Annotated in this window: 39 protein-coding genes and 3 pseudogenes (1 of these 42 running past the window's edge); 29 read left to right on the plus strand and 13 right to left on the minus strand. The window is 42.5% G+C overall.

All coding sequences use genetic code 11. From position 1 onward, the window contains the following. Positions 1-50 carry the 5' end (the start) of an AI-2E family transporter gene (locus F458_RS0111895; protein ID WP_018983655.1) on the minus strand. It extends 1,084 nt beyond the left edge of the window, so the window shows 50 of its 1,134 coding nt (coding positions 1-50); its start codon is at positions 48-50; the stop codon falls past the left edge of the window. A 763-nt stretch (positions 51-813) separates the two neighbouring features. On the opposite strand from F458_RS0111895, the gene F458_RS0111900 reads away from it, so the two are divergent. After that, positions 814-1,302 carry a GIY-YIG nuclease family protein gene (locus F458_RS0111900; RefSeq protein WP_018983656.1) on the plus strand — a complete coding sequence of 163 codons (489 nt, stop codon included), beginning with the start codon at positions 814-816 and terminating at the stop codon, positions 1,300-1,302. Here the strand turns inward: F458_RS0111900 and F458_RS0111905 are convergent. From F458_RS0111905 to F458_RS20685, 4 genes and pseudogenes are all read right to left on the minus strand, one after another. Then, entirely contained in the window at positions 1,299-2,057 is a 759-nt protein-coding gene (locus tag F458_RS0111905) for an NYN domain-containing protein (RefSeq protein WP_232362657.1), read from the minus strand. The two genes, F458_RS0111900 and F458_RS0111905, sit on opposite strands and share 4 nt — an antisense overlap. Positions 2,058-2,071: 14 nt before the next feature. Beyond that, positions 2,072-2,831: pseudogene (locus F458_RS21035) on the minus strand (restriction endonuclease). A gap of 383 nt (positions 2,832-3,214) precedes the next feature. Further along, positions 3,215-4,345, minus strand: a complete 1,131-nt coding sequence (gene zapE / locus F458_RS0111915) for a cell division protein ZapE (protein ID WP_018983658.1) — start codon at positions 4,343-4,345, stop codon at positions 3,215-3,217. Between the two features lie 904 nt (positions 4,346-5,249). Further along, positions 5,250-5,423, minus strand: a complete 174-nt coding sequence (locus F458_RS20685) for a hypothetical protein (RefSeq protein ID WP_018983659.1) — start codon at positions 5,421-5,423, stop codon at positions 5,250-5,252. A 439-nt stretch (positions 5,424-5,862) separates the two neighbouring features. Between F458_RS20685 and F458_RS0111930 the strand changes: the two genes are divergently transcribed. Beyond that, complete coding sequence (locus tag F458_RS0111930; protein WP_026294652.1) at positions 5,863-7,716, plus strand: glycoside hydrolase family 2 protein; 1,854 nt, start codon at positions 5,863-5,865, stop codon at positions 7,714-7,716. A gap of 470 nt (positions 7,717-8,186) precedes the next feature. Further along, complete coding sequence (locus F458_RS0111935; protein WP_156824232.1) at positions 8,187-8,450, plus strand: hypothetical protein; 264 nt, start codon at positions 8,187-8,189, stop codon at positions 8,448-8,450. An 824-nt stretch (positions 8,451-9,274) separates the two neighbouring features. Here the strand turns inward: F458_RS0111935 and F458_RS21045 are convergent. Continuing rightward, complete coding sequence (locus F458_RS21045; RefSeq protein ID WP_232362659.1) at positions 9,275-9,556, minus strand: carboxymuconolactone decarboxylase family protein; 282 nt, start codon at positions 9,554-9,556, stop codon at positions 9,275-9,277. Positions 9,557-9,626: 70 nt separating this feature from the next. After that, a complete protein-coding gene (locus F458_RS21050) occupies positions 9,627-9,812 on the minus strand; it encodes a hypothetical protein (RefSeq protein WP_232362660.1) in 186 nt (61 codons plus the stop codon). A 306-nt stretch (positions 9,813-10,118) separates the two neighbouring features. On the opposite strand from F458_RS21050, the gene F458_RS0111955 reads away from it, so the two are divergent. The 9 genes from F458_RS0111955 (at position 10,119) to F458_RS0112000 (ending at position 19,187) form a co-directional block, all read left to right on the plus strand. Beyond that, positions 10,119-10,940: a hypothetical protein gene (locus F458_RS0111955; protein WP_018983665.1), complete on the plus strand. Its 822-nt coding sequence runs from the start codon at positions 10,119-10,121 to the stop codon at positions 10,938-10,940. Between the two features lie 148 nt (positions 10,941-11,088). Beyond that, complete coding sequence (locus F458_RS21205) at positions 11,089-11,307, plus strand: hypothetical protein (protein ID WP_156824233.1); 219 nt, start codon at positions 11,089-11,091, stop codon at positions 11,305-11,307. Beyond that, positions 11,244-12,254 (plus strand): hemagglutinin repeat-containing protein, encoded by a 1,011-nt coding sequence (locus F458_RS0111965; protein WP_408640336.1) that lies wholly within the window; start codon positions 11,244-11,246, stop codon positions 12,252-12,254. Before F458_RS21205 ends, F458_RS0111965 begins: the two co-directional genes overlap by 64 nt. Before the next feature lie 69 nt (positions 12,255-12,323). Further along, positions 12,324-12,530 (plus strand): bacteriocin-like peptide, encoded by a 207-nt coding sequence (locus tag F458_RS19505; RefSeq protein WP_156824234.1) that lies wholly within the window; start codon positions 12,324-12,326, stop codon positions 12,528-12,530. 10 nt (positions 12,531-12,540) lie between these two features. After that, entirely contained in the window at positions 12,541-12,756 is a 216-nt protein-coding gene (locus F458_RS0111975; RefSeq protein ID WP_018983669.1) for a hypothetical protein, read from the plus strand. A gap of 37 nt (positions 12,757-12,793) precedes the next feature. Continuing rightward, positions 12,794-13,168, plus strand: a complete 375-nt coding sequence (locus tag F458_RS0111980) for a hypothetical protein (RefSeq protein ID WP_018983670.1) — start codon at positions 12,794-12,796, stop codon at positions 13,166-13,168. Positions 13,169-13,808: 640 nt separating this feature from the next. Further along, positions 13,809-14,884 (plus strand): IS3 family transposase gene (locus tag F458_RS0111990; protein ID WP_156824235.1). Its coding sequence is split into 2 segments (ribosomal slippage): positions 13,809-14,058 and positions 14,058-14,884, totalling 1,077 coding nucleotides; the frame shifts between segments, so codons are not numbered across the junction. Between the two features lie 188 nt (positions 14,885-15,072). Beyond that, positions 15,073-17,979, plus strand: a complete 2,907-nt coding sequence (locus tag F458_RS0111995; protein WP_018983673.1) for a hypothetical protein — start codon at positions 15,073-15,075, stop codon at positions 17,977-17,979. Positions 17,980-17,987: 8 nt separating this feature from the next. Then, positions 17,988-19,187, plus strand: coding sequence for a hypothetical protein (locus tag F458_RS0112000; protein ID WP_018983674.1), 1,200 nt, complete (start codon positions 17,988-17,990; stop codon positions 19,185-19,187). A gap of 512 nt (positions 19,188-19,699) precedes the next feature. On the opposite strand, the gene F458_RS19510 is transcribed toward F458_RS0112000, so the two are convergent. The 3 genes from F458_RS19510 to F458_RS0112015 are packed head-to-tail and all read right to left on the minus strand — an operon-like array spanning position 19,700 to position 22,782. Then, the gene (locus F458_RS19510; RefSeq protein ID WP_018983675.1) at positions 19,700-20,833 is read right to left on the minus strand and encodes a patatin-like phospholipase family protein; all 1,134 of its coding nucleotides are present in this window, start codon (positions 20,831-20,833) and stop codon (positions 19,700-19,702) included. Next, entirely contained in the window at positions 20,814-21,986 is a 1,173-nt protein-coding gene (locus tag F458_RS0112010; protein WP_040610394.1) for a ComEC/Rec2 family competence protein, read from the minus strand. Before F458_RS0112010 ends, F458_RS19510 begins: the two co-directional genes overlap by 20 nt. A 1-nt stretch (position 21,987) precedes the next feature. Continuing rightward, positions 21,988-22,782, minus strand: a complete 795-nt coding sequence (locus F458_RS0112015; protein WP_018983677.1) for a hypothetical protein — start codon at positions 22,780-22,782, stop codon at positions 21,988-21,990. Positions 22,783-23,083: 301 nt separating this feature from the next. Here F458_RS0112015 and F458_RS0112020 point away from each other — a divergent pair, with 301 nt between their 5' ends. The 3 genes from F458_RS0112020 (at position 23,084) to F458_RS0112035 (ending at position 27,441) form a co-directional block, all read left to right on the plus strand. Next, positions 23,084-24,052: a hypothetical protein gene (locus tag F458_RS0112020; protein WP_156824236.1), complete on the plus strand. Its 969-nt coding sequence runs from the start codon at positions 23,084-23,086 to the stop codon at positions 24,050-24,052. A 475-nt stretch (positions 24,053-24,527) separates the two neighbouring features. Continuing rightward, positions 24,528-25,475: an HNH endonuclease gene (locus tag F458_RS0112025; RefSeq protein ID WP_169334839.1), complete on the plus strand. Its 948-nt coding sequence runs from the start codon at positions 24,528-24,530 to the stop codon at positions 25,473-25,475. Positions 25,476-26,154: 679 nt separating this feature from the next. Beyond that, positions 26,155-27,441, plus strand: a complete 1,287-nt coding sequence (locus F458_RS0112035; protein WP_018983680.1) for a tyrosine-type recombinase/integrase — start codon at positions 26,155-26,157, stop codon at positions 27,439-27,441. Positions 27,442-27,677: 236 nt separating this feature from the next. Here the strand turns inward: F458_RS0112035 and F458_RS0112040 are convergent, their stop codons facing one another. The 3 genes from F458_RS0112040 to F458_RS0112055 form a co-directional block, all read right to left on the minus strand. Then, positions 27,678-28,616 carry an SIR2 family protein gene (locus F458_RS0112040; protein ID WP_018983681.1) on the minus strand — a complete coding sequence of 313 codons (939 nt, stop codon included), beginning with the start codon at positions 28,614-28,616 and terminating at the stop codon, positions 27,678-27,680. 461 nt (positions 28,617-29,077) lie between these two features. After that, complete coding sequence (locus F458_RS0112050; protein WP_018983683.1) at positions 29,078-29,536, minus strand: hypothetical protein; 459 nt, start codon at positions 29,534-29,536, stop codon at positions 29,078-29,080. Between the two features lies 1 nt (position 29,537). Next, the gene (locus F458_RS0112055) at positions 29,538-30,548 is read right to left on the minus strand and encodes a toll/interleukin-1 receptor domain-containing protein (RefSeq protein WP_018983684.1); all 1,011 of its coding nucleotides are present in this window, start codon (positions 30,546-30,548) and stop codon (positions 29,538-29,540) included. 639 nt (positions 30,549-31,187) lie between these two features. Here F458_RS0112055 and F458_RS0112065 point away from each other — a divergent pair. The 14 genes and pseudogenes from F458_RS0112065 to F458_RS20485 form a co-directional block, all read left to right on the plus strand. Continuing rightward, a protein-coding gene (locus F458_RS0112065) for an IS3 family transposase (protein WP_156824237.1) occupies positions 31,188-32,341 on the plus strand; the annotation gives its coding sequence in 2 pieces (ribosomal slippage) (positions 31,188-31,437 and positions 31,437-32,341; 1,155 coding nt in all). Positions 32,342-32,653: 312 nt separating this feature from the next. Then, positions 32,654-33,319, plus strand: coding sequence for a TIR domain-containing protein (locus tag F458_RS0112070; protein ID WP_018983687.1), 666 nt, complete (start codon positions 32,654-32,656; stop codon positions 33,317-33,319). 2 nt (positions 33,320-33,321) lie between these two features. Beyond that, on the plus strand, positions 33,322-33,765 hold the full coding sequence (locus F458_RS0112075; RefSeq protein ID WP_018983688.1) for a hypothetical protein: 444 nt from the start codon (positions 33,322-33,324) through the stop codon (positions 33,763-33,765). A gap of 612 nt (positions 33,766-34,377) precedes the next feature. Further along, positions 34,378-34,749, plus strand: a complete 372-nt coding sequence (locus F458_RS0112085; RefSeq protein ID WP_018983690.1) for a hypothetical protein — start codon at positions 34,378-34,380, stop codon at positions 34,747-34,749. Positions 34,750-34,796: 47 nt separating this feature from the next. Beyond that, complete coding sequence (locus F458_RS0112090; protein WP_018983691.1) at positions 34,797-36,092, plus strand: TolC family protein; 1,296 nt, start codon at positions 34,797-34,799, stop codon at positions 36,090-36,092. Continuing rightward, positions 36,085-37,266: an efflux RND transporter periplasmic adaptor subunit gene (locus tag F458_RS19515; protein ID WP_018983692.1), complete on the plus strand. Its 1,182-nt coding sequence runs from the start codon at positions 36,085-36,087 to the stop codon at positions 37,264-37,266. Before F458_RS0112090 ends, F458_RS19515 begins: the two co-directional genes overlap by 8 nt. A 14-nt stretch (positions 37,267-37,280) precedes the next feature. Next, on the plus strand, positions 37,281-40,391 hold the full coding sequence (locus tag F458_RS0112100) for an efflux RND transporter permease subunit (protein ID WP_018983693.1): 3,111 nt from the start codon (positions 37,281-37,283) through the stop codon (positions 40,389-40,391). A 45-nt stretch (positions 40,392-40,436) separates the two neighbouring features. Then, entirely contained in the window at positions 40,437-41,306 is an 870-nt protein-coding gene (locus tag F458_RS0112105; protein WP_018983694.1) for a cation diffusion facilitator family transporter, read from the plus strand. A gap of 114 nt (positions 41,307-41,420) precedes the next feature. Further along, positions 41,421-41,585 (plus strand): annotated as a pseudogene (locus F458_RS21210) (efflux RND transporter permease subunit); the annotation flags it as partial. Positions 41,586-41,691: 106 nt separating this feature from the next. After that, complete coding sequence (locus F458_RS0112110) at positions 41,692-42,324, plus strand: cation diffusion facilitator family transporter (protein WP_018983695.1); 633 nt, start codon at positions 41,692-41,694, stop codon at positions 42,322-42,324. Between the two features lie 226 nt (positions 42,325-42,550). After that, positions 42,551-43,204, plus strand: a pseudogene (locus tag F458_RS0112115) (cation diffusion facilitator family transporter); the annotation flags it as partial. 283 nt (positions 43,205-43,487) lie between these two features. Further along, positions 43,488-44,650, plus strand: a protein-coding gene (locus tag F458_RS0112125; RefSeq protein WP_156824239.1) for an IS3 family transposase whose coding sequence is annotated in 2 segments (ribosomal slippage) — positions 43,488-43,743 and positions 43,743-44,650 — 1,164 coding nt in all. Because the reading frame shifts where the segments join, the coding sequence is not laid out codon by codon here. Between the two features lie 86 nt (positions 44,651-44,736). Then, positions 44,737-45,927 (plus strand): DUF3644 domain-containing protein, encoded by a 1,191-nt coding sequence (locus F458_RS0112130; protein WP_026294657.1) that lies wholly within the window; start codon positions 44,737-44,739, stop codon positions 45,925-45,927. A gap of 89 nt (positions 45,928-46,016) precedes the next feature. Then, the coding region (locus F458_RS20485; RefSeq protein WP_156824240.1) for a helix-turn-helix domain-containing protein at positions 46,017-46,189 on the plus strand (173 nt) is incomplete at its 3' end.

Genomic DNA, 46,189 nt, shown 5'->3' on the forward strand with positions numbered 1-46,189 from the left:
AACAGCTTGGTTTGAGGTACTTCTCTTGGATCAGGTTTTGAATCTGTCATTGGCTGGCCATCTTTCCCGGAAACTGTTTCGTGTATACTTCAGTCCTGCGGGAAGTACGCATTTCTGACTTGAGTTTAGAGTGCGTGTAAACATCAGTTATACGCGCAAGTATAACCCAGGTTCATTGCCGCGGTAAGATGTTTTTTACATTGCTGCGGTGGGGATTATTCTTCAAAATAGGGTTTGTGATAGCTTCGTTATTCTCGTGTAACCATGGTATGTCAGGGTCTTCAATTGAGTTGATAAAAAGCAATCATCCAGCCGTAAATTTTCTTGCTAGCCAACATTGTAGCACTAATTCAGAGCACGCTTTAACCATTCAAAGATGAACATCAATTAGAGTGTAACCTGGTTAAATCGTTATCTAATGTTGTGATTTTGTGAGAAATAAATCCGTGATTTTTTTAATAACTGACCGGAAAGCTGATGGAAGATATATAAAAAGGCTTTGGTAATTTTAACTGGTTAAATAGTCATTTATAAAGCTGTAACTAAGTTGTTTGCATCATAGGTAATCAACATGTCAACTTAATTGATGGTCTTTGTGTAGCGCTAATAATAGAGAAAACGTATGCGTTAAATCAAATTTAATAAAAAGTAGCGGTAATAATTTCAAGCTTATTTTCGATGAGTGTAAACTCAGTTTTTTATTTTTCCAGCAATGGATAGAAATGCATATATAGTTTTTATAGCCATTGATTTTTCAAGTCTTTCGGGAGAGGTTTGGCGTGATAATTTTTCAGCTCTAAATCAAGGAAAAACATGGGTCGTATAAAAAAACACCTGCTCGGATTCGAATTCCTCAAGGTTGGGACTTTTTCATTTGCGGATACCCCTTGTCAGTTAAAGACTTGGGTCTCTGAGATCGTGCTCAATTTAACAGATGTCAGATATGAAAAAATTGGTGAAACCCTTTATTTCATCACGAGGGGTGAAGACATCGTCTATATAGGGGAGTTTACTTATACCCTGAAAAACCGATGGCTTAGCAAAGGTTATGTTGTGCACCACATATACGACAAGCTTGCGGAAGCTCTTCGTGAAGGCACCGAGCTGGCAATGTGGGTTGCCGTTTCCCCTTACGTCGATATACCTCAAATGGGAGAACTTAATATTAGCAAAAGCCTGGAGCAAAAAATGATTAAACACTTCAAACCAGGCTGGAATAAGAGAAATCGGTATTCGGCTGATAACGAAAACTGGGTAACCAAGCACTGCCTACGTCTGGAAAAGCTGCTGGCCATGAGTTAAATGGAAATCATTTTGGGACGGTAGCGTACGATGCTTGTTGTTCCTTTACCTCGTTGTCTAGACATCTCAAACACACTGGATAAGCTAGCTAAAACATCGGTAACCTTTTTGCCACCGTATGTGCGGGGGTCAAAATCCGGCTTGGCCCGTTTCAGAAAGCTACCTGCAGGCCCGGCGTTTACCCAGCCATCTTCATTCTGATAAAGCTCCCAGGCTTTTAGGAAGGCGGGGATAAGCGCTTCAGCACCATTGGCAGAACTAATCGAATTAGGGCTAGTCACCGTTTTTTCTGTTTTACTACTTTGGGCAGAATCAAGGTTTTCGGTAAAAACAAAATCATCACAGGCATTTCTGAAGGATACTGGCGTTTTTTTCTCACCAACACCGAATACGAACTTTTCAGACTCTCTTAGCCTGGATGCTAGTTTAGTAAAGTCGCTGTCGCTGCTGACTAACGCAAAGGCATCAATACGGTCGGAATACAGTAAATCCATGGCATCAATTATCATCGACGCATCGGTAGCATTTTTTCCAGTGGTATAGGCAAACTGTTGGATGGGCTGAATCGCTAGCTCGTTTAGTGGTTTCTTCCAGTTCTTAAGTGTATCAGCTGACCAGTCACCATAGGCGCGTTTAATAAGTACATGACCATGAGCGGAAATCTCATCCAGAATTACTGAAAGCCTCGCTAGCTGAGCATTATCAGCATCTATAAGTACAGCCACCTTTTTATGAACATCTAAGTTTTTCATCATTTCTCCGTTAAAATCTATTGGGTGTGACGGCACTTTGGAAAGCTGGAACAACCTAAGAAGGAATTCCCTGCATTGATGCCACGCTTCGCTTGCCGTTCGACAAGCTCACTACCACACCTTGGGCACGTGGTCTGCTTTGTCGCTTCTACTTTCGGTTCTGTTTGCACATCATGGATAAGAGAAAGTAGTTCGGTTCCGTCAACGAGAGTTATTCGTTTGTCAGATGCGAAGTCGATTGCTTGCTGGGTGTACCGGCCTGAAGTAATAATAATGACCTTATCTGCATTACTTGCCGTGAGCACACCGAACATCTCACGTACCACGCTCACGCCTACTTTTTGCGCTTTCCACTGTTTACATTGCACAAGCGCCGACTCATCGCTTTTTCTCAACTCCAGGTCGATGCCACCGTCTGCACCGGACCCGCCTTCTGCCACTTGATAACCTTGTCTGCGATACGCTTCCGCGACTAACTCTTCAAAATTGCGCCAGTGCAGTTGTCGAATGCTCTCAATGTTCGTTTGGGCATCTAGTTGCCTGCCCTTGCGTCGTGAATTGAAAAACGACGCAAGGCGCGATGAGTACTATGAAAAGTGCGAAAAGCGGTGCAGGAACAGCAAAAGCCTTAAACACCACATCAATAATCTGGTTTTCGGTTTCGATAGAGGGTAGTAAGTGGCCCATCACAATATAGGTGACTGCTGCCGTTACAACAGAAACCCACCACGGCGCTTGCAATAGAAGGTCGGCAAAAGAAGTGTTTTTCCTTGGCATAATCAAACATCCTTGTTGAATAACCAAAGCATAGTAACCCAGCCGATATCGTCGTTGGGTATTGATTCCAGTCGTGTAGTATTGCCTAGTTTGAAGTGTTAATACCTGATAGAAAGGAGAGGTAAACATGGATGTGTTTATCGGTATGAAGTCACATATATCGAAGTAACACGGGACAGTCACTCATTCTTTAAAAGAGGCCTTCAGGTGTTAAAAGTGCAGGCCGATGAACGGGTGTGGTTCACCTTACCCATGCCGCGGTAGGGTCCACGGCTTTATAGCAATCATTTTGTCATTGTTCATAAACCACGACTTACAAGGTTCTGGTCAAGGTAGAGCAAAGCGAGTGAACAGCGAACCAATAACCAGATGCGCGGGTTTAACTACGTAGTTGCCCGTATGCTTTGATAATACGCTAACGCCATTTCGACCAGGCGGCTTTTTTTGCGGCGAAACTCAAATAACAACGCACCTTGTTGATAAAGTGAATCAAGTGCTACATCCGCGTGAAGATACATGACGACACCACGATCGTAGCATTCATCAACCAGACTGATAAAGCGGCGGACGGCGTCATCATTCACGCCCAAAGAAACCTGCCGTTCACCCGTTGCCCCGCCATCCTCGCTCACATCTTCCGTTCCTCTTGCTTTTATATGTTCGTAAGGTTCGCTACTTAATTGTGGAATATTGGAAAGCATCAGGGTTGGGAAGCGTTCTGCCAGCTCAATGTAATCGACGGTTGAGCGTGCTCCCTCGCATAACTCATGAAAATCAAACCACACTACCGATCGAGAACGTTTAACAACAGGAATTTCTCGCCGGTAAACAGAAATAGGTTCTTTGCTTACTGAGGTACTTTGCGTTTGTTGTTTAAATAACTGCTCGACTGGCGCAGGGTTGGCAACAAAATAAATTGGATTGTGAAACTGATGTCGATAACGATGATCACTACTTCCGTCCAAATGAATACCCTGCATATTTTTTTGCAACAGTACTATAGCAGGTTCAAAGCGTACCCTTTGTAACTGCTTTTGAAACAGGTCATTTATCGCGATGTTCGACGTTGCCACCATTACCACACCTTCCTCGAATAGTGCTTCCAGAAAGCCGCGCAATAGCATAGCATCACCAATATCGGATACAAAAAATTCATCAAAACACAATACCCGGCACTCGCCAGCCAACTGTTTTGCAATGTTTTTAAGCGGGTCTGCCTGGCCGGACGACAAATTCAGTTCTTTATGCAGGCGCGCCATAAAACGGTGGAAGTGAAGACGAAGCGCCACGCCCTCCGGTAAGGAAGAATAAAAAAGATCCATCAAAAACGTTTTACCGCGACCGACACTACCCCACATGTAAACACCCAACTTATGGGACGACCGACGGTTATCAGTCTCGCTCAATCGGTGGTAAAGGTGATCTAACGCTGCCAGGGCATCTTGCTGATTGTGGTCAAGGGTAATCTCATTTTTTTGTATTTTCTCTTGGTAGCGTTCGAGAGGTGATGGCATTTAACTGACAGATTGGTTGAAAGTGCCGCCCATGTTACTCCGCGAGTAGGTTTGAAAGAAACCATAAAGTGAATTGCGACTGATTTCTCAGGGATCACGTTAAGTATATTCATTTTCGTTTATGGCGTAAAAAAGCCTGAAACCGTTTCGATTAAACAGGAGAAAGGTGCTGACAAAATAATCGGCAAGGCCACCCCTCAATGCTAAATAAGGTAGAGAAAGTGACTGTCCTATAGAGGTTCCTCAGCCTGAAATAGCAACCTGTCTTCCTATCGGTGCCGACGATGTTCATGACAGCTGCCCATTTGCTTATCGTTGCTCCAAAATAATGTTCTGCGTACACAGCGAGACACACAGTGGTAGTAAGGGGTATTGATAGATTTAAAAGGTACTTACAGGGTCTGGGCATGAAGTTAGACAAAGTGTAGTTGGATTTTTCAATTGAGCAGGAGTTAGCTCAGAATCTAACTGTACATCAGCAGAGGAAGAAACTATGCTACTTGTCCTGAGGCCAATTAACGGGCGAACGGCGCACATAAAATGTGAATGTTGGGTTCAGCGCCTAACTTGGGCAAGTGTGGTGAACGGAAAGCCAAGTCGCGCTGTACACATGCAAACACTGTAACCTAAAAAAAGCTTCAAGTAGTTGTGAATGTCAGTAGTTAAAAGTTCATCGAAAAGGAGCCAGGCGGGCACACCCAAAATACACGTTGCGAGCACAGCTGAAAAAATGCTGACGGTTAACGTAGTGCCACAGGTTTGGCACGTAATTGTATCTTGTACTAATAGCTTCTTTTTCGCGGGCAGCCCGATATTATTTTTGCAACAAGGACAATGACTCTCATTTATACGCATTGTTAGGCTCCAAATATGAGCGCACGACCAAAGCCGTGCGCTATTTCAGCTAGGGAATCACTGACTTGGCGCCGTCGTACAAGGCTCCGCCAGCCATAGCTTGTGAAACAAACCGTACAGTTCTATACGAACGATAAGCCCATACTGCTCCCACACCTACCCAGTAAAGCGCGACTATTCCGCCACTAATATCATTCATTTCCTCAACAGCTAGTTCTCTCATTTCATATCCCTATTCATTAAAACTCCATGGGCCGCTAACTATATATTTATTAGCGAAATAAAATTTACTGAAGCTTAGGTATAATGTAACTGAACTATTGTTCAATATTTTGATTTTGGTTAATTCTGGTGCTAAATCGTACGACAACTATAGCTGTCGTTTGGAACTCCAGTCTTTCACCAGGAAGTTGTCTACTTCGTAAACCAAGCTTTTTTGCATTGAGAAGGTGAAACACGGCCTGTATAAGAACCCCGTTTTCTGGAATTGTAAAAATCTCCATAAAATTCCAAACAGTGATGCTGATTATCAAACCAGGGAAGGTTCACAGTAATTAGCCTTCAACGCACGAGAAGAACTCAGTCGAAAAGAACATCTTTAGTTGACGGTACACAAAAAATTAACATAGTATTGTAATATAATATCATGTTTAGGTTTGTTTATGAAAATGCTACGAATAGTCCTACATTGCTTATTCTTTACCTCTCTTTGTTTCTTTTCTATCGTGGCTTCGGCTACCAGTACATTGAACAGTGTTTACAGTCGAGATACCACCAGCTTAAACGGGGAGTGGCAATATATCGTCGATCCCTACAAAACCGGATTTTATGACTACCGTTTCAAGGAGATGTCGGAGGATAATCCGGCCGCTTACTGGAACATCAATACCTCGACCGACAAATCAAAGCTTATAGAGCACGGCTATAGTGATAGCAATACGCTGCAGGTTCCCGGTGACTGGAATTCTCAGGAAGAAAAGTTTTTATATTATGAAGGCACGGTGTGGTATAAAAAATCTTTCGACTACGAAAAAAAGCATCAGGATAACCTGCTATTTGTTTACTTCGCAGCGGTAAACTATGAGGCCGATGTTTACCTGAACGGTGAGAAACTTGGCAACCACGTGGGTGGCTTTACCCCATTTCAGTTTGCTATCCCGTCATCTCTGTTGCGTTCTAAAGACAACCATCTAGTAGTAAAAGTTGATAATGAACGAGCTAAAGATGCTGTACCGACAGTTAATACAGACTGGTGGAATTACGGCGGCATTACCCGTGATGTAATGCTGGTCGAAACGCCTTCTACCTATATTCAGAGTTACGAATTAAAACTTGAGCCTACTGACGAAACTGGCGCTCAACGTCGTAACGCGACTATTAGCGGGCAGGTCAGCCTGGGTAATGCCAAAAAACAAGAGCAGGTTACTATCCGAATTCCTGAGTTGAATTTAACTAAAAAAGTAAATTATCAAGGCGAAAATACGGCGTTTGAATTTTCCGTCCCTCACTTAACATTATGGTCAGATACGAACCCAAAACGCTACGAAGTGGCAATCGAAACCCAATATGAAACTATTAAAGATAAAATTGGCTTTCGCACCATTGAGGTGGTGGGAAATAAGATTTTGCTTAATGGCGAACCTATTTTCTTACGTGGTATCTGCCTGCATGAAGAAATTGCACCAGAGATCCGCCGGGCGAATTCCCCGGAAGACGCAGAGTTTCTGCTAGGGGCCGCCGAAGAGTTAAACGTCAACTTTGTGCGTTTGGCACACTATCCTCACAATGAACATATCGTGCGAAAAGCTGACGAAATGGGTTTGTTGGTGTGGTCCGAAATTCCGGTTTACTGGACGATCGATTTTAGCAGTGAAGCCGTGTTAAATAATGCAAAAAATCAGTTACGTGAGATGATATCGCGTGACCAAAATAGAGCCAGCGTTATTGTATGGTCAGTAGGAAACGAAACACCCGTTTCAGACACACGCACGACCTTCATGAAAGCACTGATTGATGAGGCTAGGGCACTGGACGACAGTCGTTTAATTTCCGCAGCTCTGGAAGTGCATTACAACGAAGGTATGAATACTATAAATGATCCTCTTGGCGAGTTTACCGATGTAGTCTCAGTTAACGAATATCTGGGATGGTATGTTGGGCTACCCGAAGATACCCGTACCGCAAAATGGGAATCAGTGTACGATAAACCATTGTTGATCAGCGAAACCGGTGCTGGCGCCAAGCAAGGCTTTCATGCTGATAAGCAAACTCGTTGGAGTGAGGAATTCCAGGCAGCCTACTACCGAGGTCAGATCGCTATGATGGAAGAGATGCCCGAAGGCTTCAGTGGTATCACGCCCTGGGTGCTTTTTGACTTTCGTTCACCGAAAAGGAACCACCCAGGCATACAGGAGGGCTGGAATAGAAAAGGACTGATTAGTAACGAAGGTGAGAAAAAGCAGGCATTTCAGATTCTAAAAAATTATTACGATCGCATCGAGAAGGCTTCTGAATAAATTAGAATAAAAATCGAAGGTTTATCCATACAATAAAGGCAGCTTAAGGTAAATATTTCCTTAGCTGCCTTTATTGTAAATTACATTCAAAATGTATCGGTTTTGTATTTTCACGCCTAATATATTAGTGGGAGAGGTCAAATAAGAATCACATTGTTTGCGGACGCTTACCGACAAATTCTCGTAGTCTGCAATAGTCACGGTTTCATGCAAATACCGGGCGGGCACGTAACTTCCCCGTCCTGAAAATTATTTGATCTCATATCCGCTTGTTAATGCGCGGTTTTCTCATCACCTAACCAAGAGTGGTGTATTTATCTGAATATGTAACTGCGCCTATTTTTTTCTGTTACTGAGGACAGGTGAAATATATCTTCAAGGCATATTAATATAACCCTGATGGCTTCAGTCAAAATGTGTCATCAGCGATCTAAGTTTCATTGTCTTTTAAATTATTAATGGATATTTATATGTTTAGGGAAAAAAGCGAACAGTGTGGTTTAACTAACAATAGAAATAACAGCATTTCATTCAAAGTTTTGGATGATGATGGCGTTGCAGCAGTTAGCGGTGGCATTAGTCAATCAACTCAAATTGCCTCACAAATGGCATTCGTTGGTAGCGGAATTGGACTTTACGCTGCGGGGATCGCGCTTGCCCCATTTGGTGCGGCGCTATTTGTAGGTACTAGTCTCGCCCTCACAGGCTCATACTTGTATCACAACTGGCCATAATTATTCATAAGCGCTCATGCTAGTTACCCGTTTCTCACGAAGCGGGTACATGAAAAGGAACCAACAGTGATTTTTAAGGAAGATGTTCAGTGCGTTGATTTTTCGAATCGGGATATAAAGCGCGCTTTTGTATCTGGGCTGATGATTGGCGTGTCTGGAGTTTTTATTCTGCTAGGTATAAAAGAGATGATAGTTTTGATACTTAGCTAATAACATGTGTCATGTTTACGTAAACTGCTAATTTTTGTCAACAGCAGCGTATATGCAAAACATCAATTAGGCGGTGGATTTTGGATGAGAAAGTGTCTTTTAGTGCCAAGCGGTGTAAATGATTTGGTGGAGTGGATAGCAAGAAACCGTGTAGGATTACGCTGAGTATTAATTTACATTTTTCTTGCGCTGCACCATTAGCTTTTTAAAGCTGAGGTGGCTTTAAATTCCGTTTCGATTCCGGAAGTCAATACACGTCGTTCAGCATGCTTATAACCTGAAAAGGCTCGAAGCAGGTTGCATAAACTCCAGACACAAAAAAACCGACCTACGTAGGCTTATTTGTCTCTTTCCTGTAGACTTGAAAAGAGTGGTACCAGTGGGCGGACTTTAGGTTGGTCGCCACGCGATGGGCCGACACTCGGACGCCACGCCCGAAGGCAACGGATTTTGAAACGAAAGTGTATATTTTAATTTTCGAAAATCAATAGCTTGTAAGTTAAAAAGAACACTTTTCAAATACTTTGCAAGCAGAAATGATTTCCTTTTCGTTAAAATCTTTCTATCCGGTTAGGGGGCCTTGGATAGTTTCCACACTAATTCTTCGGTTTTTCTCAAGTGTAAGGCTTCATGGCATCAACAACCTCTGTGTGAGTTAACGCGTTAGTAAAATCAGAGGTGAGTTTGAATACTAACCCTGTAAAGACTTCTAATGCTTGACGCTTGGTGTAGCCAGCACTTAAAGATTCATTTAATTTGTCGTCACCCATATGCCCTCGGTTGTCTAGAAGAGCTTTAGTAAAATCATGAAGTGCTTGAAGCTTAGTATCAGGTAATGCAGTGCCATTTCGCAATGCATCAATCGCTTCATCAGGTATTTTTGATGACTTCATCATCTACGTATGGCCTGGAACACAATAGCGACAATTACTTTCAAAGTTTGATGTCATAAAAACCACTTGCTGCTCAATTGGACTCAGCGTTGTGTCTCTCATGAATGCTGTAAATGTGTCGTTGTAACGCTTTATAGTTTACCGGTGCTTCAGGCAAAATTTTTTGCAGATTGGGGGTCATTCCAAAACCGGCTAAAGATTGCTTCATCAAAGGTTTTGATTCTTTCGGGGCCGTATCAGGCTCGAAATATGTAAACATAAATATTCTCTCTACTTTTTCACGTCAGTCTTAAAACGTTCTGCGTTTTCACGCTCTTGAGCTTCCACATCGCCTTTACCAAAGAAAGCCCAGAATTGCTTTGGAATTTCAAGAGCACGCTGTGTGGAGGGCCTCTCGTCAATTCTATCGAACCATGCTTGCAAGTCAGGCCTTACCAATTGTTACACTTTCCGGTTTCCAGTTGCATTTATTCATCTTGTGCTCAAATAAAGCTTATTATATTGTGCACTCGTTTTTAGAAGCATCAAATAGATAACGGTATTAGCAATATAAAAAGGATTTATTATGTTTGTTACTCGTACAGCCCTTTGCGTCCTCGCCCTAGCTACTCCTTCAGTTTTTGCCGAAACTAAGCCAATTAACCATGAAGTCAGCATTGGTTTCTCTGATGTCAGAGATGCAGACGATAATTTTATTGGTGCCAGCTATCGTCATTATTTTGATACGGTTAAAATCGGCGAGCAGGCTTATGCAATAAGTCCATACCTTCAGCGCAGCAACAACGTATCGGTAGACTATTTCGGCATTGATAATATCGACCAGTTTAATGTTACTGGGGAATGGTTTTCACAAGACGATTTAGTGGTAAGAGGCCGTTACGGAAGAACGACTGATGACTATAGAAATTACGATTCTACAGTACAGCGATTTGGAGTTGATGTCTCAAAGTTTGTTTCTGAAAATTGGGAAGTGGGAGCAGGCGTAGACTATTTCGATCTCGATTCAAGTTTCAAATCGTTTGATGGTGGAAGCGATGTGCAACGTTTTGGTGACTCTGAATTCAGCGCAAGTGTATTCGCTCGCTTTACAAGTTTCGGTTTCAACCCTTCTAGCTTTAAACCTGGATGGGATATTAAGCTTAAAGGCACTCACTTTGATGATGAGCTTACGTTAGAAATAGATGCTGATTACTATTTCAAAGCTAATTGGAGTGTGGGCGTTATGGCAATACATGAGAACAATGACCGTTTTGGGTCTGAAAACGTCATAGAGCTGGGTACTAACTATTGGTTTAATGCGCATTCATCAATTCGTTTTGGGGCTGGTGTTAATACCGATGAAGGCACACTGGGCTCATTAACGCTATTAGGTACATTTAGATTTTAAGCCTCACGAATTATTTTTCCTTCCTAAAGCCTCGCTAATGCGGGGCCTTTTATTGCCATCCGTCCTCCAGAACGTTGTAGTGGCATAGTGAATTTGGCCACCTAATTAGAGCTGCTATGATAGCAGCATAACAATGTTAGGTGACAAAATGGCTAAGAAGAAAGGCCCGAATTTCAGTTCAGAATTCAGACTCGAAACAGCACTATTGGTGGTCGATCAAGGTTATTCACAAAAAGAAGCGGCCGATGCGATGGGTATCGGGTACTCCACAACCTTCTTGTTGACGCAGGCAGGGATATTAATATTCTCACCGGCCAAAGTGAAAATTCCAACAGCAGTTCGCACTCAGAATCAAAAACCGGTTTAGCCGTAAGTGCAGACAGTAATACCGCCAGTGTATTTGTGGGCGACGACATCCAGGGTGGTACGCTTTCAGCGAACGCGTCCACCGCAGTAAGCAGTAACATCAGTGCAGGGAATACTGTTCAGTTCGACGCAGGTAATGATATTACCGTGGAAGGCAGCAATATTGTTGCGGGCATGGATATTTCCTTGGACGCCGTTAATGATGTCAGCATCGTTAGCGCGAAAGAAACGGCGTCACACCAATTAGAACAGGAAGATACCCGCGACGGATTAACCGTTAACGCCAATTACAATATCGGGAATACCGCAGAGGCGGTGGGCAATATTGGCGAAGGTGACAATGCTGTCAGTCAGGCAAGCTCGGTCATGCAGGCCGCCGATGCGTTAAACAATGCGGGCCCCAGTGGCAGCGCCCACCTGGGTCGCACAACGACCACCACCACAGAGTCAGGGCAGCAACAAAGTGCCTTGGCCAGCAATATTGTGGCGGGGCGCAACATAAGTGTTGATGCAGGCGGCGATGCCCTGTTTGAAGGCGCGAATGTCGATGCAGCAAACGATATCAGCGTGAATGCTGACGACATCAGTATTGTTGCAGCGCAAAATACCCAAACCAGTGATGAGAGCAGTGATTATCTTCAGGTAGGGGCAAACTTAAACGCCAGCAACGGTAATGCCAGTCTTACGGTGGGCTTCAGCCAGTCAGACAGCACGCAATCATCAACCAGCAGCAGTACCGAGGCCAGCCAGTTCAGCGCTGGCAATAACATGCAGCTGAATGCCGACAATGACCTGACCGTGGAAGGGGCTGATATTTCGGCTGACAACGACATGACCCTTCTTGCCGGTAACGATGTATGGACTTCCCAGACTTTGCTAGACACTTTTAACAGTTACAATTCAACTTCAAACAAGCTATTCATCAGTTCAGTATCAAATCTCACATGATTTAAATAGTCTGTATTGGTCCTTTTTCCAAAGGGACCAATACAGACTATTTAAATGGAGATTATTATCTTGAATCAGTTAACTTTAGAAGAGCTTAATAGCGTAAGTGGCGCCGGTTTGGACGAAAGCGTTTGCGTAGCCAGTTTTGGTGCATTGGGTGCGCTGGGCGGGTTCATCGGTGGTGGTATTGCTTCAGCCGGCATAGGTATGGGAGCTGGCGCAATTTGGGGCTTCGGGTTTGGAACGCAGATTGGCACAGCAGTGTGCATACCTTAAGGATAGCGAAATGAAAGAATTAGAACTTAACGAGATATCTCAAATTTCTGGTGGTGACTGCATGTCTATCTGGGCTGTTGGTGGCGGTATTGCTGGTGGAGTTATTGGTGGTGTCGCAGGCTTTGTGGGCGGCTTTGGCTTCGGCGCTGGTGCTGGCATCACGGGTGGTAGCGCTTTAGGCTCGGCAATTGGCACCATTGGTGGGGCCTATTTTTGTTATCCATAATTAAGAGAGGCATCAGCCTCTCTTTCTGGTAGATAAAATGACTGTACTATTTTTATTAAATTACACCACGACATTGTTTCTTGTATTTATATTCGCGGGGGCGATTGCACCTGAGAACCAATCTACGCGCTTTATTTTTTATACAACTGTTGTTTTAATGGTAACGCTGGTTTGCTGGATATGGGGCAGACACTCAATCATCAAGCGCGGAAATTATATCTATATCCAAACATTTCCTACTTTCACTAAAATTCGCGCAGAAGAGACTGAGAACCTTACCATTATCGAAAAGCATGTATTGGTTAATAAAAAAGATGGAAGTCAGAAGAAATATTATTTTATGTTTGGCCCGTCTGGCGGTATTCATGACTCTGTAACACCATTGATCATTAATCGGATTAAAAGGCTATAATCAACGCTTCCAAACTATCGCGATGAGCATCAAAACCGCCAAGCCTCCCATGCACACCTTTAAAATGGTAAAGGCTTCGGGGCGGTGAAGCGGAAACGTGTCACGTTCATTCCGCTCCCGTAAGTATAATAATAGGACAGTCACTTTTCGCATTTGACTGGACCGACACTCGGACGCCACGCCAGGGTGTGGCGACTTTCGTACAAGCAGCCACAAAAAAACCGACTTACGTCGGCTTATTGTTATCTCTTTTCTTTAGACTTGAAAAGAGTGGTACCAGTGGGCGGACTTGAACCGCCACGCCCGAAGACAACGGATTTTGAAATCTTTGTGTTTATTTTATTTTTTAATTATCAATGAGTTAAAATTTATAAAGCAAGCTTTGCATTTTCTTTGCAAAATGAATTGGCTTTTTATGTCCGACGTGAAGCTTGAGCTGTGATCTGAATCGAAATTAATTTCATGCATTAAAAAACCACATGAACGGTTGGTGCCTTAAAATATAAATTGTTTTTATTTCAGACGCTTAAATCTTTTTCTCCAAAAAAGAACTACGCAGCAGATGGTGACCTCTCCCCCAAGAATAACACCATGACATCGATGAGATTTCCAATAAACTGGAGACAACGGAGATCTCAAAATGAAGAAACGCTACAGCGAAGAACAAATCATCAAGGCCATCAAACAGCATGAGGCTGGTGCGAAGGTGGATGACATCTGCCACGAGATGGGTATCTCATCAGGCACATTTTATAATTGGCGCAGTAAATATGCGGGTCTAGAAGTCAACGAAGCCAAGCGCCTAAAAGAGCTTGAGTCTGAGAACAATAAGCTGAAGAAGATGCTGGCTGACAAGCTCTTAGAAGTGGAAGCGATGAAGGATGTGCTTTCAAAAAAGTGGTAACACCAGCAGCAAGAAAGCCTATCGCCCGTCACCTTATTGATGCGTTTAAGCTCAGTGAACGGGTTGCCTGCAAGCTTGCTGGTGTCAGCCGAACCGCATTCAGATATTTCCACAAGACAAAGCCAGATAGCGCAGTACGCTCGCGTCTGAAGGAATTGGCGTCACAATATCCAAGATATGGATATCTGATGTTACATAGCCTGCTTAAGGGAGAGGGACTTGTCGTTAACCGCAAGCATACGTACCGCCTTTATACTGAAGAGGCGTTACAAGTACGGACAAAGAAGCGCAAGAAGTTGACTCGACCAAGGCAGCCGCTTGAGGTGCCTACAGCGCCAGATCAGCGATGGTCTATGGACTTCGTATCAGATCAGCTTAGTAATGGCAGACGCTTCAGAGTGCTGAACGTGGTGGATGATTACTCCCGCGAGATGGTCGGACAGCTTGTGTCTGTCTCTATCAGCGGGCGTCAGGTTGCACGCTTCCTCAGTCAGCTCATTGAGCAACGAGGAAATCCAGCGAAGGTAATTTGCGACAACGGAACAGAATTCACCAGTAAAGCGATGTTCTTCTGGAGTAAAGAGACAGGTGTTGAACTAGGTTTTATCCAGCCTGGCAAGCCGACACAGAATGCGTTTGTGGAAAGCCTCAACGGCAAGTTCAGAAACGAATGCCTGAATCAGCATTGGTTTAGAACAATGGATGAGGCGCGCTACGAAATAGACCTATGGCGTGAACACTACAATCATGTGCGCCCACATAGCTCACTGAATTACCTGCCGCCTGTTGAGTATGCAAAACGGGCAGCATAATATGAAAAACCTCATCGAGAGATTGGTTCTAATCTCGGGGAAAGGTCAATGGGGCAACCGACCTTGCAAATTTTTAGTAAGAATTTTTTATGGCATGTGTGAAAAAATATACTAAAGTAATTCTATAGTCGGTATCAACCTTTGATGTAAAGAGGGAATTTTAATAATTTTAGACAAGGAATTTCGATATGAAGCCTGTCCCACTTGATTCAAGTCTTTTACTACATCCCCCCACCAGTCCAGAATGCGCCCCATCGATGTTGCAAATGCAACGTGATAGAGATGTGGAATTGCCCTGGCTAGATGTGCTTGATGAATCTCATCAAAAATTAGTCAGAGTCTTATCTCCAAATGAAGTTGAGAAAGATTATTTCAGTCAACAATTTGAGAAGAATAACTTTAAAGAATATTTCGAACGGTCTTGGGTAGATGCAAAAGGGTTTGATGCTGTTTTATACACTGATGGTGAAAAAGCTGTTCCTGTAGCCGTAGAGCTTGCTCAGTCTTTAAGTAGTGATCACAAGAAGGAGTTTAGTGATGATTTTATGATGGCTCAATTAAGTGGTCACTATTATGACCAAATGGAGTCAGGACATGATGCAAAAGTAAAGAGTTTTGACAGTAAGATTTGCGTTAAAGATTTGAGAAGTGGCCGGGTCTATTTACTTCTCAACATGGTTCTTGAGCCCATCGAGTATGAGAACACCGATGATAGTCAAAATAATGCCTATCACGAAGTTTGGAATAAGGTTTATACACTTGTTCAAGTAATGCAGCCGAATGAGTCTGATGCAGAGAATCCTTATGACCTTGATAATTTTAAGGCCCAGTTACCCAGAATGGAAGTCGTGGGAGCCCTACCACATCATATAGTGCAGGAGCATGATAGATTAGAGGCGATTAAAGTTTTTGCTAAAGAAGTAGGAAAGCACACAGGAGCAATTTTTACAGAACAAAAGGTATCGCAGTGGTGGAATGATGATGCTCTTTTCCAAAAAGATAAGATGCGTTATGCAGAGCTGAAAAGCTTGGCTGAAAATTGTAAAACACTTGAACAAGATTTAGCGCAACGTGCAAGTGAACATGGAATGTTTTTATGTATTGAAGATAAGACTATTCGACTGCCATTGAACGCAAAAATTGATGGTGTGCCTATTGAAACACTTAATAAAAAAATGGGAGGTAAGTTATGGGAAAAACAAGCGGAGAACTGGGTCCAAACACTTAAAGCAGGTGAACTTTACCAAGTATCAGAAGGAGAAGCGCGCTGGACGGTGACAATAACAAGAATGCGCACTGTAATAAAAAGAGGTCGCAGTGGTCGAGCCTCTGTGCGCAGAAGGAGATATATCGAGTATCAACCCCGCTCTAAAACTTTATTGGTTTATAGGCCAGTAAGGTTAGGCAATAATCCTATAGAAGATAAAATACACACCTTGAGAATGTTAGGGAAAAAAGTATTTGTAACGGATGCAACAGAAAACGGATATATCACGGATAGCGGAGAATCATTATCTGAAGTGATGCAAGCTTGTGAGGTAAATGATGAATTTAGGAAAAATGCTGTTGTTGTTTTTAGGGACTATGAAGAGCTAGTCACTAGTAAACCGTTAATGTTATCTGCGCGTTTTTATTATAATCCTTTACCTGCGATGTTTGTTACTGACTTCCCACAACTGGCGATAAGAGAAGAGCTTTCATACACTTTGCAATGGAATGGTTGTGAACTGGGACAGCTATTGGAGAGTATTCCGCTTTCGCCAGGTGAGGAGCGCACTGTTAGTGTCTCTACCAAAGCAACTACTGAAAAAAATCGCGCTGTTAACACCGTGTCTTCTCTAATGACCACCAGTGAAGAATCATCTGATTTTACTTCTGAATTTCATAATGAAGTAAGTAAAGAGTACTCAAAAGTGAAAACCAAAACTATGTCAGCTTCAGCGGGTGGTTCGTTTGGTGGTTTTTCAGCTAAAGCAAGCGGTGGGAGCAAAACAACTACTTCTCTAAAAAACTTCTCAAAGACAATGCAAAAAGTGGCCAGGAAGGCGGCACGTAAAGTAAGTTCAAATACTCAGCTAGAAACCAGTGTTGAAACAAAGGAAAGCTCGTATCGAGAAGACAGTAAAAGTGCTTCTTATAAAGTTAAAAACGTCAATGTTGGTGCAACTTTAAATATTATGCTTTACCAAATTAACAATCGTTATTCAGGTGGGTTGTATCTAGATGACTTGAAACTAGTTGTTACGCGTGGGAGGGAGCTGATTTTAGGTACAGGGATTTTTGAGGAGAAAGTATTTGATTTAAATAAGTTAGGAGATGTAATTCAAGAGTTTAGTCCCAGTCAGCTGCCTGTAAAGCTAGGTGAAAAATTCAATCAAAATGATTACTGGAAAGTGTTGTTAACGAGGTTGGTTGATGTACTGAGTCTCGAATATGAACACTTAGATAAATCAAATAAAGAAACTGCCGAATCTGCACTGATACTTGATAAGTATACTTTTTCACAACAACCAAGTAGTAATCAAGGTCAGTCATTTATGGACTGGCTAAACAAAAAGAACGAACAAACCGACTCTGTAGAAGAATTGTATTACGCTGTAGAAGAAGTATTGGAAACGGCGAAGATTAGTATGGTTCCGCTAGTGAGTGACTCGCTGATTGTTGCTAGCAATGGAGTTTATGCAGATTCATTACTAGGGATTGGTAAGGCTACAGAGCAGTATTCTGAAGATATGCGGGCAGCTGAGTTGCTAAAAGCTAAAGCGGAAGCTGCCAGCGTAGTAATCAAAAATAACTACAAGCTTTCGATGGCGAAAAACGTACAGCTAAATGGAAATGGTAGTTTTAAGGTTGAAAATGTTGATGGGAATATAATCACTATATCTGTTAATGAAGACATCCAAGATGTCGAATTAATGCGCGTGAAGCTTGGGGGGGTTGAATTAAATTCCACCATTAAACGTGAGGGTAAATCGAATAGGTATAAAGTGAAAGTCGAGCAAAATGATAACCTAGAATTATCTATTTTAGCTGATTATTCAAGTGCTCTTTATCTAGTGGATAATAATGGGAAGATCATCTCTACTGAAAACTAGGAAGAATTATGACTTATCGTATTCAGAATCTTCCCCTTGAGTGGGAGGGAGATTTTCCGAACTGCAAGTCAACTTCGGATATTTTAGATTTTCCCTCTACCGGTCAGCGATTTATAAGTCTCGTGCCAGTGGAAGATATACAAGAATCAACAAGTGATTTTAAGGGTGAAGTATGGTTGCCAATGGATTTAATAGAAAAATTAAAAGATGTCAACGCTATTGATGAGATCATTGAAGAATATATAACCAGCTGGCAAAGCTGGCATTTGGAATACGCGTCATTTTTACATGAATTACAAGAAGAAAAAGAAAAAGTAATGATGCACTCAGAAAGTGCAAGAAATAAATTGATGCGTATTCAGAGCCAGCTCCTTAAATTCAAAGAGGATACATTGAATATAATAGCCAAGGCAGGAGAGAAATCTAACTCAGCTAAGGCTGACTTTATTGCAGAATTAAATGCATTTAAAACAAAGATATTAGAAGCGGAAATTGCTCGATTCCAGTTAAATATTCTTCCGCCGAAATTAAATGTGAGATTTAAGCGTTTTGGTGTAATTGTCACAAAAAGCGTTAAAGATCATAGAGGTAAACTGCTTCATTTTAAAAATGCTATTGACTTAAGTTGGACGACGCTAAGAGCGAAAAGTAATGAGTTAATGAAAGCCTTATATAAGCACCGAGATGAAGTGAGTAAATTTACAAAAGCGATGAGGAGTGGAGGTAAAATATTCCTGTCAAAAGCATTTAGTGCAGCTCAGGCGATCGATATTGGAATTGATTTACGGGCGTATTACAAGGCCAAGACTGAAGAAGAGAGAGCATCAGCCTTAGATAAGTTACTGCTTTCTTCTGCGGCGCTAGTGCCAGGGCTAGTTGTGGCGGGAGTAACTGCTTCTGTTGGTGTTACCACAGCGTCCGTCGTGGTTGCGGGAGCGGCGGTTACTATAGCGGTTGGAGTCGTATATCTAGTCGCTGAAGATTATTTATTGACTGAGATAAGAGAAACCTCGGTAGGAGAAAATTTTGACTCTGTAGTTCAGAATGCTGCAAAAGGTGCTCGGAAAGCAATTAACGTGCTTCGAGATACAGATTATCAGCAGCTTTTTAAAAATACTCTCAAATCAATAGAGCTAGAAGGGAAAGATATTAAAAATATTCTTGATAATTATCAAGCCGATTTAATTAATATGGTAGGTCCAGCTTGAAGGATATTAAAGAATGCCAATCCAATATAAAGAACACTCTTAGTGACAATTACTCCCGCTGATACTGCACTCAAGCAAAGTATAAGTGATGTGTTAATAACGTTCTGATTTATTTAAGAAGCTAAAAATAATTTTCGCTGTTCGTTCTATAAAATTCATCGCTACACAAAGTTCCATTGTAAACCTCTCCTTATTAGTTTCACTTATAATTGGATAGAGACAAAGGCGTTGAAGCCAATGCGCCATAGTACTCCCATAAGTCCGCTCATTGAGACTTCTTCAATTCTGTATTGGTAGCATGAATGACAGCAGCACCTGCTCTGCGCCAGTCTAGCTTGCGGCGATAGAATGTCGAACGTCCAATACCAACTACCAGGTTAGATCACGCTTATATGTTGTCATTCTCATCCACTTTTTCTGTATATATTAATCTTTATTTTGATAAGGTTGTTTAAGGTATTGATGACCATTAATTAACGATAGATAAAGATGGTTGATTAGCCTATAATTTTTCAAATTTCTATTAATTCATTACACCAACATTTAAGTGCTACATCACACAGAGCACTGCCCCAATCTTGAAGTTCGGTGATAGTTTCATTGTTTAAGGCTTTTAATCTAGTCGGAACTTTGGCTAAGCTTTTCGTTGATACGCTATCTGTTAGAATTGGAGTTATATTTCTTCCGAACTGCTTCTTAGCAGATTCTGTATAGTCATTAATTTTATTTCCTATTCCGAAGTAAGTCCCTTTAAACTTCCCTTCAAAAATGTCCTCGATTAGCTTTCGTTTTCTCAGCGCACGTTGCTGATTTATCATAACTTCGGTCATTCTCGCGGTTTGACTTATCCAATTTGTCTTTGCATTTTCAGATACCTCGAAAGGAGCGCCTGCATCACAACAAATTACATAGTCATATTCTGGTTTCTTACTAGTTTTAGTAATCGCTTCTAACCCTAGGTTGTCATAAAGGCCTCCATCGGTAAGTACCATTTTCGATAACATTGATTTGTTATCATTGTGTGTACTGTATTTTGTTTTTATCCAATTACTAGGATTTAGTTGCAAATTCACGGGTGATAAAACAGGCGGGAATGCGCTACTAATGCCAACGGCCTTGCTCAGAGGAATGTCATCTTTTTCATTGTAGCCTAACCTCCAGTCTGAGATGTATTTTTGACTTAGACGGACACTGGCACCGGTTTGAAAATTTGTACCATAAAAAATGAAAAGTGGCGCACTCTCAAAAGAATTTATACCTTTTAATGTGAAACCTTCGTATAGCTTCTTATCATATGCCCTAGCTACTTTGTCACCGATTGACTCCCTGAATGAAATCAACCCACCTAATACCGACCTCATGTCGATAGATGTCATACAAAAACGCTGTAAAGGGTCTTCTATTTTTTCATGAAAATTAAGTGCGACACCGTGTTCATTAAAATTGAGGTATCCCCAATTTTTTGCCAGCAATGCAGATGTTATGCTGCCACCGGAGACGCTCGTTATCGTACTTACGCGCGAAAGCAAACCCATAGCGTTTAATTGTTTCAATGCACCTAGAGTAAATACTGTCGCTCGATATCCGCCTCCTGACAATGCGAGAGCTATCTTTAAGTCATTCTTGTCAGATACAGGTTTTGGCATCGCTATCTCCGGTTGGATTGTATTCATCTAGACAATATGTGGTTTCGCACTGTGGGCCCAATCGCGAGAGGGTTCCGTCAAAAAATAAATTTCCACTCGTTGATACCTTTAAGGCTTTAATTCCATCGGTTGTCAGTACTATATCTCCTGATACAAAACCAGCATTTAGCGTTTCTTTACCTGTTGGCATCGTATTGCAAGACTCTGATCCTAGGTCTGTTTGATATAACGCTTTGAATCTATTGATTCTAGGACATTGAGATAGAGACGAGCCAGAAAGGGATGTTACTTTAGGGACATCTTCAATCAGAGGTGAAAGAACATCTCTTCTTGGATGTCTGTATTTACAGTTTGGATTTCCAACACTTACGATACCCACTTCAGGTTTTACAAGCGACACATACCTAAGTGGGGTACTGCTTTCGCTGCCATGGTGTGCAATGTGCATTGCGTCCAGCCCGTTTTCAGCAGTAATTAATTTTTCGTTAAGTAGCGTTTTCGCAACAAATGTTTGAACATCGACTTGAGTTGTCTCGTGCCCACTGCAGCGTTCGGTACCTCCTCCAAGGTCACCGTCTATCAGATATTGAAAATTTTTATAGTTAATAAATAAAACGATTGAACGGTCATTTTCATCATTTACGTCGACCTGTGTCCCATCAAGTAGACGTCCATTCGCAGCGATAACATGCATTGTAGCGCCGTCGCCAAGAGATACTACAAGGCCAACAGGTATGGTTCTAACTTTGCCTGCCAATGTTTTTGATGCGGGTTCATACCAATTTCTGTTGATTAGACTGGAGTCTAACTCTGGTCCATCAGGCTCGAAATTCGCGACTCGAACATTGATATTGGCATCAATCATATCTTTGTAACCATAATAATGGTCTTTATGTCTATGACTAAGGATGGCGTAATCAATTTGCTTTTTTCCGGACAAGGCCGAGTGTAAATAGAGGACAAGAGCGATGTCACCGAACTTTACACCGAAATCGTAGAGGACTGATGTACCATCGGGACCGATTATGAGAGTAGAACCTCCCTGTCCGGTATTTATGTAGTGTATTTGCAAAGGTTCCATTGCAAAGGTGGGAGTTAGGCTTAATATTGTAAGTGATAAAAATAACCTACACACCATAAGTTTTGAGATCACTCTAGCGTTCCTCTTCAATATCAGGCTTCCTTTGTTCAACAGAACTGGGCTTTTTGTAAGAGGAATTCAGATTCAATTTTGCAGCAACTTCATCGACAGTCTTTTCAAGTGCTCCATAAACAACTTTTACAGCTAGCCCTACTAGAAAAGCTATCGTGTAGTCATCTATAAGGGATTCATCTTTTAGTTTTATTGTGAAGAGGTAGGGAATTATTCCGCCTAATACGGTGCCGAGTAGTACTCTTGACTTCCAGCCCCCGTAATAATTGTAGTTAAACACTCGGTCTGCAGATAAATCAGAAAATTTCTTAATTAAGAAGACACAACTACCTAGGCCCCCCCAAAAAAAAGGAGCTAAAGGAGAAAGGAAGTATACCTGGATTAGCTGAAGCCAGTCTCGCTCCGTATCAGTAGCTATTGGTTCATTGGCCAACTGAATTTCTAATATAAGGTTCGATAAAGCCAAAACGAGAAATAAAGCGCAAGCCCACCGGATTGGTGTGGCATAGCGCATAGTCCTATATTTATAAGAATCAATCAGGGTACTTCCCGTAACCGGCTTTGTGAGTTGACATAAAAGTGTATACGCCTGAATCACGCTCTCCGGTGATGGAGAGGAAGAAATTTTAACTACAACATCCTCGTTATCTTCATTTTCATCTTCTTTCGCGGATTCAACGAAGTTATCAAGAGGTGAAGATATCTCTGCAGGCAAAACGATTGCCGATTCAGCAGCATATTTGAGCAGTGCTCGAACTTCTTGCGTGGGAATTAGGTAGGTACTTTCTTTAAACATATATGCCTTCTCCATGATTTAAAAGGCGTATACTACGAGACGACAAAGCGGTGCGTTTTCCTTAGCCTGTAGACTAACTTTTGTACAAAAAAAAGTAAATGTAAAGTAAATATCGAAAATATTCTATCTCAGGTAATAACACTCAGGTACATGAATTGATTTGTAAACCTGAGTCGAAATATTGCCACGGTTAACTCATCTGTTGCATATGAAAAGAAAAAATACAATATGCGCTAAACGCTAGACTATTCAATGCGATACAAGTAATCTAGACGAAAATAATTATTCATTAGTATATGTTTTGTACACTTTTCTCTCTCAATTACCATTACCAACCATTGAATATTCAAGAGATAACAATCCTAATAATGGAAGCGATGCTGAGACAATGGCAGCTTCTAAAATAGTTCAAGCGACAAGAGGAGAAATTAGATGGGCATCAAGGGAAGAGGATAGCAAGAAAAAGGATCTTTATCTTTCTAGTCAGCATCCTTGGTATCCCACAGATAGACTGGAAATAAGTATTCAGGTCAAATCCGGACCTTCAAATGGAAGACTTATAGAAAATGGATTTAGATTAAAAAAGCAAGCGTACAAAGATTTAATAATTAAAAAAGATCCAACATGTCTATTATGGGTTGACTACGATACTGGTAGAACGTATTGGACTTATGTTCATCCTAGCAGCGATCTAGACTCCCATAATGAATTTAGCAATATTCACCTTGTTAGCCCTGCGACTATATATGACTTGGCAAGGTGTGCTGCAAGACACAAAGGTGAGCATAAAAGGGATGGTAGAGGAGTAAACATCAGCTCAAAAGATATAGATAAGAACTTATTAATAATAAGAGCAAAAGAAGCTATTCAGCGGTTTAAATATGAAGGTCAGCTATTTTGTCCTGTCTTGGGATGTATTGAATTTACAAGGACTAGTTGGCGACACATGTTCAGAGCTTCTAGAAAAAAGGCGAATAGAGAAAGTAGCTTAAGAGTGATCCCTCATTTGGCCGCGTTGCTGTCTCAAATTCCATCTACACATTTCATATCTGAGTACGAATTTGAAGAAAATAGAGATATGATAACTCGTTCCTTAAACCATATTATCAAATACACTAAGGCCTCTCAAAATAATAGACAAATTTCTGTAGTAATCAAAGTACAGGAGGATGTAAGGTATCCAGTTAATTGGCGAGAGCGAACTTTATTATCTCAGCTCGTAGAAAGAAAGCTTACTCTTATTAGTTGTTATACTAAAACGGAACAGTAGATTGGAACCTGGGACGATCGCTACTTGCAATCTCTGCCACTCCTCTAACTTTCGTTAAGAGCACTGGCATTCCTCTTCAAAGAAGAGGTGCGGCACAGTATGCCGTCCCATTGGTTGTTATACTATCAGACATATAATCTATTCAAAAGACATTTTTTGACCAAATCGTAACTGTTTCGATATCGAAAAAGAACTTGGATTTTACCTTACCGGCCTTGACCACAGCACGTCATACAAATTAAAAAACTAATAATAAAGTTAATAAACGCTGCCATCAGTTAGAGGCTAGCATCATATTTTAAAATGACTGGCCATTTTGAATATGAAAGCAAGGTTTTCATGGTAACCTTGAGCTAGTGTGATTGTCGGCCTATTTTATTGCTTAGATAGCTGGTCCCATAACGCATTTAGATTTTTGCTTTAAGGCGATTTCCACACTTTATGATCAATGTTAACAAGGTTATTGAGAGTAAATATGGACTTTATTACCAAATTTAGCGAAGAACTTGAAAATCCAGATACTCGGTACTTCATTTTTGATACAAAGGGAAGCGGTATTAAGCATGATGACGCGGACTTTATAAAATATTCATGGCGAACGAATATGTACGGACAGGTGCGACCTGGTGATATTTTCATCTATCGTCGACCTGGCAAAGCCTCAGAAACTAAGCAGTTTTACTTTTTTGGAGCGGGTCGAATTGATGCTATATCGCCTGCCAATGGCTCTGATGTCGACGATGAGACGCGCGTAAACGGTTCCATCACTAAGCCGTTTCCGTTCGAAACATTTCTGCATCAAGCCGATCTTGACCATTTCAACTGGCATTTTAAATCCCGGAAACATGGCTCTTGGGAGCATTTTTTTAACCAATACGGGATGAACCGTATTGATAAGCGTGACTTTGTTCAACTGATAACGCTTTCTCAGAAACATCTAGATTATGATTATGATGTTGAAATGGCGACATCGACCTCACAAGCTATGCAGCGTGGTAACTATCATGCTGATGATGAAGTAAGTTTCGCCAAACGTCGCACTAAACAAAGCGTGTTCTCTAATAATGTGAAAAATCTCTACGGTAATCAATGCGCACTTTGTAAGTTGAAAACGAAGGCGCTGCTGACAGGCTCACACATTGTTCCATGGTCTGCCAGAAAAGATATCAGACTGGATCCCGCGAACGGGATATCACTATGCGTCATGCATGATAAGTTGTTTGATGCTGGATACATAACCCTAAGTTCGAAATTAACTGTTATCGTTTCTGAGTCTGTCAAAGAAGATCCCGTATTAGCTAAAATTGCTGGTGAAATTGAGGGTAAAACTCTAAACAAGCCCAAAAACTTTGCTCCAAAAGCGGAATATTTACATTATCATCGTGCCGTAGTTTTCGAGAAATTTTTGAATAAGACGATGTGACAATAAATGAAAAATTAACTTAGTACAGCGTGCATCATGCATGAATACTTATTTTCGTTTTCAGTGATCGCTACGTATAATAGGAAGATTTTTAAAATACAAGGCATGTTGATTAGAGTTGTATAGCGGAACTACGCTCTACTAAGCCGAGTGTCGAATGTATATTCGATATGTGATCTTGAGCTTGCTGAAGTTGCTCTATGGCTGTTTCCAAAGATACTACTACATCTAAAATGGAGACCTTAAAACAATCTTTTTCTGGGTCTGTTAGGCCCATAAGATTAGATAGTATAACTTCGGTCCTATCAATAAAAATATTTGCTTTTAACCTGTCATCCATAGTTTTTAAATTTTTTCAACTCTTTGTATTCAGAGTATAGCCGTTATTCAGGCAAGAGTATGCTGACCCTCTGGCTAGTTTTTCATAATTAGCAAGAATAGTATTTTAGTCGTTCCATGCGACGGCTGATAATTTTCGCAACAAGTTAATTAAATACTGTGAAATTTTTATGCTCTTAAAGAGAGCACTACTATAATTGCGCATATTGCTAAAGTGGTAGGCCATGTTAATGCATATTAACGTGACATATTATTTTCTCCAAAGAAACAGATAGATATTTGTAGTTAGCCGTTTATACTCGTCGTAAGCGCAGTATTTATTCTTTGCAAACGGACAGCTATGGCAACTCAACTTGCTCGACATAACGTTGATGACTCCCTCTATGTATTTCTCCAAGACAACAGCAAAAAGTGGTATGCACGCTTTCAGCTATTTGGGACTTGGTATTGCAAATCAACGAAACAGGTAGATAAAGATGAAGCTATCGCGGCAGCGCGCTTGCTGCGTATGGAATGGAAGATAAAGGCGGAGACAGGTACTCTAACAAAGAGTAAGCGGTTTCGTGATGTCGCGAACCTCGCCATTACCAATATGGAACATGCGTTGTTGCACGGTGGTGGAAAAGTTAGCTACAAGGACTACATCGGCGCGCTGAAGCGCTATCACATCCCATTCTTTGACAGAACCTATGTCACATCGATAGACCAGCAAAAGATAAAAGAATTTGAAATCTGGCGGATCAAAAAAGCCGGTCGGCTACTTAACAAGTCAACGCTGCTTAATCACAATGCCGCATTGCAGATGGTCTTCAAGGAAGCCGTTGAAAAGCAATGGATGTTAGCAGTTCAGGTGCCGGTGCTCAGTGCCACAGGAGAGCGGGGCGCCAGAAGAGCGGCTTTCACACGTGAGGAATACGAGCAGGTATTAGAAACTATAGAGTCGATGCGAGATAACAGTCGAAAAGATAAGACTCGTCAGATCCGTGAACTGTTGCTGGATTACTCGGAAGTTGTGGTTAATACCGGTATTCGCCCTGGTACCGAGATGGAAGAACTGACCTGGGGTGACATTGAGATGGCACGAAAGGACCACCAAGTCATCTTCAAAATCAAAATCCGCAAGGGCAAGACAACGAGGTATACCGGTACAAGAACAGTCGTATGTAAAGATGATATAGTATATCCGCTCATGGAGCTTCGAGATCGATTTCCTAATCGAAAGCCCAATGACAAACTGTTCCGGCTTGCCGATGGGAGTACAACACGAGAATTGGGACGCACGTTTAGCGCTGCACTTGATGAATGTGAATTAAAAAGTAGTACTGATGGTCAGAGGTCGCTATATTCATTACGACATACCTATATCACCTGGCAATTGCTCAGCCGTCAACTTCGAATTGATGTTCTGGCAAGACAATGCGGAACGAGTACCGCAATGATTGAGCAACACTATAGTCACATTGTTCCAAGCATGTTTGAAGAAGAGCTATCTGGCGTTGTATTCGACAAACAGACCGCTCAAAAGAAAAGTAAACGAGCATTAGCTCGTGAGCAGAAAACTAAAGATGTGTTAGCCAAACGCTTTTCAGAATGGGAGGCGGAATATAATAGGCGAGGCTGTATTTAGATTGGTAGTAAGGTAAACTGAAGTTGACTGATAGTCATTTTGACTCATGTACTAAAAAGTCGAGGCCTAACCTGACAGGCAACATTACTCGGTATAAAGGCCATCACTACCGCGAAAAAAGTAGTCTGCAAAAGACAAAGAGCGGACGGGTTTTTTGTCAGTTATTGCAATCCCTAGGCCCAATGAGACGACTTTAAACTTGATTGTATTCAGAGTTTAAAAAACGCTTTAAGAAATTAACCATTAGACACTCTTTTATGCAAAGTGGTAATGTGCTCCTTCAAAACATCAATGTCGACTTCTGATAAAAAGCTGCTTAAGAGCACAATTGGTTTCCTACTATCAAGCGGTCCCACTCTTTCCTCTATGGACATATTTGGGATTGTATAAATTGCCGGTGATTCGCTACCATCCAAAATCAGCAGGCTTTTTCGCGGCTCATAGGCGAAGTCCAGGATCAGTTTCGATAAGGCAACATCGGAGAATCCAAATCCTGAAACAACCAGTACATCTATCTTATCAAGAAACTGATATAGACCTTTTTGCAAAGAAATATTGATGTCTTTAAAATATGACTCGGTCTTAGTGATTGAGCCTCTTAGCATCCAGGGGGCATAACAAGGAGTATAAGCAGTATCGTCAACTAGGATTCTAGAGAACGCCGCATCTAACGGATGAATTAGTTCATTATGTTTACCAACGATGTAATTATCTGCCAGAAGCGGATTGTCGCATAGAAACCAGTTGATAGAGCCATGCAATTTTATCAGGTTGGGTTTACGGGATTTAAAAAATCTAAACCGATAACCAACCTCCCATCTATCTCCATTGCTAGCTCGTACTTTTCTGCTGCTGAATCCATCATCTAGATTTAAACCGAGATTTGCGGCAATGTTTTCGATGTTTTGATCATAGTTAGTCGTTAGTATGTGAAACTTTTTGTTTTTGTTGCGAAGGCATATTAAGATTTTGGAAAATGCTTCATATCCATCTGGCTCAGGAATGTAGCGGATTTTATTTGCAATGCCCCAGCCAATGAACTCTTGTGTGGCCACGAGTTTCTCATGAAAAATTTCTGACTCGTAAAATTGGTAGGGGATATTAATTTTTTTTATCTTTTCACTAATATTCTTAACTTTTATAAAGTGATTCACGAACGGATCGTTGTCTTTCATAATCACATGATTAGATAATTTACTTATCAGTCCTGAGAGGTCCTCATAGTTCGGTTCAGGGGTCCAAATTTTTAATTTTTTAAGATTGTTAATAAAATTTTGTACTGATCGACCGTTTTTTTTATCTGAGGTTTTAATTTTTTAAATCGATTTTCCACATGCACTTGAACATGCGGAGGGCAATGTTTTAAATTATATTCACTTGACCAAACAGGGGATAAATTATACGTACGTGGCCGCATTCGGTCTAAATCATTCGTCGGAAAATCCCAAAAATTATCTACCAAGTAGAAATCATCATTTAAAATAGAGTTTGTGAGTGAAGTTACGGAAGGTTGACCAGAGGGAAAAGAACACCCTGAACCTAGAAAAAATCCGACGATCATATCCTTCTCCGTTGTTTTCAAAAAGGTGTTATGTTTCAGCTGAATTAATTACCTTAGCATCTTGACGAAAAACACCTATGGGGAAGTAATTGAGTCCACGAATTTTTTTAATTTATGAATCGTATAATCGTCTATATTTTTGGTAAGGTGAATGGTGAAATCTTCGAGTGTAGTAGGCATTCCTCTAGCCATAAAAGGGATATCATTTGCGTCACTGGCGATAATAAGAATTGGCTTTTTTAAAGCGACAGCATAACCTAACTCAATGAGTGCACTACTAGCGACCTTTTTTGGGTAGAATAAAAGAAATCCTGAACAATTCGTAATTTTTTTTAGATCCTCTATTACTGAATCCTCGGGAGAGTCAAATCCATTATTTTTTTTCACTTCGATTGCAGCACAATATGTTTTTAATTGCGTATTTTTCAATAGCTGATTTTGAACTCTTTCTAGTATAAATGTTAATTGGTCTAGTTCCACATCCGAAAAAGAAGAAACTGGTGATGAAATAAAAATCTCATTTTCATTTTTCATTTTAATCTGTCTCTTTTCTTAGAAAACTTGGCCCTTCACTTTCTATTATCGAGATTATCTCAGCTATATCCTTATATTCATGTATTTCCACAAAAGGCATTGCAGAATCCGCCTTACGAAGCATAAAAGGCAAGTCGTCTAAAGATTTAGCGAAAATTGTTGTTTGTTTTGATAGAGCTATAGCGTATCCAATTTCCACCAAAATACTACTCGGAATTTTTTTCGGGTAAATAAATAAATAATGTTCGCTTTCCTTCAGTATCTTAAAGTCTTTACGGATTGCAGTATCATATCTTTCGAAACTTCCTCTTTTGGGAATGTTTTCGCAAGGGCAATAAACCTCACTGGCGTTAGCAAACTGTATTAGCGCGCTCTTAATTTCTTGCGCAATATTTTTGATGTTACTGTACTCTTCATCATCATCAACGCTGGCCATTGGCACACCAATGAAAACTTTTCTTTTTATGATTTTAGATATTTTTTCTGGGAAGATAGAAAAATCACAATTCCCACTCTTCTCATTTACTTCACTTTTTATTTTTTGAATATTTTCTTCGAGCTCTGTGTATAGATGATCAATTATAAAGTCTAGGTGAGAGGGTGAATTAAAGTTTCCAATTTTTTTTATAGTTTCGACCAATCCTCTTGTCGACTCTTTATTAATAATAACAGACTGCAAGTGTTTCAATGGTGACGTTATTTCATGGCGATCAACATCGATTAAGAGTGGTATAGTATGTCTATCACTTGCATTTCCTATAGCCACAGCACCAGCTTCAAAATTGAGCCAACTGGATGAAATATTATCTTTTGTGATTACTACAATAGCAAGATCACAGTCTTTAACATTGCTCTTTATCTCAGCGAGCCAATCACTTCCTGCTTCAATACTTTTTGACGATACAAATGAATCAATTTCTTCGTCTAAGAATACTTCCTTAGCGATCCACTCTTGTAGAAACAATGCAACTTTTTTACTCAGTAGCCCGGACCAACTGATGAAAATTTTCATTGGCTTCCCTTACCAAAATGTACTATGAATACCTTAGCATAAGACTATCCATAGGCTTTTTTACCACATCTGTACAAAAAGTGCACAAAAAATGAAGCTGATATTGGTATATCGACGTTTGAATAATTGCTCAACATGAAGGTTTACGTACGAACTCAGTACACTTCCAGTACAATAACTAGTATGAGTTAGCCATTAAGCAGAACTAGCAGTAATCAAAGAAAAAATTGTGTTCGATTTCTGTCCGGTAGAATTCTATCAGCGACGAAAATTCATATTTCCATTTCACGAATACAACTGCCACCGAGAAGTAAGGTGTCAACTGCGGTTACTTACACATATCAAGATCAGAGAGTCATGACGGTCCGTTATTTGTCTGAAGCTGACCACCATCTTCGCGCTTATGAAACGCAACTACTCTCTGTTCTCTATGGTTGATCAAATTACTCCCCAACGACTACCTCATGTTCTTAGCCGCCGTAAGAATAATAGGTAAGTGAGAGCGAGTAGCCGCCGCTTCTAAAAAACATCAATAAATACGCGTATTCTGTCTGAGCGGAAGTCCTGCCTCTGGTAAGGCCTGAGATTTCCCGACACTTTTTATGGTAAAAATGTAACTCAAACCATAAGAGGTAAATCATGGGTAAAGGCATTCGTTACTCAGACGAATTTAAGCAGGAAGCAGTGAACCAAGTGGTGGTTCATGGCTACAGTGTTGCTGACGTAGCAGATCGGCTCGATATTAGTACCAAGAGTCTTTACGGCTGGATGAAGACTTTCTCAAAGCCGACCAAGCTGCGTAAAGAAGACGAGGACTTGCGTGCGGAAGTTGCCAGACTGAAACGCGAGCTGAAGCGCGCTCAGCAAGAACGAGACATATTAAAGGAAGCCGCGGTGTTCTTTGCCGGCGAGTCAAAGAACGGTACCCGTTCGTAAAATCTCGTAGTACCGATTACCCGGTGAGATTGTTGTGCCAGGCACTTGAGCTACACCCTAGTGGCTATTATGAGTGGTTGCAGCACCCTGAATGTCAGCGTGATAAAGATGACAAGCGCTTGCTCGGTGCCATAAAGCAGTTCTGGCTGGAAAGCGGGGGCCATCATGGGTACCGGAATCTTCACCTGGATTTACTAGAGGCGAATATTCTGTGTGGGCGTGACCGTGTTTTACGACTGATGCAGCAAGCCAATATTAAAGCCCAGCGCGGCTACAAAGCGCCGAAGGGGCGCTATGGCGGTAAACCGGATATTGTTGCTGCCAATACCCTGAACCGCGACTTTACCGTTGCGGCTCTGAATCAGTGGTGGGTCAGCGACATTACCTATGTTCATACTCATGAAGGCTTTTTGTTTTTAGCTGTTGTAATGGACTTGTACGCCCGGAATATCGTTGGTTGGTCTATGGGTGACAGGATGACAGAAGAGCTAGTGATGGACGCGCTAACCGCTGCCTACTGGCGGCGAAAACCGTCTGATACGGTCAACCTGCATTCCGATCAAGGATCTCAATACAGTAGCCGCAGCTTCAGAAAGTTACTCAATACGTTGGATGTTGAACCCAGTATGAGTCGACGAGGTAACTGTTGGGATAATGCGGTAGCGGAGAGCTTCTTTAGCAATCTGAAGAAGGAAAAGATCAGGCGTATCAAGTACAAATCCAGAGATGATGCGCGACAAGCGATGTTTCATTACATCGAAATGTTCTACAATCCGAAACGTCGTCATACTGCCAACGGACGTACGTCACCAACAGATTATGACAGGCAGTATTTTAGGGACATAGAAAGTGTCTAGGAAAGTCAGGCCTTACCAAAATGCTTTGTTCACTCCATGGAATAGGTATTCTGTTATTGGATGTCGGTGATTTATAGAACAGCCAAATTCTTATACCAGCAAAAGAAAAGTCAGATATTGACTGGGTATCTGCCAACCGTATCGTAGAAGAGAACCCTGATTTTATGAATTACATAAAGCAGGTAGGGATTTATCATCAAACGGGTGAGTTAATTCTCAGTGTTTGGAATAAATAGACACTGATCATTAGTTGATGAGTTAGTTTCCTCAAACTCTATCACTTTAATTATTAGAAAACGTACTAAGAATAATGTGAATAATAGTTCTATAGTTTTAAAGAAGTTACCCCAAGAAGAGTTCATTAGTGCTTCCACCCTTACTGCACCATTAGCAGGTGCATTTATTGGAAACCTGTTTGCTCCCGGTATAGGTGGGATGCTTGTGGGCGGCCTTCTAGGTAGCCTATTCAACACGGAAGAGAGTAAGAAAAATATGGCAAAGATACCTGTATTTTATAGTTTTCATTTTCAAAATGATGTCATGCGAGTCCAACAGATTAGAAATATTGGCTCTATTGAAGGGAACTCGGCTGTTAATCCGAATGAGTGGGAGAGAATTAAACAGAAAGGAAGCGCAGCTATTCAGTATTGGATAGATCAGAATATGAAATATAAAAGGTGCGTCATTGTTCTGATCGGAACTGATACAGCAAATAGACCTTGGGTCAAATATGAGATCGAGCGTGCTTGGAACCAAGGGAAAGCCTTACTAGGTATTCATATCAATAATATTAGATGCGCGCGAAATGGTACATGTAGAAAAGGAGCTAATCCGTTTGAGCAATTTACATTTAGTGATGGCAGAAAGTTGTCCTCATTCGTACCATGTTACGAGCCAGAGCCTACTTTCGCTTATAGAGATATAGCGCAAAACATCTCCGGATGGATCAACCATGCAATTCAAAGTAAGCGAAATTAGTTATGAGCGATGGAATTATTCAAGTAGACCCTGAAGCAGCTTCAATACAAACTCATCTAGGGATTATTCAAAATGTTGTTCAAAGAATGGCAACAAACAGCACAAACTGTAAAGCTTGGTGCGTTACTTTAGTTGCCGCAGTACTTGTTATAATTGCTGATAAAGGAAAGCCCGAATATGCTTGGATTTCGTTACTTCCAACAGTAGTTTTCTTTGCTCTCGATGCATACTATTTGGCATTGGAAAAAGGGTTTCGAAACTGCTACAACCAATTTGTAGCTAAAATTCGATCTGAAAGCTTGACCGAAAAAGATCTATATTTAGTCATGCCTATTGGGAACATGTCAACGCTTCAACTTGAAGCAATTAGATCATTTTCAGTTTGGGGCTTTTATATCTCAATGTGTGGTCTAATTGCAGTTACAAAGTTTATCGCTTTAGGTTAACACTTATTACTGTTGACGGATTCGAGCTACAAAAAAACCGACTCAAAGGTCGGTTTATGGTTTCGCAAAGATTTAGATGTATGATACCAGTGGGCGGGCTTGACTGGGCCGACACTCGGACGCCACGCCTGGGCGTGGCATTTACGGTCTTCCAGACACAAAAAAACCGACTTGCGTCGGCTTATTGTTCTCTTTTCTGTAGACGTGAAAAGAGTGGTACCAGTGGGCGGACTTGAACCGCCACGCCCGAAGGCAACGGATTTTGAAAGTATTGCGCATTAAAATATCAATTAAAATCAGCTTCTTAAATTTATCTTTCCATGCTTTGCAAAATCTTTGCATGCATATCTTGTCATATTTCAGAGTGTGGGCCGATTGAAAGTATATAACAGTATTAATATATAAAATTTCCATACGATCAAAATTTAAAAATGCTCAAAGGAAAATCCTGTCTTTAATGATTTTTTCTCCAAGAGGTAGTCAATTCATTCCCCTGACTTTTGCGCCGCCCCTTAAATTTTATTTTTCCTATATCTTAGACAGAGCAGTACAATCATTGACATCACGCATTTAATTTAATACTTTTAGTCCTGTCGTTTTCAAGGGTCCCTGATGAAAGTAAATCAAAGCAACACAAACAACAGCAAGGTGGTGATTACCGCCCTGATGCTGTTTGCACAGTTGTTTTTGTTTGCCTCAGATGCTTTTGCTTTTGATAGCTTTCTCGAAAACGCTTCAGAATCCCATCATGAAGTGTGTGTTCAGGACACCAATGTTTGTCAGCCAGATTATGATTCTGTAGATAACGCTGGTCCCGACAACTGTGACCACTGCTGCTCCTGTCACGGGCATTTTACCCATATCGTATTATTCCAAAATAGCGATAGCCAGTTAGGAAAACTTGGCGAGACGGCACTTGCTGCTCACCGCACATCCCCTCCGTCTCACCTGCAACCCGGTATCGATCGTCCTCCCAGAGCCTAAATCCTAGTCATTTTTTACCCCTTTAGTTACTGACCAGGATTTACAATATGAACTCATCTTTTTCGCGTACCTGTGAGCGTATGTGCATAGTGGTCGTGGGTAGCGTGTTGCTATTCATATCACCCGCTACCCTGAGCAAAACGATTACGCTCGAACAAGCTTCACGTTTAACATTGCAGCAACACCCAGATTTACGGCGATATCAGTCGCTGCTCACTGCTACAGAGGCAGATAAAAGGCTGGCTAATCTCACGCCGGCTTATAATGTGGGCGTTGAAGCAGAAAACCTGCTCGGCTCAGGAGATGCATCAGGCATTAATGATGCTGAGCTGACGGTCTCACTCTCTTCTGTCTTCGAGATGGGAGGCAAGCGCAATGCAAGGGTATCTTTGGCTGATGCCAATTTATCTTTATTGCAGTCAGAACGCTATGTCGCGTCGCTCGAGCTGTTAAGCGAGCTGACCCGACAATATGTAAAAACACTCGCGGCAAAAGAACGGCTCACATTGGCGAAAACGTCTGTTTCTCTCGCTGATGAAGCCTTATCTATCGTCGAACAGCGCGTAAAGAAAGGCGCAACCAATAAAGCTGAGTTTCTGCGCGCCAGAGCCGCACTCAATCAGGCTAAAGTCGACAAAGCATCCGCCGCAACGGCTTTGGCTATTGCCAAGCAGTCACTTGCACTGTTTTGGCAGGGAGATGCTGAGGCGATTGACACAGTATCAGGCTCGCTGAGTAAGCTTCCTCCAAAACGGCAGTATTCAGCTGTGTATCAACAGTTTCTTGAATCAGCAAATGTGGAGCGACTAACTCAAACTATCAATATAAAAGAAGCTGAACAAAAGCTGGTAGAGAGTAACGCCAGTGCTGATATTTCATGGCGTATTGGCGTGCGGCGCACTCAGGCGGTTCAGGATACGTCTGTTGTCGCTGCCATATCCGCGCCGCTTTTTGCTGAACGAAGAAACCAGGGGGCTTTGCAAGCTGCATTGGCGCAGAAAGAAGCAGCGGTCTTTGCCAGAGACAGTCAGATGCTGAAGATAAAAGCATTGCTCTTTAGAGCGCAGCAATATCTGAATTTCTCCGTTGATGCTGTAAAGCATATCAACGACACCGTTTTGCCCGACCTTGAAACAGCCACCACACTCGTGCTCGAAGGTTACCAGCGAGGGGCATACAGCTACCAAGACTGGATTGCATCCAGAGATGCGTTAATACGCGCTCGTGCAAAGGTCATCGAATTAAGCGAAAGCGCGTTAGTGAACCAGTCACTCGTTGAACAGTGGACCGGATTATCCGGTCAGGCTTCTCCTACTCAAGAATTCCGGAATACCCATGAATAGACTATTCGTTATCATCTCACTACTACTTTGTCTGACTGATGCCAATGCCGCAGCAAGTGGCAAACAATCCCATGCTGCTGAATCGAAAACATTTACCAATAGCAGCGTATCCCTGACATTACGCATTCAGGATACGAAAGAGGGGGCATATTTACTGGCAGAAAGCGCTGATCGCTCGCAGCCGCTGCCACCTGACGCTCTTAACGTCACCCTCAATCGTATGGGAGGGCGTCAGGAAAATATCCGTTTTGAAACCCATGAAAATGGCCTCAGGTCCACAAGTTTCATCGCTGAGCCGCACTCATTTCTCGCGAATATTACACTCTTACAGGGAGGAAATAGCTTTTCGTGGGAGTGGAAAAAGCACGAAGCCCGAACTGAGATTGATGACGCATATTCCAGTCAGGCTGGCGTTACTACAAAAATGGCTTCGGGCGGTGAAATAAAACAGCACACCGAGGTTTATGGTCAGCTGACTATACCGCCACAGCAGCGTGCCAAGGTTCACGCCCGGTTTACGGGAATTGTAGAGCAGCTCTTTGCTGATATTGGCCAGACCGTGAAAGCCGGTGAGACAATGGCGCAGGTGCAGTCGAATGACAGCCTCCAGTCTTACGATGTGAAAGCACCAATCAATGGCATAGTCGTATCGCGCAACCTGAATATCGGAGAACTAACCGGTACGTCACCACTTTTTACGATTGTTGATACCTCCGTTCTCTGGGCGGAATTAAAGGTGTTTCCATCCCAGCGCAGACAGGTTGCTGAAGGTAAATCTGTTCACATTATCGCAAATGGTCGTCAACTCGACAGTACCATTACCAGCATTATTCCTTCCCACGAAGAGCAACCCTATCAGCTTGCGTTAGTAAAAGTAATGAACAGGGAGGGTCTACTCTCTCCCGGCGATTTAGTCACAGGCATTGTCGATTCGCAACGAAAAACGGTACCGGTAAAAATCGAAAATCGCGCCATTCAAACTCTTAACAATAGGCCTGTCGTGTTCCTGAATGAAGGCAATGCTTATCAGGCTACACCTGTGACCTTAGGTCTGCAGGACGACAACTTTTCCGAGGTCGTCGCAGGGTTATCCGCCGGACAAACGTATGTTGTCGACAATAGCTATTTAATCAAAGCGGATATACAAAAATCCGACGCATCGCACGCGCACTGATGGGGGAGAGATAAATGATTGATAATATTGTTCGCCTGTCAGTCGAGCGACGCTACCTGCTTTTAACAATGGTACTTGTCATCATCGGCATAGGTATCTGGAGTTATCAGCGGCTACCGATAGATGCCGTGCCGGATATTACTAATGTTCAGGTTCAGATAAACACGGAAGCGCCTGGTTATTCACCCCTTGAAGCCGAGCAACGGATTACCTTTCCGGTTGAAACTGCGTTGTATGGTTTGCCGAATTTGTCCTATACGCGCTCTATTTCACGCTACGGACTTTCTCAGATTACCGTGGTATTTGAAGAAGGAACTGACATTTACTTTGCGCGGAACCTTATTGATGAGCGATTGGCAACGCTTAAAAGTGTTCTGCCGCCTGGCCTTGAGCCTGAGATGGGACCGATAGCGACTGGCCTGGGCGAAATCTTCGTTTACACGCTGGAGGCGAAAGAAGGGGCTAAAATGCCAGATGGCTCGTCCGTTACGCCTATGGCGCTTCGTGAAGTTCAGGATTGGATAATCAAACCACAACTCGCTCAGGTTAAGGGCGTGGTAGAAGTGAATACCATAGGGGGGTACGACAAGCAGTATCACGTGATGCCACATCCTGCGAACATGCTTGAGATGGGCGTGACTATGTCAGATATCCGCAAAGCGTTGGTAAGCAACAATGACAATGCTGGAGCCGGGTATATAGAGAACAATGGAGAACAGCTGTTAGTTCGCTCACCGGGACAGTTAAAAACCATTGAGGATATCAAAAACGTTGTTGTAGGAAGTAAAGGTTCTGTGCCTGTTTTAGTCAAAGATGTGGCCGAAGTAGGCTTGGGCAAAGAGTTGCGCACAGGTGCGGCAACCCGTAATGGCAAAGAAACCGTGATGGGCACTGTGATGATGCTGGTCGGGGAAAACTCGCGTGAAGTAGCAGCGATCACCAATGAAAAATTTAAGCAAATACAAACTTCATTGCCTGAATGGGTTAAGGCAGAGGTGGTATATAACCGTACTACGCTGGTCGATAAAGCCATCAAAACTGTACAAAAAAACCTGCTGGAAGGCGCACTGCTGGTTATTGTTATCCTATTTTTACTGTTAGGAAACATCCGCGCTGCCCTTATTACAGCAGCTGTTATTCCTATCGCGATGATGATGACTATTACCGGCATGGTTCAGCGGGGGGTCTCTGCCAACCTGATGAGTCTCGGGGCGCTGGACTTTGGTCTGATTGTGGACGGCGCTGTTATCATCGTGGAGAACTGTATTCGAAGGCTCTCAGAAGCGCAAAAACAACAAGGTGGCATACTGGCGCTTAAAGCACGCTTACAGGAGGTTAAAGACGCCACTATTGAAGTTATTCGGCCCAGCTTGTTTGGCGTGGGTATCATCACAGCGGTGTACTTCCCCATATTTACCCTTTCTGGCGTAGAAGGAAAAATGTTTCACCCTATGGCAACAACCGTAGTAATCGCACTGCTTTGTGCGATGGTATTGTCACTCACAGTTGTGCCTGCTGCGATCGCCGTATTTATGCGCGGAAAAATCAGCGAAAAGGAGAGCATCATTATCCGCGGGGCGAAAGCCATTTATCGACCTGCGCTTGAGTGGGTGCTTAAGTTCAAATCGCTTATTCTGGCAGGCGCGCTGGGTCTCGTTGTGGTTTGCTCATGGCTCGCCTCAACATTAGGCTCTGAGTTCATTCCACAGCTTGACGAGGGTGATATCGCGCTGCAGGCATTGCGTATTACAGGCACGGGATTAGAGCAGTCTGTTGAAATGCAGGAACTCCTTGAAAAAACCATTATCGACTTTGAAGAAGTTGACAAGGTATATGCCAAAGTGGGGACGCCAGAGGTGGCCACCGACCCCATGCCACCCAATGTCGCCGACACATTCGTCATACTCAAGCCCCGCTCTGAGTGGCCCACTCCGGACAAGCCTAAATCACAGCTCATTAAAGAGCTTGAGAAAGCAGTCACTGCGCTACCGGGCAATAACTACGAGTTTACGCAGCCTATCCAGATGCGCTTTAACGAGTTAATTTCCGGTGTCAGAGCCGACGTAGCAGTCAAAGTGTTTGGTGATGACCTGGATACGTTGCTGGCATCAGCAAATTCGGTTGCATCACTAACTCAAGGTTTACCTGGCGCTGCAGATACCCGGGTTGAACAGGTAGCTGGTCTGCCTATGTTATCGGTTATTCCCAAACGTGAAGTGATGGCGCGCTATGGCCTGAACATCGACGACATCCAGTCTCTGGTTTCGACCAGTATTGGTGGTCAGCAGGCAGGCTTGATCTATGAAGGTGACCGGCGCTTTAAACTGGTGATTCGCCTTCCGGAGCAACTACGACGTGACGTTCAAAAGTTGAAGGTACTCCCAGTCCCGACCTCCAATGGGTATGTGCCCCTTCAGGAAGTAGCCTCATTAGAAGTTAAACCCGCGCCAGCACAAATCAGTCGGGAGAATGGCAAGCGCCGCGTTGTCGTTACAACCAACGTTCGCGGGCGTGATCTAGGGAGTTTTGTCACAGATTTGCAAGCTACGTTGCGTGCAGAACTGGAACTACAGGATGGCTACTGGCTGGAGTACGGTGGAACGTTCGAACAGCTTGAATCGGCCAGTAAGAGGCTGTCCTGGGTGGTCCCAGTGACGCTGGCTCTCATCGTTGGCATTCTTATACTTGCGTTTGGTTCTGTGAAAGATGCGCTGATCATTTTTACCGGTGTGCCGCTGGCACTGACTGGGGGCGTACTTGCGCTGTGGATACGAGGTATGCCGCTGTCTATTTCTGCCGGTGTAGGGTTTATCGCATTGTCAGGCGTTGCAGTATTAAATGGCTTGGTCATGCTCGCCTTTATCAGGCAATTGTGGATTGAAAAAGGCGATCTCTACACCGCTGTAATTGAGGGTGCAATAGTCAGACTTCGTCCCGTTTTGATGACTGCCTTGGTAGCAAGTCTTGGTTTTGTGCCCATGGCGCTGAACACAGGCACCGGAGCTGAGGTCCAAAGGCCGCTCGCGACGGTGGTTATAGGCGGCATTATCTCATCAACTTTACTTACACTGTTCGTTCTCCCGACTTTGTACCAACTGGTACACAGGAAAGCGGATAAACAGTAATACAACGTAGCCCTGGGTCAAAGCCAGGGCGCTACAAGAGGGTTTATGGCGCACTCACATTCCCATAGTTCAGAAAAAATTGGCTGGGCTTTTTTCCTTAATTTTGGCTTCACTATCATTGAGTTTATTGGAGGATGGTTAACAAATAGTACCGCCATTATGGCAGATGCCGTGCATGACTTAGGTGACACACTCTCGATCGGCAGTGCCTGGCTTCTGAACAAACTCGGTACAAAAAGCGCAACGAAAGAATTTACCTATGGCTATCGACGGCTGAGTTTACTTGGGGCGCTGATAAACGGCATTGTTTTAATAGTTGGCTCTGCCTGGATCCTTTACGAAGCAGTGCCACGTCTGAGTAATCCAGAAATGCCAGAAACAGAAGGCATGATTGCACTGGCTATACTCGGGGTACTGGTCAATGGTTTCGCCGCTTTTAAATTACAGGGTGGTAAATCGTTGAATGAAAAAGTACTGAACTGGCATTTACTGGAAGACGTTTTAGGTTGGGTAGCGGTACTGATTGTCGCTATTGTTATGCAATTCAAAGAATGGCCTGTTCTGGATCCGATTCTGTCTATTGGATTTACGCTATTCATTCTGTTCAACGTTATCCGAAACCTCATCAGTACCGTGAAGCTGTTTTTTCAGGCGTCACCAGACAACAGGCTGTTGCAAAACGTAACTGACAAGTTGCTTGAACTTGATGCCGTGAGCGAACTGCATCACCTGCATATCTGGTCACTAGATGGTGATCATCATGTCGCGACCGTTCACGTTGTTAGTCAGTTTGAGTCCAAGGCTGAGTACCTTAAACTAAAAGAAAGTGTGTCTAACGCGCTGCAAGAGTTTGAGTTATTGCATACCACTATTGAAATCGAGCTGACCAGCGAAGAATGTCGGGATGCTAGTTAATTCGATGATGCAGTATTAATTAATGGGGGCTGGGACAACTTTTAGCCCCCACCTCGTTAGCTCTAACATCCATTGCGTTTGGCTCAATAAAAAATGCATTGATTATATTCACAGGCGTCCCTTGGTTTCGTGCCCATGGCGCTTAATGTCGGTACTGGCGCAGAGGGGCAGAGACCATTAGCAACGGTAGTGATAGGGGGGATCATATCCTCAACCTTGTTGACGTTGGTTGTATTACCCGTGCTCTACCGACTCGTACACAATAAAACCCTAGTTTAGCAAAAAGGGCTTTCTTATTAATGACGAAAGCTCTTATTTCGAATTACCCAGAACGGCGAAACTAAAATAATGTCGTGTCGTTCATTTTTTGACGGTGCAGGAAAGTATGGAACCTACAAGAAAAAGTGATTTAAAAAAGGCGAGAACACTTCAAATATTAAATGTCATCTATGATGTTATGGAAGTAATAGTCGCTTTAATAGCAGGGATAACTGCCAATAGTTCAGCGCTCATAGGATGGGCATTGGATAGCACAATAGAAGTGATAAGTGCTACCACACTAGGCTGGCGTCTACACGGTGAGCTTAAAGGAATTGATGAAGACCAGGTGAACAGACGGAAAAAAATTACCCTCTACGTAATTGCCGTATCATTTGCTTTGGTCTGCATATTTATATCTTATGATTCAGTTTCAAAACTTTTTAGTCAGAAAACTTCAAGCTGGAGCACTATGGGTTTAATCATTTTAGTTACTTCTTTGCTTATCAACCCTATTTTTATTTATTTCAAAAGAAAATATGGCCGAAAGCTGGATAGTCCAGCGTTACTTGCCGATGCCAAAGATACCTTTATCTGCTTATACCAAACTATCGTTGTTCTTGCTGGTTTGCTATTGGTAAATTGGTTTGGCTGGTGGTGGGCCGATCCCGTGGCGGCGTTGCTCATTGTACCTTATGCAGCAAAAGAAGGTTGGGAAGCTTACACGCAAGCAAGAGATATCAGCATTAATGAGAAATAATACCCGCATCCCCTTTAATAATTCATTCTCTTAGAACTGACTTATTCTATCGAGTATAAACCAAGTGCCCCGGCTTCAGTCATCGTGATACGGCACAGAATGTAATGATCCATGCATTCAATGGTTAAGATATTAATACTTAGGGATCTATAAAGCCCTTAATTGAATCGGCGATTGATTAACATTGTCTTAAAGGAGAGAACAATGAGTGAGTTTTTAACGCAATGGCAAGAGGCGGCTGAGCTTACTCGGGGCGCTGATAAACGGCATTGTTTTAATCGTTGGTTCTGCCTGGGTCCTTTATGAGGCAGTGCCACGGCTGAGTAATCCAGAGATGCCAGAAACAGAAGGCATGATTGCACTGGCTATTCTTGGCGTACTGGTCAACGGCTTCGCCGCGTATAAATTACAAGGTGGTAAATCGCTGAATGAAAAAGTTCTGAACTGGCATTTACTCGAAGACGTTTTAGGTTGGGTAGCGGTACTCATTGTCGCTATTGTTATGCAGTTCAAAGACTGGCCTGTTCTGGATCCGGTTCTTTCTATCGGATTTACGCTTTTCATTCTGTTCAACGTTATCCGAAATCTTATCAGCACCGTAAAACTGTTTTTTCAGGCGTCACCAGACAACGACCTTTTACAAAACGTGACTGATAAATTGCTTGAACTTGATGCTGTTAGCAATCTGCATCACCTGCATATCTGGTCACTAGATGGTGAGCATCATGTCGCGACAGTTCACATCGTTAGTCAATTTGAGTCGAAAGCTGAATACCTAATGTTGAAAGAAAGCATAGCGAATGCTTTGGATGAATTTGAATTGTCACATACAACCATAGAGGTTGAGAATGGTCTAGAAGATTGTCGTGACACCAAATAGCTAAAGAAGCGATAGGTCACGTTAATGTGTATTAACGTGACCTATTAATTGCATGTTGAGAAAGGGCAACGAACGCCACTGGCAAGCCAGATTAACGGCGCAAGAGCAGAGTAGCCCGAACGTGCAACAAAGTGCGGCTTTGGTGTGCATGCGGAAGGCCATACTCATACCTTAAGAGTTTCTGCTCAACGCTCATCAATGTCATTGTGTTCAAAGTGTAGTGGCAGACTAAACCCGAACACCATTTTAAGTGGTAGCATTACACTTAATAACGAGGTGTTCAATGAGAAGACAAAGACGGTCATTCAGTCCGGAATTTAAACATGATGCAGCCAGTCTGGTGCTCGATCAGGGATATAGCGTGATCGAAGCCGGACGTGCAGTAGACGTTCACGAAAATACTCTGCGCAAATGGGTTCAGCAGCTTGAATCTGAACGCAGCGGTAGTACGCCGAAGTCAAAAGCCCTGTCACCAGAACAGCAACGTATTCAGGAGCTGGAGGCTCGTGTGAATCGCCTGGAACGAGAAAAGACCATTCTAAAAAAGGCTACCGCACTCTTAATGTCCGACGACCTGAAGTCCACGCGCTGATAGACCGGTTGAGGGTGCATGAATCAACAGAATTGGTCTGTTCAGCGTTAGGTGTTGGTGTCAGTAGTTATTATGAACGACGAAAGCGACACCGGCTGATTGGTGCTAAACGGCGTATTCTGCGCGCCAGAGTGAAACGTCTGTTCGATAAGAGTCGTCAGTCTGCTGGCACACGAACGCTTGTTGATATGCTTCGCGATGAAGGCATCGTTATGGGCCGATTCAAAGTAGGTCGGCTGATGAAAGAACAAGGGCTGATGAGCAAGCAGCCGGGTAAGCACGCCTATAAAACCGTACAGGTTGAGCGGCCAGATATCCCTAATTTACTGGACAGGCAGTTCAGTGTGGAGCAGCCCAACCAGGCTTGGTGCGGCGATATTACCTTCATCTGGACAGGTTCAGCATGGTATTACGCAGCCGTCGTGATTGACCTACACACCCGCAGAGTTATCGGCTGGAGTATATCACACCGACCGGACGCGGAGCTTGCCGCAAGAGCTTTAGATATGGCTTACGAGCTGAGAGGTAAGCCAACAGGCGTGATGTTCCACAGCGATCAGGGCTCTCAGTACGGCGCTCGTAAATTCAGACAAAGGCTGTGGCGTTACAAGATGAGCCAGAGCATGAGTCGCCGGGGGAACTGCTGGGACAATAGTCCGATGGAGCGCGTGTTCAGAAGTCTGAAATCAGAATGGATGCCATCAGCCGGCTACCGTTTGCCTAATGAAGCAAAACGAGATGTGGGATATTACCTGATGAATTATTACAACTGGGAAAGACCGCATCAATTTAACAACGGGCTACCACCGGCAAAAGCGGAAGAATTAGCTAAAAAGGTGTCCGGGTTTTATTGACCACTACATTCGTTCACTAATTTTAGACAAGCTTTTATTCGCCCTATATGGCTATGGCGGCACTAAATGACTCAAGGAGTATTGCGTTGAATCGGAATCAAAGAGTAGAGCTAGCTTTTAATTTTATGCTAGCGAAAGAGAAAGCCGGAGAAGCTTTTACGATGGCTGAACTTGCTGAGGCATCTGGCTGGGCATTAAGTAGTTGTCAAACGTATCAGACTAAAAGGTGGCACCAATTCGTTCAAAAAGATGGTAACCAATACACATCTACAGGCCTTGTCTACCTAAGTAAAGAAGAGTTTAGTCTTATACACTCACAAAAACTCCTGGGCCCAAATAAAATTTCATCGAAAAGCATATTACTTCACAAAGCTCGAGAATTTGCTTTATTAGCTGTATCTACTTATAACAACCCGTATACAGAGTTCAAGACGTATGGCTTTATTGTTAATATAGTTATCGCCTACACTGCATTATTTCACGCTATTTTTGAAAAGAAATCACAAAACTATGTTTACATTGATGATGAAGGTAATCCAATACTGATTGACGGAGAGGAAAAGGCGTGGGAGTTATCTCGATGTTGCTCTGAATATTGGGGTGGAGATCACAATCCAGAAACTAAGAATTTGAATTTTCTTATCGGACTTAGAAATAAGATTGAACATAGAAGTTTACCAGCGGTTGATCTTGCTACTAGCGGTGAATGTCAATCTGCGCTTAACAACTTTGAAAACCTACTGGTCGAAGAGTTCGGAGATAGCCAAGCATTAATGGCAAAGCTAGCTATTGCAATGCAACTAACACGAACTTCTGAACAAGCTCAACTGGAAGCATTAAAACAATTTCAAACTGAGAACTATCGTGTTGTGCGTGAATACATGGAAACATATAAGAATGACTTGTCAGATGAAGTACTTGAAAGTCAAAAATACAGAATTAGAGCATTCTTAGTTCCAAAACTTGGAAATCATGCCAAATCCGCTGATTTATCCGTTGAATTCATTAATGTTAATAAACTGAACGATGATGAAATGACTAACTATGAACAGGGTGTAGCTTTCATTAAAGGCATTGAGTCACCATTTAAATTGAAGCCTAGTAAAGTTGTTCCTATCGTAAAAGAAAAAATTAAAGACTTTAATCCGACTCTACACATTAAATGCTGGAAGTTTTACAACGCGAGGCCTCGGGAAGTTGTTACTACATTTAAAGGTGAATATGCTGCATATGTTGAAGGGTTTGATGGGTACTTATATTCTCCCGAATTCAGATAATAAGTGCACCACTCATGGTTAAACGGTGAGGAGAGATCAACTGCCTGTTGGTGGTACTCTGTAATCGCCAAAAAACAAGAGTAGTTACCATGAGTTACAAGCAGTTGATCGAGGGACAACGATACCAGATCGAGGCCTACTTACGCGAGGGTTTCAGTTATCGGAAGATAGGAAAGCGTCTGAACGTGAGCCACAGCACCATCAGTAGAGAAGTAAATCGTAATCGAATTCGGGATAGCCACTATTTGCCGGAAGTCGCTCA

The sequence above is a fragment of the Salinimonas chungwhensis DSM 16280 genome, assembly GCF_000378185.1.
In the GTDB taxonomy this organism is placed as follows: Bacteria; Pseudomonadota; Gammaproteobacteria; order Enterobacterales; family Alteromonadaceae; genus Alteromonas; species Alteromonas chungwhensis.

Excerpts from the sequence above, each read along its gene's own strand:
- F458_RS0112025 (WP_169334839.1), top strand. The coding sequence starts at position 24,528 with ATGGACTTTATTACCAAATTTAGCGAAGAACTTGAAAATCCAGATACT.
- F458_RS0112100 (WP_018983693.1), top strand. The coding sequence starts at position 37,281 with ATGATTGATAATATTGTTCGCCTGTCAGTCGAGCGACGCTACCTGCTT.
- F458_RS0111975 (WP_018983669.1), top strand. The coding sequence starts at position 12,541 with ATGAAAGAATTAGAACTTAACGAGATATCTCAAATTTCTGGTGGTGAC.
- F458_RS0112040 (WP_018983681.1), bottom strand. The coding sequence starts at position 28,616 with ATGAAAGACAACGATCCGTTCGTGAATCACTTTATAAAAGTTAAGAAT.
- F458_RS21045 (WP_232362659.1), bottom strand. The coding sequence starts at position 9,556 with ATGATGAAGTCATCAAAAATACCTGATGAAGCGATTGATGCATTGCGA.
- F458_RS0112085 (WP_018983690.1), top strand. The coding sequence starts at position 34,378 with ATGAAAGTAAATCAAAGCAACACAAACAACAGCAAGGTGGTGATTACC.
- F458_RS19515 (WP_018983692.1), top strand. The coding sequence starts at position 36,085 with ATGAATAGACTATTCGTTATCATCTCACTACTACTTTGTCTGACTGAT.
- F458_RS0112055 (WP_018983684.1), bottom strand. The coding sequence starts at position 30,548 with ATGAAAATTTTCATCAGTTGGTCCGGGCTACTGAGTAAAAAAGTTGCA.
- F458_RS0112000 (WP_018983674.1), top strand. The coding sequence starts at position 17,988 with ATGACTTATCGTATTCAGAATCTTCCCCTTGAGTGGGAGGGAGATTTT.
- zapE (WP_018983658.1), bottom strand. The coding sequence starts at position 4,345 with ATGCCATCACCTCTCGAACGCTACCAAGAGAAAATACAAAAAAATGAG.
- F458_RS0111930 (WP_026294652.1), top strand. The coding sequence starts at position 5,863 with ATGAAAATGCTACGAATAGTCCTACATTGCTTATTCTTTACCTCTCTT.
- F458_RS0111905 (WP_232362657.1), bottom strand. The coding sequence starts at position 2,057 with ATGATGAAAAACTTAGATGTTCATAAAAAGGTGGCTGTACTTATAGAT.
- F458_RS0111955 (WP_018983665.1), top strand. The coding sequence starts at position 10,119 with ATGTTTGTTACTCGTACAGCCCTTTGCGTCCTCGCCCTAGCTACTCCT.
- F458_RS0111980 (WP_018983670.1), top strand. The coding sequence starts at position 12,794 with ATGACTGTACTATTTTTATTAAATTACACCACGACATTGTTTCTTGTA.
- F458_RS21050 (WP_232362660.1), bottom strand. The coding sequence starts at position 9,812 with ATGTTTACATATTTCGAGCCTGATACGGCCCCGAAAGAATCAAAACCT.
- F458_RS20685 (WP_018983659.1), bottom strand. The coding sequence starts at position 5,423 with ATGAGAGAACTAGCTGTTGAGGAAATGAATGATATTAGTGGCGGAATA.
- F458_RS21205 (WP_156824233.1), top strand. The coding sequence starts at position 11,089 with ATGGCTAAGAAGAAAGGCCCGAATTTCAGTTCAGAATTCAGACTCGAA.
- F458_RS0111900 (WP_018983656.1), top strand. The coding sequence starts at position 814 with ATGGGTCGTATAAAAAAACACCTGCTCGGATTCGAATTCCTCAAGGTT.
- F458_RS19510 (WP_018983675.1), bottom strand. The coding sequence starts at position 20,833 with ATGCCAAAACCTGTATCTGACAAGAATGACTTAAAGATAGCTCTCGCA.
- F458_RS0112090 (WP_018983691.1), top strand. The coding sequence starts at position 34,797 with ATGAACTCATCTTTTTCGCGTACCTGTGAGCGTATGTGCATAGTGGTC.
- F458_RS0112050 (WP_018983683.1), bottom strand. The coding sequence starts at position 29,536 with ATGAAAAATGAAAATGAGATTTTTATTTCATCACCAGTTTCTTCTTTT.
- F458_RS0112015 (WP_018983677.1), bottom strand. The coding sequence starts at position 22,782 with ATGTTTAAAGAAAGTACCTACCTAATTCCCACGCAAGAAGTTCGAGCA.
- F458_RS0111995 (WP_018983673.1), top strand. The coding sequence starts at position 15,073 with ATGAAGCCTGTCCCACTTGATTCAAGTCTTTTACTACATCCCCCCACC.
- F458_RS0112110 (WP_018983695.1), top strand. The coding sequence starts at position 41,692 with ATGGAACCTACAAGAAAAAGTGATTTAAAAAAGGCGAGAACACTTCAA.
- F458_RS0112035 (WP_018983680.1), top strand. The coding sequence starts at position 26,155 with ATGGCAACTCAACTTGCTCGACATAACGTTGATGACTCCCTCTATGTA.
- F458_RS0112075 (WP_018983688.1), top strand. The coding sequence starts at position 33,322 with ATGAGCGATGGAATTATTCAAGTAGACCCTGAAGCAGCTTCAATACAA.
- F458_RS0112105 (WP_018983694.1), top strand. The coding sequence starts at position 40,437 with ATGGCGCACTCACATTCCCATAGTTCAGAAAAAATTGGCTGGGCTTTT.
- F458_RS0111935 (WP_156824232.1), top strand. The coding sequence starts at position 8,187 with ATGTTTAGGGAAAAAAGCGAACAGTGTGGTTTAACTAACAATAGAAAT.